Origin of the sequence: Blastococcus sp. URHD0036 (assembly GCF_000701365.1) — a bacterium.
Taxonomy (GTDB): Bacteria; Actinomycetota; Actinomycetes; order Mycobacteriales; family Geodermatophilaceae; genus Trujillonella.
In genome coordinates, this window is record NZ_JNIK01000004.1 from 56,407 (window position 1) to 113,314 (window position 56,908).

51 protein-coding genes and 1 tRNA gene (2 of these 52 running past the window's edge) are annotated in these 56,908 nt (G+C 74.6%); 28 read left to right on the forward strand and 24 right to left on the reverse strand.

Annotation, left to right across the window (positions count from 1 at the left end; genetic code table 11):
• From N555_RS0103975 to N555_RS0103985, 3 genes are all read right to left on the reverse strand, one after another.
• Window positions 1–648: the start of a diguanylate cyclase domain-containing protein gene (locus N555_RS0103975; RefSeq protein ID WP_029430208.1), read on the reverse strand. 738 nt of this gene lie to the left of the window's left edge; 648 of the gene's 1,386 nt are visible here — the first part of the coding sequence; its start codon is at window positions 646–648; its stop codon lies off the left edge, out of view.
• Window positions 649–745: 97 nt separating this feature from the next.
• Window positions 746–2,164 carry a sensor domain-containing diguanylate cyclase gene (locus tag N555_RS26575; RefSeq protein ID WP_051683713.1) on the reverse strand — a complete coding sequence of 473 codons (1,419 nt, stop codon included), beginning with the start codon at window positions 2,162–2,164 and terminating at the stop codon, window positions 746–748.
• Between the two features lie 95 nt (window positions 2,165–2,259).
• Window positions 2,260–2,862, reverse strand: a complete 603-nt coding sequence (locus N555_RS0103985; protein WP_231502585.1) for a TMEM165/GDT1 family protein — start codon at window positions 2,860–2,862, stop codon at window positions 2,260–2,262.
• Between the two features lie 334 nt (window positions 2,863–3,196).
• On the opposite strand from N555_RS0103985, the gene N555_RS0103990 reads away from it, so the two are divergent.
• Entirely contained in the window at window positions 3,197–4,285 is a 1,089-nt protein-coding gene (locus tag N555_RS0103990; protein WP_029430211.1) for an MFS transporter, read from the forward strand.
• 136 nt (window positions 4,286–4,421) lie between these two features.
• On the opposite strand, the gene N555_RS0103995 is transcribed toward N555_RS0103990, so the two are convergent.
• On the reverse strand, window positions 4,422–6,986 hold the full coding sequence (locus tag N555_RS0103995) for a diguanylate cyclase domain-containing protein (RefSeq protein WP_231502586.1): 2,565 nt from the start codon (window positions 6,984–6,986) through the stop codon (window positions 4,422–4,424).
• Window positions 6,987–7,123: 137 nt separating this feature from the next.
• Entirely contained in the window at window positions 7,124–8,809 is a 1,686-nt protein-coding gene (locus tag N555_RS0104000) for a GGDEF domain-containing protein (RefSeq protein ID WP_051683714.1), read from the reverse strand.
• Window positions 8,810–8,915: 106 nt separating this feature from the next.
• On the opposite strand from N555_RS0104000, the gene pheA reads away from it, so the two are divergent.
• The gene (pheA, locus tag N555_RS0104005; RefSeq protein ID WP_231502587.1) at window positions 8,916–9,890 is read left to right on the forward strand and encodes a prephenate dehydratase; all 975 of its coding nucleotides are present in this window, start codon (window positions 8,916–8,918) and stop codon (window positions 9,888–9,890) included.
• Here pheA and N555_RS0104010 read toward each other — a convergent pair.
• The gene (locus N555_RS0104010; RefSeq protein WP_051683715.1) at window positions 9,779–11,962 is read right to left on the reverse strand and encodes an MMPL family transporter; all 2,184 of its coding nucleotides are present in this window, start codon (window positions 11,960–11,962) and stop codon (window positions 9,779–9,781) included. The genes pheA and N555_RS0104010 overlap by 112 nt on opposite strands.
• An 83-nt stretch (window positions 11,963–12,045) precedes the next feature.
• Between N555_RS0104010 and N555_RS0104015 the strand changes: the two genes are divergently transcribed.
• Both N555_RS0104015 and N555_RS0104020 read left to right on the forward strand, forming a co-directional pair.
• Complete coding sequence (locus N555_RS0104015) at window positions 12,046–12,528, forward strand: MarR family winged helix-turn-helix transcriptional regulator (protein ID WP_029430216.1); 483 nt, start codon at window positions 12,046–12,048, stop codon at window positions 12,526–12,528.
• Window positions 12,529–12,643: 115 nt separating this feature from the next.
• Window positions 12,644–14,080, forward strand: coding sequence for an alkaline phosphatase PhoX (locus N555_RS0104020; protein ID WP_029430217.1), 1,437 nt, complete (start codon window positions 12,644–12,646; stop codon window positions 14,078–14,080).
• Window positions 14,081–14,131: 51 nt separating this feature from the next.
• On the opposite strand, the gene N555_RS0104025 is transcribed toward N555_RS0104020, so the two are convergent.
• The 3 genes from N555_RS0104025 to N555_RS0104035 are packed head-to-tail and all read right to left on the reverse strand — an operon-like array spanning window position 14,132 to window position 16,264.
• Window positions 14,132–14,464 carry a GroES family chaperonin gene (locus N555_RS0104025; RefSeq protein ID WP_029430218.1) on the reverse strand — a complete coding sequence of 111 codons (333 nt, stop codon included), beginning with the start codon at window positions 14,462–14,464 and terminating at the stop codon, window positions 14,132–14,134.
• A 22-nt stretch (window positions 14,465–14,486) separates the two neighbouring features.
• Window positions 14,487–14,834 (reverse strand): metallopeptidase family protein, encoded by a 348-nt coding sequence (locus N555_RS0104030; RefSeq protein ID WP_029430219.1) that lies wholly within the window; start codon window positions 14,832–14,834, stop codon window positions 14,487–14,489.
• On the reverse strand, window positions 14,831–16,264 hold the full coding sequence (locus tag N555_RS0104035; protein WP_029430220.1) for a GuaB1 family IMP dehydrogenase-related protein: 1,434 nt from the start codon (window positions 16,262–16,264) through the stop codon (window positions 14,831–14,833). The genes N555_RS0104030 and N555_RS0104035 overlap by 4 nt, the downstream gene beginning before the upstream one ends.
• Before the next feature lie 158 nt (window positions 16,265–16,422).
• Here N555_RS0104035 and N555_RS0104040 point away from each other — a divergent pair, with 158 nt between their 5' ends.
• The 6 genes from N555_RS0104040 (at window position 16,423) to N555_RS0104065 (ending at window position 22,675) form a co-directional block, all read left to right on the forward strand.
• On the forward strand, window positions 16,423–17,451 hold the full coding sequence (locus N555_RS0104040; protein WP_029430221.1) for an NAD(P)-dependent alcohol dehydrogenase: 1,029 nt from the start codon (window positions 16,423–16,425) through the stop codon (window positions 17,449–17,451).
• A 9-nt stretch (window positions 17,452–17,460) separates the two neighbouring features.
• Entirely contained in the window at window positions 17,461–17,895 is a 435-nt protein-coding gene (locus N555_RS0104045; RefSeq protein WP_034508732.1) for a MerR family transcriptional regulator, read from the forward strand.
• Entirely contained in the window at window positions 17,892–19,187 is a 1,296-nt protein-coding gene (gene serS, locus N555_RS0104050) for a serine--tRNA ligase (protein ID WP_029430223.1), read from the forward strand. Before N555_RS0104045 ends, serS begins: the two co-directional genes overlap by 4 nt.
• Complete coding sequence (locus tag N555_RS0104055) at window positions 19,184–20,098, forward strand: HAD family hydrolase (RefSeq protein ID WP_051683716.1); 915 nt, start codon at window positions 19,184–19,186, stop codon at window positions 20,096–20,098. Before serS ends, N555_RS0104055 begins: the two co-directional genes overlap by 4 nt.
• On the forward strand, window positions 20,091–20,897 hold the full coding sequence (locus tag N555_RS0104060) for a Cof-type HAD-IIB family hydrolase (RefSeq protein WP_029430225.1): 807 nt from the start codon (window positions 20,091–20,093) through the stop codon (window positions 20,895–20,897). Before N555_RS0104055 ends, N555_RS0104060 begins: the two co-directional genes overlap by 8 nt.
• A 146-nt stretch (window positions 20,898–21,043) precedes the next feature.
• On the forward strand, window positions 21,044–22,675 hold the full coding sequence (locus N555_RS0104065) for a methyl-accepting chemotaxis protein (protein ID WP_051683717.1): 1,632 nt from the start codon (window positions 21,044–21,046) through the stop codon (window positions 22,673–22,675).
• A gap of 235 nt (window positions 22,676–22,910) precedes the next feature.
• Here N555_RS0104065 and N555_RS0104070 read toward each other — a convergent pair whose 3' ends face one another.
• Entirely contained in the window at window positions 22,911–23,462 is a 552-nt protein-coding gene (locus N555_RS0104070) for a bacterial proteasome activator family protein (protein WP_029430227.1), read from the reverse strand.
• Window positions 23,463–23,548: 86 nt separating this feature from the next.
• Here N555_RS0104070 and N555_RS0104075 point away from each other — a divergent pair, with 86 nt between their 5' ends.
• The 4 genes from N555_RS0104075 to N555_RS26580 all read left to right on the forward strand — a co-directional run bounded on the left by N555_RS0104075 (window position 23,549) and on the right by N555_RS26580 (window position 26,634).
• Window positions 23,549–24,766 carry a cysteine desulfurase-like protein gene (locus N555_RS0104075; RefSeq protein WP_029430228.1) on the forward strand — a complete coding sequence of 406 codons (1,218 nt, stop codon included), beginning with the start codon at window positions 23,549–23,551 and terminating at the stop codon, window positions 24,764–24,766.
• A gap of 95 nt (window positions 24,767–24,861) precedes the next feature.
• Window positions 24,862–25,419, forward strand: coding sequence for a COG4315 family predicted lipoprotein (locus N555_RS0104080; protein ID WP_051683718.1), 558 nt, complete (start codon window positions 24,862–24,864; stop codon window positions 25,417–25,419).
• Between the two features lie 52 nt (window positions 25,420–25,471).
• Window positions 25,472–25,996: a sigma-70 family RNA polymerase sigma factor gene (locus tag N555_RS0104085; RefSeq protein ID WP_051683719.1), complete on the forward strand. Its 525-nt coding sequence runs from the start codon at window positions 25,472–25,474 to the stop codon at window positions 25,994–25,996.
• Entirely contained in the window at window positions 25,993–26,634 is a 642-nt protein-coding gene (locus tag N555_RS26580; RefSeq protein WP_051683720.1) for an anti-sigma factor family protein, read from the forward strand. Before N555_RS0104085 ends, N555_RS26580 begins: the two co-directional genes overlap by 4 nt.
• A 3-nt stretch (window positions 26,635–26,637) precedes the next feature.
• Here N555_RS26580 and N555_RS0104095 read toward each other — a convergent pair whose 3' ends face one another.
• Complete coding sequence (locus N555_RS0104095) at window positions 26,638–27,630, reverse strand: NAD(P)H-quinone oxidoreductase (protein WP_029430232.1); 993 nt, start codon at window positions 27,628–27,630, stop codon at window positions 26,638–26,640.
• A gap of 113 nt (window positions 27,631–27,743) precedes the next feature.
• On the opposite strand from N555_RS0104095, the gene N555_RS0104100 reads away from it, so the two are divergent.
• The gene (locus tag N555_RS0104100; protein WP_051683721.1) at window positions 27,744–28,610 is read left to right on the forward strand and encodes a hypothetical protein; all 867 of its coding nucleotides are present in this window, start codon (window positions 27,744–27,746) and stop codon (window positions 28,608–28,610) included.
• 57 nt (window positions 28,611–28,667) lie between these two features.
• Here N555_RS0104100 and N555_RS0104105 read toward each other — a convergent pair whose 3' ends face one another.
• The 3 genes from N555_RS0104105 to folP form a co-directional block, all read right to left on the reverse strand.
• Window positions 28,668–30,266, reverse strand: coding sequence for an AMP-binding protein (locus tag N555_RS0104105; RefSeq protein WP_029430234.1), 1,599 nt, complete (start codon window positions 30,264–30,266; stop codon window positions 28,668–28,670).
• Between the two features lie 82 nt (window positions 30,267–30,348).
• Window positions 30,349–30,768 carry a PaaI family thioesterase gene (locus N555_RS0104110; RefSeq protein WP_029430235.1) on the reverse strand — a complete coding sequence of 140 codons (420 nt, stop codon included), beginning with the start codon at window positions 30,766–30,768 and terminating at the stop codon, window positions 30,349–30,351.
• 122 nt (window positions 30,769–30,890) lie between these two features.
• On the reverse strand, window positions 30,891–31,751 hold the full coding sequence (gene folP / locus N555_RS0104115) for a dihydropteroate synthase (RefSeq protein ID WP_029430236.1): 861 nt from the start codon (window positions 31,749–31,751) through the stop codon (window positions 30,891–30,893).
• A 69-nt stretch (window positions 31,752–31,820) separates the two neighbouring features.
• Between folP and N555_RS0104120 the strand changes: the two genes are divergently transcribed.
• Window positions 31,821–32,282, forward strand: coding sequence for a MaoC family dehydratase (locus tag N555_RS0104120; protein WP_029430237.1), 462 nt, complete (start codon window positions 31,821–31,823; stop codon window positions 32,280–32,282).
• A gap of 49 nt (window positions 32,283–32,331) precedes the next feature.
• On the opposite strand, the gene N555_RS0104125 is transcribed toward N555_RS0104120, so the two are convergent.
• On the reverse strand, window positions 32,332–33,573 hold the full coding sequence (locus N555_RS0104125) for a serine hydrolase domain-containing protein (RefSeq protein ID WP_029430238.1): 1,242 nt from the start codon (window positions 33,571–33,573) through the stop codon (window positions 32,332–32,334).
• Between the two features lie 76 nt (window positions 33,574–33,649).
• Window positions 33,650–33,937 (reverse strand): HU family DNA-binding protein, encoded by a 288-nt coding sequence (locus tag N555_RS0104130; RefSeq protein ID WP_029430239.1) that lies wholly within the window; start codon window positions 33,935–33,937, stop codon window positions 33,650–33,652.
• A 211-nt stretch (window positions 33,938–34,148) separates the two neighbouring features.
• Between N555_RS0104130 and N555_RS0104135 the strand changes: the two genes are divergently transcribed.
• Window positions 34,149–35,075 (forward strand): aldo/keto reductase, encoded by a 927-nt coding sequence (locus tag N555_RS0104135; RefSeq protein ID WP_029430240.1) that lies wholly within the window; start codon window positions 34,149–34,151, stop codon window positions 35,073–35,075.
• 46 nt (window positions 35,076–35,121) lie between these two features.
• On the opposite strand, the gene N555_RS27290 is transcribed toward N555_RS0104135, so the two are convergent.
• Both N555_RS27290 and N555_RS0104145 read right to left on the reverse strand, forming a co-directional pair.
• Window positions 35,122–35,289, reverse strand: a complete 168-nt coding sequence (locus N555_RS27290) for a DUF1059 domain-containing protein (protein ID WP_081865972.1) — start codon at window positions 35,287–35,289, stop codon at window positions 35,122–35,124.
• Between the two features lie 82 nt (window positions 35,290–35,371).
• Complete coding sequence (locus N555_RS0104145; protein WP_034508738.1) at window positions 35,372–36,475, reverse strand: EAL domain-containing protein; 1,104 nt, start codon at window positions 36,473–36,475, stop codon at window positions 35,372–35,374.
• A 170-nt stretch (window positions 36,476–36,645) separates the two neighbouring features.
• On the opposite strand from N555_RS0104145, the gene N555_RS0104150 reads away from it, so the two are divergent.
• Entirely contained in the window at window positions 36,646–39,357 is a 2,712-nt protein-coding gene (locus N555_RS0104150; protein WP_029430242.1) for a SpoIIE family protein phosphatase, read from the forward strand.
• Window positions 39,358–39,476: 119 nt separating this feature from the next.
• On the opposite strand, the gene N555_RS0104155 is transcribed toward N555_RS0104150, so the two are convergent.
• Entirely contained in the window at window positions 39,477–40,700 is a 1,224-nt protein-coding gene (locus tag N555_RS0104155; RefSeq protein WP_029430243.1) for a saccharopine dehydrogenase family protein, read from the reverse strand.
• 133 nt (window positions 40,701–40,833) lie between these two features.
• On the opposite strand from N555_RS0104155, the gene N555_RS0104160 reads away from it, so the two are divergent.
• The gene (locus N555_RS0104160) at window positions 40,834–42,162 is read left to right on the forward strand and encodes an FAD-binding oxidoreductase (RefSeq protein ID WP_029430244.1); all 1,329 of its coding nucleotides are present in this window, start codon (window positions 40,834–40,836) and stop codon (window positions 42,160–42,162) included.
• A 54-nt stretch (window positions 42,163–42,216) separates the two neighbouring features.
• Here N555_RS0104160 and N555_RS0104165 read toward each other — a convergent pair whose 3' ends face one another.
• Both N555_RS0104165 and N555_RS0104170 read right to left on the reverse strand, forming a co-directional pair.
• The gene (locus N555_RS0104165; protein ID WP_029430245.1) at window positions 42,217–44,268 is read right to left on the reverse strand and encodes an acyl-CoA dehydrogenase family protein; all 2,052 of its coding nucleotides are present in this window, start codon (window positions 44,266–44,268) and stop codon (window positions 42,217–42,219) included.
• Window positions 44,265–45,041, reverse strand: coding sequence for a TetR family transcriptional regulator (locus tag N555_RS0104170; RefSeq protein ID WP_081865974.1), 777 nt, complete (start codon window positions 45,039–45,041; stop codon window positions 44,265–44,267). Before N555_RS0104170 ends, N555_RS0104165 begins: the two co-directional genes overlap by 4 nt.
• A gap of 64 nt (window positions 45,042–45,105) precedes the next feature.
• Between N555_RS0104170 and N555_RS0104175 the strand changes: the two genes are divergently transcribed.
• The 5 genes from N555_RS0104175 (at window position 45,106) to N555_RS0104195 (ending at window position 51,871) form a co-directional block, all read left to right on the forward strand.
• Window positions 45,106–46,398 carry an acetyl-CoA C-acetyltransferase gene (locus N555_RS0104175; RefSeq protein ID WP_029430247.1) on the forward strand — a complete coding sequence of 431 codons (1,293 nt, stop codon included), beginning with the start codon at window positions 45,106–45,108 and terminating at the stop codon, window positions 46,396–46,398.
• 78 nt (window positions 46,399–46,476) lie between these two features.
• Window positions 46,477–47,820, forward strand: coding sequence for a 3-oxoacyl-ACP reductase (locus tag N555_RS0104180; protein WP_029430248.1), 1,344 nt, complete (start codon window positions 46,477–46,479; stop codon window positions 47,818–47,820).
• 1 nt (window position 47,821) lies between these two features.
• A complete protein-coding gene (locus N555_RS0104185) occupies window positions 47,822–48,676 on the forward strand; it encodes a MaoC family dehydratase (protein ID WP_029430249.1) in 855 nt (284 codons plus the stop codon).
• A gap of 11 nt (window positions 48,677–48,687) precedes the next feature.
• Window positions 48,688–49,902: an acyl-CoA dehydrogenase family protein gene (locus tag N555_RS0104190; protein WP_029430250.1), complete on the forward strand. Its 1,215-nt coding sequence runs from the start codon at window positions 48,688–48,690 to the stop codon at window positions 49,900–49,902.
• A gap of 259 nt (window positions 49,903–50,161) precedes the next feature.
• Window positions 50,162–51,871: a fibronectin type III domain-containing protein gene (locus N555_RS0104195; protein ID WP_029430251.1), complete on the forward strand. Its 1,710-nt coding sequence runs from the start codon at window positions 50,162–50,164 to the stop codon at window positions 51,869–51,871.
• A 77-nt stretch (window positions 51,872–51,948) separates the two neighbouring features.
• On the opposite strand, the gene N555_RS0104200 is transcribed toward N555_RS0104195, so the two are convergent.
• Window positions 51,949–52,716 carry an SDR family NAD(P)-dependent oxidoreductase gene (locus N555_RS0104200; RefSeq protein WP_029430252.1) on the reverse strand — a complete coding sequence of 256 codons (768 nt, stop codon included), beginning with the start codon at window positions 52,714–52,716 and terminating at the stop codon, window positions 51,949–51,951.
• 66 nt (window positions 52,717–52,782) lie between these two features.
• On the opposite strand from N555_RS0104200, the gene N555_RS0104205 reads away from it, so the two are divergent.
• From N555_RS0104205 to N555_RS0104215, 3 genes are all read left to right on the forward strand, one after another.
• The gene (locus N555_RS0104205) at window positions 52,783–53,547 is read left to right on the forward strand and encodes an SDR family NAD(P)-dependent oxidoreductase (RefSeq protein WP_029430253.1); all 765 of its coding nucleotides are present in this window, start codon (window positions 52,783–52,785) and stop codon (window positions 53,545–53,547) included.
• Window positions 53,548–53,598: 51 nt separating this feature from the next.
• Window positions 53,599–53,686: transfer RNA gene (locus N555_RS0104210), tRNA-Ser, on the forward strand.
• 30 nt (window positions 53,687–53,716) lie between these two features.
• The gene (locus N555_RS0104215; protein WP_029430254.1) at window positions 53,717–54,484 is read left to right on the forward strand and encodes a tyrosine-protein phosphatase; all 768 of its coding nucleotides are present in this window, start codon (window positions 53,717–53,719) and stop codon (window positions 54,482–54,484) included.
• Here N555_RS0104215 and N555_RS0104220 read toward each other — a convergent pair.
• Both N555_RS0104220 and N555_RS27770 read right to left on the reverse strand, forming a co-directional pair.
• Window positions 54,429–55,424, reverse strand: a complete 996-nt coding sequence (locus N555_RS0104220; protein WP_029430255.1) for a hypothetical protein — start codon at window positions 55,422–55,424, stop codon at window positions 54,429–54,431. The two genes, N555_RS0104215 and N555_RS0104220, sit on opposite strands and share 56 nt — an antisense overlap.
• 101 nt (window positions 55,425–55,525) lie before the next feature.
• The gene (locus N555_RS27770; RefSeq protein WP_034508742.1) at window positions 55,526–56,467 is read right to left on the reverse strand and encodes a PH domain-containing protein; all 942 of its coding nucleotides are present in this window, start codon (window positions 56,465–56,467) and stop codon (window positions 55,526–55,528) included.
• 200 nt (window positions 56,468–56,667) lie between these two features.
• On the opposite strand from N555_RS27770, the gene N555_RS29050 reads away from it, so the two are divergent.
• Window positions 56,668–56,908, forward strand: partial view of a GGDEF domain-containing protein gene (locus N555_RS29050; protein ID WP_304412903.1) — the beginning only. 752 nt of this gene lie beyond the right edge of the window; the window shows 241 of its 993 coding nt (coding positions 1–241); it begins with the start codon at window positions 56,668–56,670; the stop codon falls past the right edge of the window.

A 56,908-nucleotide genomic window follows, 5' to 3' on the forward strand; every position in this document is an offset into this window, starting at 1 on the left:
GCCCGCCCAGTCGGCCACGATCCGGTTGACGCGGGTCGGGCGGCCCTCGGCGTCCGACGCGACGACACCCACCGACAGCGAGTCCAGGAGCGCGCGGTCGAAGGCGCGGGCCCGCGAGAGCTCGGCCGAGGCGGCCTCGGCGACCCGGGCGGCGCGGTACCGGTCGACGAGGGCCAGGGCGACCTCGGCCAGGTCGGCGAGCCGGTCCACCTGCTCGGGCGTCAGTTCGCGGACCTCGTCGTCCCACGTGCAGACCGTGCCGATGACGTCGCCGTCGGTGGTCCGCAGCGGCGCGCTGGCGAAGAAGCGCAGCCGGCCGATCCGGCCGTCGACGAAGGCGTTGCCGGCGTGGTCGGGATCGGCGCGGAGGTCGGCGCCCCAGAAGACGCCGGGGCGCACGGAGGTGCGGGCGCACAGCGAGTCCTCCTGCGACACCCGGCACGGCTCGGCACCCAGTCCGACCAGGGTCACCTGCTCCTCGTCGTCCAGGAGGTTCACGGCCGCGTGGGCGGCACCGGTCACCGCGGCGGCGAGCCGGAGCACCGCGTGCAGCTCGGCCTGTTCGGGCGCCTGCCCGCTGCCGAGCTCGCGCAGCGCGTCGCGCTGTACCTCGGATCGTGCGGTGAGCGGTCGCAGGGTGGCGGTCACGTCGTCCTCTGTCCGGGCGGCGATGGGGTCGAGAGGACAACGGCGCTCCGGCGGTCCGGCTGGACCGGCCCTTCACCCGTTCGGGTGAACGGAGGGATCAGCGGGGAACGCGACGCTCGGCCTTGACCCGGTACATCGCCTCGTCGGCGCGGGCCAGCGCGGACTGCGGGGTGTCCGCGGGGGTGCTGAGCACCGCGCCGACGCTGATGCCGACCTCGAAGCGGGACCCGTCGGTCAGGACGAAGGGCTCGGCGAAGGAGGCGGTCACCCGCGCGGCGACCTCGTCGGCCGACGCCTCGTCGTGCAGGCCGGGGCAGAGCAGGACGAACTCGTCGCCGCCGATCCGGGCGACGGTGTCCCCGGGGCGGATCGCGCTCCGCAGCCGGCGGGCGGCCTTGCGCAGGACGATGTCGCCGGCGGCGTGCCCGGCGAGGTCGTTGACCGGCTTGAAGTCGTCGAGGTCGCAGTACAGGACGCTGAACGGCTCGGCGCTGCGGCCCGACCCGAGCAGGAGCGCCGACAGCCGGTCGATCAGCAGGCTGCGGTTGGGCAGTCCGGTCAGCGGGTCGTGCAGGGCCGCCGTCCGCAGCTCCTCCTCCAGGGCCCGGCGCTCGGTGACGTCGGCCATGGCGACGACGGCGCCGAGCAGGGTGCCGTCGTCGGCGTGGACGGGCTCTCCGGAGCACTCGACCAGGCGCAGCCGCCCGTCGGAGCCGGCGATGGCGATCGGCACGTCGGTGAGCCGGCCGTCGGCCAGCACCCGGAACAGCGGGATCTCCTCGGCCTCCAGCTCCCGGCCCGTCGTGGTCGCGAGGCGGAAGGCGCCGGCGACGTCGCGCATCGCGACGTCCGGATCGGCGTCCAGGCCGTGCCAGGCGCGGCTGACCCGGTTGAAGAGGTTGACCCGGCCGGCGGCGTCGGCCGCCACGATCCCGACCGGCAGGGCCTCGAGCAGCGCGCCGGTGAAGGCATTCGAGGTGGCGAGCTCGGCGTGCGCGGCCTCCGCCTCCCGCCGGGCCTGCTCGCTGGCGGCGGCCAGCTCGGCCATCTCGTCGGCCTGGCGGCGGCGCAGCAGCAGCGAGACGAGGACGTCGGCCAGGTCGGTCAGCCGGGCGGTCTCGTCGGGACGGAACGGGTGGGGCCGGTCGTCGAAGACGCAGAGGCTGCCGACCACCTGTCCGTCGAGGACCAGCGCGGCGCCGGCGTAGGCGCGGATGCGGGCCAGCCGCCCGTCCACCCACGGGTTGCCGGCGAACTCCGGGAGTCCCGAGAGGTCGTCGACGGCCGCCACGGCGGCGCCACCTCGGAGCAGCGTGGCGCAGAGGGAGCCGTCGAGGGGGCTCGCGCCGCCGGTGAACCCGTGCGCGCCCAGCTGCCGCTGCAGCTCGCCGTCGAAGAGGTTGACGGTGGCGCAGGCCAGGCCGGTGACGGCGGCGGCGACGCGCACCACGCCGTCGAGATCCGAGTCGCCGGCCGCGTCGAGGACAGCCGTCGAGGTCCGAGCGCCTCGAGACATGCGGACCTCCCTCGTTCCGGTTTCCTGCCGTCGGCAACGGCGACCGGCCGCGGGTGCTTGAGGGCCGCACGGGCATCTCCCCCGGCGGAGGGAGGTCAGCCGACGAGCGAGCGCACCGTCTCCACGATCGCGAACAGCGCGAAGACGAGGAACAGCCCCGCCGCCACCCGGCGGATGAGGGCGACGGGCAGCCGGTCGGCGAGCTTCTTGCCGAGGAAGACCGCGAGCCCGGAGACGACCAGCAGGGCCGCCCACCCACCGACGAACACCGACAGGGGCTCCTCGTAGCGGGCCGCCATGCCGGCGATCGCGAGCTGGGAGAGGTCGCCCCACTCCGCCGCGAACAGGACGCCGAACGAGATGGCCGCGGCGCGGAGGAAGGAGGTGCCCTCGCGGGAGTCCGCGGCGTCGTTGCCCTCCTCGGTGCCGCTTGACGCGCTGCGCCACAGCACGAGCGCGCCGATGAGGAACAGAGCGGCGACGACCCCGGTGACCAGGGCCTCCGGCAGGAGCGTGAGCAGCGAACCGGCGGTGACCGCGATCGCCACCTGGAGACCGAACGCCGTCCCGACGCCGACGAACACCGGCCAGTGCGGGAACCGGGTGGCCAGGACGAGGCTGGCGAACAGCGTCTTGTCCGGCAGTTCCACGGGGACCACCAGGACGAACGCGGTCAGGACGACCGACAGCACCAGCACGAGATCTCACTTCCGCTCCGGCGATGCCGGGCGGGGGTACGGGCAGCCTCCGACCGGCAGCGCGCGTTCCACTGCCCAGTCGAAGGTCTCGCCCACCCACGCGAACGTGGGCCCGCTGACCGGGAGCCACCTCGCGGTGGCGCCAGCATGTCGACCAGCGGTCGGGGGGCTACTCCCCTTCTCGTCGAGCACCATAGCCGATCGGGAGCCGGAAACCCCGGGTGCGCCCGGTCACACGGCGGCGTTAGCGTCCGGCATGCCGTTCCGTTGACGCCCGTCCCGCTCCCGACCGGCTCCCCTGCCGGTCGCCGCCCGGCCGCTGGCCCGCCTCGTCGTGGGCTGGACGGCGCTTGCCGGGCTCGCCCCGATCTACCCGCTGTACGCCCTGCTGTTCCTCGACACCGGCCTGTCGCAGGGACAGGTCTCGGGGCTGTTCGCGCTGTGGTCGGTCACCGGGTTCCTCGCCGAGGTGCCCGCCGGTGTGCTCGCCGACCGGTGGTCGCGCCGCGGGGTCCTGGTGCTCTCCGGCGTGCTCGAGGCCACCGCGTTCGCGCTGTGGACCGTGGTACCGGCCGCCTGGTCGTTCGCGGTCGGCTTCGTGGTGTGGGGTGCGGCCGGCGCGCTGGTCTCCGGCACCGTCGAGGCGGTGCTCTACGACGGCCTCGCGGCGCGGGGCGCGGGGCGCGCCTTCGCCCGGGTCCACGGCTGGACGACGGCGGCCGAGCTGCTCGTCCAGGTGCCGACCGCGGTGCTGGCGACCGTGCTCTTCGCGGCCGGTGGCTACGCGCTGGCCGGCTGGGTCAGCGTGGCCGTCTGCCTGGCCGCGGCGGTCCTGGCACTGCGCTTCCCCTCGCCGCCGCCCTCCGAGCCCGCTGCGGACGACGACGTGCCGCTGGGCCGGGCGGTCGGGACGGCGCTGCGCCGTCCGGGGCTGCGCCTGGTGGTCGTCGCGGTCGGGCTGCTGGGCGGGCTCGACGCGATCGAGGAGTACCTGCCGGTCATGGCGGCGGACTGGGGCGTGCCGCCGGCCGCGGTGCCGGGGACCGTGCTGGCCGTGGCGTTGACAGGAGCGCTCGGTGCCGCCCTGGCCGGCCGGGCCGCCCGCCTGCCGACCGCGACGCTGCTGTGGCTGCTGGCCGGCAGCGGTCTGCTCCTCGCCGCGGCCGCGGGATGGGCCCGACCGGCTGCGACGGCCGCCCTGGCGGTCGCCTACGGCCTGTACCTGGCGGTCCTCGTGGTGGCCGAGGCTCGGCTCCAGGAGCGGATCACCGGCCGCTACCGGGCGACGCTCACCTCGGTGGCCGGCCTCGGCATCGAGCTGGGGTCGCTGCTGGTCTTCGCGGCCTGGGCGCTCGGCGGGGCGGCGGGTGTCGCCGTCCTCTTCCTGGCCGCCGTCCCCCTGGTCCGGCGGGCCTTGCCGTGACCGGTGGCGGGCGATGACATCGCGATCCTCGCGGACCGCACCGCGGCCAGGTGCCGTCCCCGATCCGCGTTGAGCCGCTGACGTCGCACCCGGCGGGGACCCTGCGGGCCCGCCACCGGTCACGACATCGCTATCGCTATCGCGCTGAGCGCCGGGCGATCCGGGCGGCGAAGACGCCGGCCGCGTGGCCGTTGTCGATGTTGCTCACCACGACTCCGGGCGTGGAGGAGTTGAGCATCGTCAGCAGCGCACCGAAGCCGCCGAAGGAGCCGGGCTGGCCGGTGGAGGTCGGCACCGCGACCACCGGCACGTCGGTCGTCGCGGCCACCAGGCCGGCGAGGGAGGCGTCGAGTCCGGCGACGACGACCAGGCAGTCGGCGTCGGCCAGCACCGACGGGTCGGGCAGGCCGCTGTGCATCCGGTTGCCGCCCAGATCGGCGACCCGGACGACGTCGGTGCCGGTGACCCGCGCGGCGAACGCGGCCTCCGCGGCCACCGCGGCGTCGCCGCCCCCGGCGGAGAGGACGACGACCCGGCCGACCGGCTCCGGGAGCGGGCCGACGGCGGCCGACATCGCGGCGGCGTCGACGGTGGTGTGCGGCTCGTGCTCGGTGGCCAGCGCGAGGAGGGTGTCCGCGGCGGCCCGCACGACCACCGCGGGACGGTCCGGATACGCCGCGCGCGCCTCGCGGACGAGGGCGAGCACCTGCTCGGTGCTGCGGCCGGGCGCCCAGACGACCTCGGGGTCGGGGACGCGTCCGCGGGCCGGCGCCGGGGGCAGCGTCGCGGGAGCGGCCGGGGGCGGACCGGCCAGCGGGACGTCCGCCGGCTGCGGCTCGAGCAGGAGCGGGGCGAACCCGTCGGAGACCCCGGTGGGCTCGTCCGGAGCCGGCTGGAGGGCGGCGGGCGGGACGGGGGTCTCCGCCGGGGCCTCCGCCCGCTGGGTGACCGCCGACAGCCGCACGACGCGGTCACGACCGCTGCGCTTGGCGTCGTAGAGCACGCCGTCGGCGGCGGCGAAGAGGGTGCGCCGGTCGTCGCCGCGGGCGGCCGAGGCGACGCCCACGCTGATGGTGACGGGCCGGTCGAGTCCGAGGGCGGCCCAGTCGTGGCCGGCCACGGCGCGCCGGATCCGCTCCAGGGCCCGCTCCGCCTGCTCGGCCGTCGTCTCGGGCAGCAGGACGACGAACTCGTCACCGGCCCAGCGGCACACCTCGTCGGTGTCGCGGCAGCCGTCGATGAGCAGGTCGCCGACGATCCGCAGCACCGCGTCCCCGCCGGGGTGGCCGATCGCGTCGTTGATCGACTTGAACCGGTCGACGTCGATCACGGCGAGGGCCGGCATCGTGCCGGCCGCGATGAGCCCGTCCAGCCGGGCCTCGGCGTAGCGGCGGTTGGGCAGGTGGGTGAGCGGGTCCTCGTAGGCCTGCCGGCGCAGCTGACCGGCGGCGCGCTCGGTCTCCAGCAGGCTCTTGCGCCGTCCGAACAGCTCCACCCACCGGGTACGCCGCTCGTCGACGCGGTCGAGCTCGTCGGACAGGTAGGCCTGCAGGTACGGCAGCGCCCGCCCGGCGTCGTCCAGCTCGGCGTGCAGCGTGCAGAGCTCGCGCAGCGCCGCCCGGCGCAGCCGGGGGAGGCCGTGCTCGGTGGCCAGGGCCAGGGCCTTCGCCAGCTGCTCGTCGGCGTCCCGGCCGTCGCCCTGGCGGCGCAGCGCGCGGCCGAGCGCGAGGAGGGCGGCGGCCAGCACGGCCCGGTCGCCGATGGCGCTGGAGATCCGGACGGCGGCCCGCAGCGGACCGGCCGCGGCGGCGTGCTCGCCCAGGCCGACCAGCGCCCAGCCGTGCACCACCTGGGCGGCGACGACCGCGTTCCCGGCCTCGGGCGGGAGGAGCGCGAGCGCGTCCTCGGCCAGTTGGCGCGCCTCGGCGAAGTGCGGGGCCGCCGACTCGGGCACGCCGTCGTCGAGCAGTCCCTCACCGAGCTCCGCGCACAGCTCGCCCAGCCGGCTCGCCGCGCGGGCGACGAGGATGTCCGGGTCGCCGTCCTCGCTGCCGAGCAGCTCGGGGGCGGCCGCGGCGTCCAGCGCGGTCCGGTGTGCGCGGCGCTGGTAGTCCAGCGCCAGCGGCATGAGCTCGAGGTCGGCGAGGACGCCGGCCAGCGTGGCCAGGGTGTCGACCAGCAGCGCCGACGGCGGCAGCGCCGGGTCGAGCAGGCTGGCCGCCTCCACCGCCTCGTCCATCGCCGCGTCGATCCGCCGCGACAGCAGCTCGATGCGGGCGTGCCGGGCCAGCCCGGCGGCGCGCTGGAGGTCGTCGTCGGTCGCGTCGAAGGCGGCCTTGGCGGAGCGGACGAGGGCGATGGCCAGGGCCGCGCGCGAGGCGGGGTCGGACTGGCCCTCGCCGTCGGAGGGGTCGAGCAGCCCGGCGATGCCGGCGTGCAGGTCCAGCGGAGCGGCCGGCGGCTCGCCGGGCGGGGACTCGACGGGGTCGCCGACGAGGGTGAACCCCGCCATGCGCAGCCGGCGCACCAGCAGCTCGGCGCGCAGGGTGTCGGCCCAGGCGCGACCGAGGCTGGCGGCGGCCTCGGTGCCGGGCTCGTCGGGCGGTCCCGGGGGCGCCGCGTACGGCGAGGGGTCGCCCTCGAGGTCGGCGAGGAGTTCCTCGGCGTCGTCCAGCCGCCAGTCCGACAGGGCAGCGGTCACCCGGTGATGCAGGGCTCCCGGTGGCACGAGCGCACTGTGCACGGCGTCGTCCTGGGAGTCACGCATCCGTCCGGGGGCGCGCCGAGCCGGATCGGGCGCGTCTCCCGTTTCGTCACAGGAGTCCCACGGGGACGCCGTCATGCGGTCTCACCGCCGGCGGCACCGGGCGCGCGCACGCGGTTGCGTCCCCCGCGCTTGGCGCTGAACAGGTGGAGGTCGGCGGTGTCGAACAGCGAGCGCCACCCCGACGGCACCGCGGCCTGCTCGGGGTCGCGGGGCGGCGCGGTCGCGACACCGATGCTGACCGTGACCGGCTCGGGCAGCTGCAGGTCGCCCCAGTCGGCGTCGGCCACGGCCGCCCGCAGCCGCTCCATCGCCAGCAGCGCCTGGCTCTCGGTGGCCTCCGGCAGCACCACGAGGAACTCGTCGCCGGCCCACCGGTACACCTCGTCCCCGCCGCGGCAGTGCTCGCGCAGCAGGTCGGCCACCCGGCGCAGCACCTCGTCCCCGTGCGAGTGGGAGGTGTCGTCGTTGACCTCCTTGAAGCGGTCGACGTCCACCACGGCCAGCGACATCGGCGCCTCGCCCAGCGGCATGCTGCCCAGCCGCCGCTCGGCGCTGCGCCGGTTCCCGAGCCCGGTGAGCGGGTCCTCCAGCGCGTAGGTGCGCAGGACGGCGGCCTGCCGCTCGGCCTCGCGCAGCCGGCTGCGGCGGACGAACATCTCTGCCCACAGCTCCCGGCTCCGGGCGTGCGCCCGTCCCGCCTCGGACCGGTAGGCCTCCAGCCAGTGCAGCGCCTCGGCCGGCCGGCCCTGGGCGGCGGTGGCCTGCCCCAGCTCCAGCAGGCACTGCCGGTAGCGGCGCCGGTCACCGGTCGCGGCGAAGGCGCCGGCGGCGTCGACCAGCAGGTCGGTGGCCTCCTCCGCGGAGCCGCCGCCCGTGCGGTCGCGGGACAGCCGCGCCAGCAGCCGGGCCAGGACCAGGTCGGTGTAGCCGCGCAGCCAGATCCCGTCGTCGCGATGCACGCGCCGGTGCACCCGGCGCAGCGGGCCGAGCGCGTCCTCGAGGTCGCCGGCGCAGGCCATCGCCCACGCCTGGACGACGTCGAGGAGGTCCTGGTCGGCGGGGTCGGGTTCGCGGTCGAGCTCCCGCGCCTCCGTGGCGCAGGCGAGCGCGACGGCGGCCAGCTCCGCGGCGCGCTGGTCCTGGCCGCGGCGGCGCTGGGTCTGGGCCAGCTCGACGTGCTGCTGGGCGCACAGCCGCAGCAGCTGCCACCGGTCGGCCACGTCGGGCAGGGCGGCGGCGATGCGGGAGCCCTGCAGCGCCTGCGCCACCGCCAGCTGCTCCAGGTCCAGGGCGCCCAGGGTCAGCGAGAGCCACAGGTGCGCCTGGTGGTGCGGGCGGCCGCGGCCGGTCCCCCCGGCGGTGGGACCCGCGGCCTCGGCGAGCAGGCTGGCGTCGACGGCGAGCAGCATCGCGGCGTCGACGTGGTCGGCGGTGGCCTCCACGTGCGCGAGGTAGGCGAGCGTGAGGGCCGTCGTCGCGGTGGGCGGGCAGCCGCCGAGGGCGGTCCGGGCGGCACCGACGGCCGCGGTGGCGGCGTCGGGATCGGCGTCGATGAGGGCGCGACGGGCGTCGAACGCGTGCCGCCAGGCGACCCACGCGGGGTCGGTCGCAGAGTGGAGGAGGTCGGCGAGGTCGTCGTGCTCCCGGGCGAAGGACGGCGGGTCGACGGGGTCGCTTGCGGCCAGGAGACGCCAGAGCGCAGCATCCAGATCACGCTCCGTGACGCGGATGGTGCCGGGGATGACGCATCCCTCCACTCGACGGGCCGGAGTCCGGCCACCGCGACGACTGCTGCGGTGCGACGGCGAGGCGGTTCCCCCGGGGTGGACGTCCCGTCCACCCCGCCCGCACTACCCTCACCGGATGCCCGCGATGCCCATGGACGCCGCGTCTCCCGACGCGAGGCCGACCAGCACGTCTCCGACGCGGTTCGCCTACCTGGGGCCCGAGGGTACCTTCGCCGAAGCCGCGCTGAGCAGGGCAGTCGGGGACTCGGCGCCGCGTTCGCCGCGCCCGACGGTGGCCGCCGCGCTGGCCGCGGTCCGGGCCGGGGAGGTCGACGCCGCGCTGGTGCCCTTCGAGAACAGCATCGAGGGCTCGGTGCCCGCGACCATGGACGGCCTCGCCGACGGTGCGCCGCTGCTGATCACCCGCGAGGTGTTCCTCGAGCCCACCTTCGTGCTGGCCGCGCGCCCGGGGACGGCGCTCCCGGACGTCCGCTCCGTGGCCAGCCACCCGCACGCGCTGGCCCAGGTCGCGCGGTGGCTGGCCGAGCACCTGCCCGGGCTCGCGCCGCAGTCGGAGACCTCGACCGCCGGGTCGGCCGAGGCGGTCGCCGGTGGGCGGTACGACGCCGCGGTGTGCGCGCCGATCGCCGCCCAGCGCTACGGGCTGGTCCCGCTCGCCGAGGACATCGCCGACCACCGCGGCGCGGTGACCCGCTTCGTGCTGGTCGCCCCGCCGGGACCGCTGCCGGCGGCCACCGGCAACGACAAGACCTCGCTGGTGGCGGTCGTGTCGGACCGCACCGGCGCCCTGCTCGACGTGCTCCGCGAGTTCGCGGCCCGCGGGATCAGCCTGACCCGGATCGAGTCGCGCCCCACCCGCGAGCGCCGCTGGGTCTACTCGTTCTCCCTCGACTGCGAGGGGCACGTCGCCGAGGCCCGCGTGGGGGAGACCCTGGCGGCGCTGCACCGGGTCTGCGACGACGTCCGCTTCCTCGGCTCCTACCCGCGCTCGGACGAGCGGGAGAACCGGCCGGTCGCCGAGGACGCCACCGACGACGCGTTCACCGACGCCGACGCCTGGCTCTCCCGGGTGCGTGCCGGCGACCTCTGAGCTGGTCCGCGGCCCAGCCCGCTGGGCCACCAGACGCGGTCGCCGATCAGGTGGACGGCCGCGGGCACCATCAGCGTCCGGACGACGAAGGTGTCGAGCAGGACGCCGAAGCCGACCAGGAACCCCAGCTGGATGAGGATCACCAGGGGCAGCACGGTCAGCGCGCCGAACGTCGCGGCGAGCACCAGGCCGGCGCTGGTGATGACCCCGCCGGTGACGGCCAGCGCGCCCAGGACGCCGTCACGCGTCCCGTGCCGCAGCGACTCCTCCCGCGCCCGGGTCATGAGGAAGATGTTGTAGTCGATCCCCAGCGCGACGAGGAACACGAACCCGATGAGCAGCACCTGCGGGTCGCTGCTGGGGAAGCCGAACAGCGGGTCGAACACCAGGGCGGCGACGCCGACGGTCGCGAGCACGCTGAGCGCCACCGTGGCCACCAGCAGCAGCGGGGCGACGAGGGCCCGGAGCAAGAGCGCCAGCACGATCGTGATGACCAGCAGCACCAGCGGCACGATCACCGCCAGGTCGCGGGCGGCGGTGTCCTGGGTGTCGAGGTCCTGCGCGGTCGAGCCGCCGACCAGCGCCTCCGGGTCGACCTCGCGCACCGTCGTCCGCAGCTCGGCGACGGTCTCCTGCGCCCGGGTGCTGTCGGGGGCGTCGGTGAGGGTGGCGTCGAGCCGGACCAGTCCGTCGACCACGGTCGGCGCGTCGCCCGGCTGCGCACTGAACGGCTCGACCCCGCCCACGCCGTCGAGCCCGGCCGCGGCCGCGGCGACCGCCTCCCAGTCCTCGACGGGGGTGACGACCGTCGCCGGGCTGGAGGCGCCGGCGTCGTAGTGCCGGGCCAGCGCGACCTGGCCCTCGCCGGAGGGTGATCCGCCGCGCACGGCGTCGGACAGGGGGATGCCCTCGGCGTCGAAGGCCGGCGCGAACGCCGCGAGGACGACGAGCAGCCCGACGCTGCCCAGCAGCGCCCGGCCCGGCCGGCGGCCGACGCTCCCGGCCACCCGCTCCCAGCCCCGGCCGTGCGGGTGCTCGCTGCCGAAGCGCGGGCGGAACGGCCAGAACGCCGCCCGGCCGAGCAGGACGAGCACCGCGGGCAGGAACGTGAGCGCGGCGACCATCGCCAGGGCGATCCCCACCGCGGAGATCGGCCCCAGCCCGCGGTTGGACCCCAGGTCGGAGAAGAGCAGGCACAGGACGCCGAGGACGACGGTGGCCGCCGACGCGGCGATCGGCTCCCAGGACTGCCGCAGCGCCACCCGCATGGCACTCGCCGGGGACTGCTCGCGGCGCAGCTCCTCGCGGTACCGGGCGACCAGCAGCAGGCCGTAGTCGGTGGCTGCCCCGACGACGAGGATCGACGCGATGCCCTGGCTCTGGCCGTTCACCTCGATCCAGCCCCGCTCGGCCAGCAGGTAGGCCACCGCGAGCGCCGCGACCAGCGCCAGGCCCGCGGTGAGGATGACGAGGAACGGCAGGAGGGGGCTGCGGTAGACGACGAGCAGGATGACGAGGACCACCCCGAAGGCCGCGAGCAGCAGGAGCCCGTCGATGCCCGAGAAGCCCGCGGCGAAGTCGTTGAAGAGGGCGCCCGGGCCGGTGACGTACTCCGTGGTCCCCGCCACGCCGGGCAGCGCGCGCAGGTCGTCGATCACCGGGGCGAGGGCGTCGCCGAGGTCGGGGCTGAACGGCAGGACCGCCTGCACCGCCTCGCCGTCCTCGGAAGGGATGGGCGGGGAGGCCGTGCCGTTGAGGGCGCCCGCCTCCTCGGCGACCGCGACGGCGTCGTCGACCCGGGTGGCGATCTGGGTGAGGGCGGCCGGGTCGAGCGGACCGTCGTCGCTCTCCCACAGCAGGACGACCGGCAGGGAACGCTCGGTGTCGAACTCCCGCAGCAGCTCCGAGACCCGCGTGGACTCGGCGCTGTCGGGCAGGAAGGCCGCGGAGTCGTTGGTCTGCACGTCGCCGAGCCGGCCGCCCAGCGAGCCGAGCGGGGCCGACAGGGCGATCCACGCCAGGACGACGAGGGCCGGCAGCAACCAGCGGGCGACGGAGGTCCTGCGGGGCATCACGATTTCCCTCGAACGGCGATAGTCTCGATCTTCGAGAGATCAGGGTAGTTCGGATGTAGCGGTCGGACGGAGGCGGTGCGATGGACGGTCAGCCGGCACAGGACCCGGCAACGGCCGCCCGCCGGGAGGTCGGCCTGCTGCTGCGCCGGCTGACCGTCGAGCTCGACGCCGTCAGCTCCCGGTTCGCGCTCGCTCACGGGCTCAACCGCACCGATGTGCGCGCCCTGGTCGCCGTCATGGACGCTGCCCGGCGCGGCGAGGCGCTGTCGGCGGGCGGGCTCGGCGCGGCGGTGGACCTGCGGTCGGCCTCGGTGACCGCGCTCGTGGACCGGCTGGAGCGGGTCGGTCACCTGCGCCGGGTCCGCGACCCCGGGGACCGGCGCCGGGTGACGCTGGAGATGTCGGAGTCCGCGACGGCCGCGGGTGCGGAGCACTTCGGGGGCCTCGCCCGCGACCTGGTCGAGGCGATGCGCGACTACAGCGACGACGAGATCGCCGTCGTCGCCCGGTTCCTCACCGACATGACCGAGGTCGCCGCCCGGCACGCCCGGGCCGCGGAGTGACCCGGCTGGTCACCCAGCCGTCGCCTGCGGGTCGTCCGCGGCTCCGCTGACGGCAACCCGGCCCACGGAGGGTGGCGGGCGCACCTCGCCGTCCACCTCTGGAGTGCCGCAGAACATGACCACCACCGAGCCGAACCGCCCGCCCGCCCCGGTCAGCCGCCGCTCGTTCCTCTCCCGCTCGGCGGTCGCCGGCCTGGGCGTCGCCCTCGTCGGCAGCGTCGACCAGATCTTCGGCGCCACCCCCGCGTCCGCCGCGCCCGGTGGGCAGCCGGGCCGCCCGGTCGGGTACGGCGAGCTGGTCCCCGACCCGCGCGGGCTGCTCTCCCTGCCGCCCGGTTTCAGCTACACCGTCGTCTCCCACGCCGGCGAGACCCGGCTGGAGAGCGGCGAGTTCTCCCCGTCCGACCCCGACGGCACCGCGGCGTTCGCCCGTCCCCGCGGCCAGGGTGCCGTGCTCGTCCAGAACCACGAGATCAACGGGACCGAGCCGTTCCCGGTGCCGGCGCTGGCCGGCTTCACCTACGACGCGAACGCCGGCGGCGGCACCACCACGCTCGAGGTCGACCAGCACGGCAACCGGATCGGCGAGTACGTCAGCCTGGCCGGCACCCAGACCAACTGCGCGGGTGGCCGCACCCCCTGGAACACCTGGCTGACCTGCGAGGAGACCGAGGACCTCAAGGGCAAGGCGGGCTCGCGCGGCGCTCTGCTCCAGGACCACGGCTACGTGTTCGAGGTCGACCCCCACGACCGCAACGCCAACCGCGACCCGCAGCCGATCAAGGCGCTCGGCCGGTTCGCGCACGAGGCCGTCGTCGTCAACCCCGACACCTTCGAGCTCTACCTGACCGAGGACGCGAGCAACCCGAACGGCCTGCTCTACCGCTACACCCCTCCGGCATCGGCGCGGCCGCTGGGCAAGGGCTCCCTGAAGCGGCTCGGCCCCACGGACGGCACGCTCGAGGCGATGCGTGCCACCACGGGCACCGGCACGCACGTCCCCGACCTGTCGGTCGCCCGGCTCGGTGACGTGTACCGCCTCGAGTGGGTAGCCGTGCCGGACCGGGACGCCCGGACGCTGTCCACCCGCAAGCAGGCCTACGCCCAGCCGATCACCCGCAGCCGCAAGCTCGAGGGGATGTGGTGGGGCGACGGCGGGGCGTACGTCGTCGCCTCGTTCGCCCGCACCTCCGACGGCAGCGCGGCCCAGCACGACGGGCAGGTGTGGTTCCTCGACCCGGTGGCGCAGACGATCACGCTGCAGCTGCTGTTCGCGTACACGCCGGGTGACCAGGACAGCGACCCCGACGGCCCGGACAACATCACCGTCTCGCCGTACGGCGGGATCATCCTGGCCGAGGACGGCGAAGGGGCCCAGCACCTGCTCGGTGCCAACTCCGACGGGAAGACGTTCTTCCTCGCCCGCAACGAGGTGAGCGAGTCCGAGTTCGCCGGACCGACCTTCGCCCCGGACCGCAAGGTGCTGTTCGCCGCCATCCAGGAGGACGGCTACACCTTCGCCATCCAGGGGCCCTTCACCCGCCAGCACTGATCCCCACCGCCGCCCCCGCGCCCCTCGGTGCGGGGGCGGCGGCGTGCCCGGCTACAGGTAGAGGCCGGTGTTGGCGTCCTCGATGCGTTCCGCGGCGACGGCGTGCACGTCGCGCTCCCGGAGGATCACCAGGTCCTCGCCGTGCACCTCGACCTCGTGCTGGTCCTCGGGGGAGAACAGCACCTGGTCGCCGACCTTCACCTGGCGGACGCTGCCGCCGATGCCCCGGGCCTCGCCCCACACCAGCCGCTTGGCGACCTGGGCCGTGGCCGGGATGAGGATGCCGCCGGTGGACCGCCGCTCGCCGTCCTCGCGCCGCAGGGAGACCAGCACCCGGTCGTGCAGCATCTTGATCGGCAGCCCGCCGCTCTGGACCTCCGCCACGTCGACCGAGGTTACGCGGCGCCTAGCCCCAGCCGAGCTGGTGGAGGCGCTCCTCCTCGATGCCGAAGTGGTGGGCGATCTCGTGGACGACGGTGACGAGGACCTCCTCGACGACGTCCTCGTGGGTCTCGCAGATGTCGCAGATGGCCTCGCGGTAGATCATGATCCGGTCGGGCAGCTCCCCGCCGTACTGCCAGCCGCGCTCGGGCAGCGCGAGCCCCTCGTAGAGGCCGAGCAGGTCCGGTTCGTCCGGGTTCCGGTCCTCCACGAGGACGACGACGTTGTCCAGCAGCGCCATCAGCTCGGCCGGCACCTCGTCGAGGGCGTCGGCGACGAGCTCCTCGAACTGCTCCCGCGGCAGGGCCTTCACCAGCCGGTCGGCAGCGGCCGGCCCTCCTCGTAGCCGGCCGAGCTCTGCACCCCCAGCACGGCCCGCGCGTGCAGCTCGTCGACGGTGCGCGCCCCCGCGTAGGTGCAGGAGGACCGCACCCCGGCCACGATCTGGTCGATCAGGTCCTCGACGCCGGGCCGCTGCGGGTCCAGGTACATCCGGGAGGAGGAGATGCCCTCCTCGAACAGCCCGGCGCGCGCCCGCTCGAAGCCGTTCTGGGTCGCCGTCCGGGCCTTGACCGCGCGGGCCGAGGCCATGCCGAAGGACTCCTTGTAGAGCCGGCCCGAGCCGTCGTCGTGGATGTCGCCGGCGCTCTCGTACGTGCCGGCGAACCACGAGCCGACCATCACGTTGGCCGCGCCCGCGGCCAGCGCCAGCGCGATGTCGCGGGGGTGCCGCACGCCGCCGTCGGCCCACACGTGCTTGCCCAGCGAGCGGGCCTCGGCGGCGCACTCCTCGACGGCGGAGAACTGCGGCCGGCCGACGCCGGTCATCATCCGGGTGGTGCACATGGCGCCGGGCCCGACGCCGACCTTGACGACGTCGGCGCCGGCCTCGATCAGGTCGCGGGTGCCCTGCGCGGTGACGACGTTGCCGGCCACCACCGGCACCGACCCGGCCACCGACCGCACCGCGCGCAGCGCCTCGATCGCCTTCTCCTGGTGCCCGTGCGCGGTGTCCACCACGAGCACGTCGACCCCCGCCGCGAGGAGGGCGCCGGCCTTGCCCGCCACGTCACCGTTGATACCGACGGCGGCCGAGGTCAGCAGCAATCCGTCCGGGCCCACCGCGGGCTGGTACAGCGACGAGCGCAGCGCGCCCTTGCGGGTGATCACGCCGACCAGCCTGTCGCCCTCGACCACCGGCGCGGCGCTCACGCGCTCGCCGGAGAGGACGTCGAAGATCTTGGTGAGGTCCGAGCCGGCCGGGACGGTCAGCGGCTCGCGGGTCATCACCTCCGACACCTGGGTGAACCGGTCGACGCCCTGGCACTGGCCGTCGGTGACGACGCCGACCGGCGCGCCGTCCTCGACCACCACGACGATCCCGTGCGCGCGCTTGGTCAGCAGCGAGAGCGCGTCGCCGACCGTGGAGGTGGGGGAGAGCGTGATCGGGGTGTCGTAGACCGGGTGGCGGGCCTTCACCCAGGAGATGACCTCGGCGACGACGTCGACCGGGATGTCCTGCGGGATGACCGCGAGGCCGCCGCGCCGGGCGACCGTCTCGGCCATGCGCCGGCCGGAGATGGCGGTCATGTTGGCCACGACGATCGGGATGGTCGTGCCCACCCGGTCCGGCGTGGTGAGGTCGACCTCGAGCCGGGAGCCCACGGTGGAGTGCGCCGGCACCATGAAGACGTCGGAGTACGTCAGGTCGTGCGCCGGACGGGACCCATCGAGAAACCGCATGGGCCCATTGTCCCAGCCCCGTCGACGGTCGGAGGCATAGGAAGCTCTCCGCACGTTCTCGACGCTGAGATGCGGGGAGAGCTTCCTGTGCCTCACTCGCAGGGGCGGCTCACGTCCGGGTTGCGCTGGAGTGGACTCCAGCGCGGAGAGTCGCGGCCATGCGACCGGTCACGGGATATGCGGCGTTCGAGCCGCGCGGACAGCTGCGCCCCTTCGAGTTCCAGCGGCGGGACCTGCGCCCGGACGACGTCGCGGTGCGGGTCACCCACGTCGGCGTCTGCCACACCGACCTGCACGCGGTGGAGGGCCTCTCCACCGGGGCGCCACCGCTCGTGCCCGGCCACGAGTTCACCGGGGTCGTCTCCGCCGTCGGACCGGAGGTCACCGCCTTGCGGGTGGGCGACCGGGTCGCGGTCGGCAACATCGTCGACTCCTGCGGGGAGTGCGGGCCGTGCCTGGCGCACCGGGAGTCCTACTGCGTGGAGTTCCCCCAGCTGACCTACGGCGGGGTCGACCGGCACGACGGCACGCCGACCCAGGGCGCCTACTCGACCGAGTACGTCGCCCGCGACGCCTTCGTCCACGCGCTGCCCGACGGCCTCGACGCGGCGGCCGCCGCGCCGCTCATGTGCGCCGGGATCACCACGTGGTCACCGATCCGGCGGGCCGGCGTCGGACCCGGGCAGACCGTGGGCATGGTCGGCGCCGGCGGCCTGGGGCACCTGGCGGTGAAGTTCGCCAAGGCGCTGGGGGCCGAGGTCGTCGTCTTCACCACCTCGCCGGACAAGGTCGACGACGCCCGCCGGCTGGGCGCCGACGACGTCGTCCTCCTCCGGGACGGCGAGGCGATGGCCGCCCGGGCCGTGAGCCTGGACGTCGTCGTCGACACCGCCTCGGCCGCCCACGACCTCTCCCCGCTGTTGCGAACGCTGCGACTGGACGGCCGGCTGGTGCTCCTCGGCCTGCCGGAGCGGCTGGACGTCGAGACGATGGCGCTGCTCGGCCGCGAGCTGACCGTCTCCGGCTCCGGCGGCACCGACGAGACCCGCGAGATGCTCGCCTTCTGCGCCGAGCACGGGATCACCGCCGACGTCGAGGTGCTGCCGATCGCGGAGGTGGACACGGCCTTCCGTCGGCTGGCCGCCGGCGACGTCCGCTGGCGTTTCGTGCTGGACGTCAGCGCCTAGCGTGGCGGTGTGACGGCACTGGGCATCCGCGAGGTCTCCGAGCACACCGGCCTGAGCATCGACACGCTGCGCTGGTACGAGCGCGAGGGCCTCATCCCGCTGGTCGAGCGGACGTCGACCGGTCAGCGCCGCTACCCGCCGGCCGCCGTCCGGTTCATCGCGCTGGTGCAGGCGCTGCGCCGGACCGGCATGCCGGTCGCGGAGGTACGGCACTTCGTGCAGCTCGGCGGCGGCCGCCTGGAGAACCACCCCGTCCGGCTCGCGCTGCTCGAGGCCCAGCGGGAGTCGATCGAGCGGCAGGTGGACCAGCTGCACGAGGACCTCGCCGTGCTCACCGGGAAGATGGCGGAGTACCGGCGGCTGATCGACGCCGGGCTGGACTGCGAGGACGAGGTCGCCGCTCCCGAGGGCGGGACGGGCCGACACCTACGATCGACGGCGTGATCGACCTGCGCCTCGTCCGCGAGAACCCCGACGTCGTCCGCGCCAGCCAGCGGGCCCGGGGAGCCGACGAGTCCCGCGTCGACGACCTGCTCGCCGCCGACGCCGCCCGCCGCGACGCAGTCAGCCGCGCCGACGGCCTGCGCGGCATGCAGAAGACGGCCTCCCAGGCGGTCCGGGGCGCCTCCCCGGAGGAGCGCCCCGCGGTGCTCGAGCGGGCCAAGACCCTGGCCGCGGAGGTCAAGGAGGCCGAGGAGCTGCAGAAGGCCGCCGACGCGGCGCTGCGCGAGGCGCACCTGAAGATCCCGAACGTCGTCCACGACGACGTCCCGCCCGGCGGCGAGGACGACGCGGTGACGCTGCGGACCGTCGGCGAGGTGCCCACCTACGACTTCGAGGTGCGCGACCACCTGGAGATCGGCGAGGCCCTCGGCGCGATCGACATGGAGCGCGGCGCGAAGGTCTCCGGCGCCCGCTTCTACTTCCTCACCGGCCCCGGCGCGCTGCTCGAGTTCGCCCTGGCCCAGCTGGCGATCACCCGCGCGGTGGCCGCCGGGTTCACCCCCGTGGTCGCCCCCGCGCTGGTCAAGCACGAGGCGATGGAGGGCACCGGCTTCACCTCCGAGCACGACGAGGAGATCTACCGGGTCGAGCGCGACGACCTGTACCTGGTCGGGACCTCGGAGGTGGCGATCGCCGGGATGCACATGAAGGAGGTGCTCGACCTCTCCGCCGGCCCGCGCCGCTACGCCGGGTGGTCCTCCTGCTTCCGCCGCGAGGCCGGGTCCTACGGCAAGGACACCCGCGGCATCATCCGCGTGCACTGGTTCGACAAGGTCGAGATGTTCAGCTTCTGCCGGCCCGAGGAGGCCGCCGCGGAGCACCTCCGCCTGCTGCAGTGGGAGGAGGAGTTCCTCCAGGCGATCGAGCTCCCGTACCGCGTGGTCGACATCGCCGCCGGTGACCTCGGCACCAGCGCCGCGCGCAAGTTCGACATCGAGGCCTGGTTCCCCAGCCAGGGCACCTACCGCGAGCTGACCAGCACGTCGGACTGCACGACCTTCCAGGCGCGGCGCCTGAACATCCGCTACCGGGACGACGACGGCAAGCCACAGACCGCGGCCACGCTGAACGGCACCCTCTGCGCGATCGCCCGCACCATCGCCTGCCTGCTCGAGGTGCACCAGCGCGCCGACGGCTCGGTGCACGTCCCCGCGGCGCTGCGCCCGTGGCTGGGCGGGCACGAGGTGCTGACCCCGGGCATGTCGCTGGTCGCCCCGGTGCCCGTCACGTGACGGCCGATCCGGTCCGCGCCCACGGCATCCTCGACGGGTACGACGAGGTCGTCGAGCTGGGCGACCTCGGCCCGTGGCGGCCGAAGCTGGTGGCCAGCGACCTCGACGGCACCCTGCTGGACGCCGGCTCGGAGGTCAGCCCGCGGAACCGCGCGGCCCTCGACGCGTGCTGGGCGGCGGGGATCCCGGTGGTCGGCGTGACCGGGCGCGGCCCGCGGCTGCTCGACAGCGTCCGGGACGCCCTCGACGGCCGGGGCATCGCGGTGCTCGCGCAGGGCGGCTTCGTCGTCGACCTGGAGCGGGACGAGGTGCTGCGGACCGTGGGGCTGCCCCGGGAACAGGCCGCGGCGGTGATCGACCGGATCGAGCAGGTCGCCGGCGACCTCGTCCTCGCCGTCGAGGACGCCGCCGAGCAGGGCGAGGTCCGCACCCAGCTCCGGGTGCAGCACGGCTTCGAGTGGCCCTATCCCGAGCCGGCGCACCTGCTGCCCCGGCACCAGGTGCTGCCGCCCGGCGCGGTGCTCAAGGTGTTCCTCCGGTCGGCCACCCTCGGCCAGGACGAGCTGCTGGCCCGCGCGCGCTCCGTCGTCGACCCGGCGGACGCCGAGATCACCCACGCCGGCCTGGGGTTCATCGAGGTGCTGCCGCCGGGGGTCACCAAGGCCACCGGGCTGGCGGTCGCCCTCGAGCGGTACGGCGTCGGCCTGGGCGACGTCCTGGTGTTCGGCGACATGCCCAACGACCTGCCGATGATCACCGCCGTCCGGGACGCGGGGGGCCGCTCGGTCGCCGTCGCCAACGCCCATCCCGCGGTGCGCGCGGCGGCGCAGGACCGCACCAGCGGCCACGACGTCGACGGCGTCGCCCGGTACCTGGAGGCGCTCTTCGGCGGGGGGCCCGGCGGTGTCTGACTGGCGCCCGCGGCTGATCGCCAGCGACATGGACGGCACGCTGCTCCGCGGCGACGACACCGTCAGCCCGGAGACCGTCGCCGAGCTCGAGCGGTGGCGGTCCGCGGGGGTGCCCGTCGTGCTGGCCACCGGCCGGCCGCCGCGGTGGATGGTGCGCATCCGCGAGCAGCTCCGGCACGGCACCGCCGTCTGCTGCAACGGCGCGGTGCTGCTGGACCTGGAGAGCCTCACCGTCCTCGACGAGGACGCACTGGCCCCCGACGTGCTGCAGGACGTGACGGCGGAGCTGCGGCGCGCGCAGCCCGACACCTGGTTCGCCGTCGAGTACGGGCTGGAGTTCCGCCACGAGCCGGTCTACCAGCCCCGCTGGGACCTGGACGCGCCCGGTGTGGCCGTGGCGACGCTGGAGGAGATGGTCACCGGCCCGGCGGCCAAGCTGCTGGCGCGGCACGAGTCGCTGCCCCGCGACGAGTTCATGTCCCTGGTCGAGCGGGTCGCCGGCGACCGGGCGACGGTCACCAACTCCTCCAGCGACGCGCTCGCCGAGATCTCCGCCCCGGGCGTCACCAAGGCCAGCGGCCTGGCGAAGGTGGCCGGGCAGCACGGCGTCGACCCGGCGGACGTCGTCGTCTTCGGGGACATGCCCAACGACATCGCGGCGTTCGAGTGGGTGCGTGATGCCGGCGGCCGGGCGGTCGCCATGGCCCACGCGCACCCCGATCTCCTCGCCGTCGCGACCGACGTCACGGGCACCAACGAGGAGGACGGCGTGGCGGCGTTCCTCGCCTCCCTCGCGTAGTTCCGAGTCGGCGTCGTCCGTGTGGCGGATGAGGCGGCACACACCTCGTGGGGGAGCGCTCGCCTCAAGGGCCGGGCGCTGCTGCCGACCCTGGCTGCAGGACTTCCGGGAGTGCACCGGTGGCTCGTGCAGATGAGGAGCAGGAGATGGACGCCTCCACGGCGATCGACAACCGGGGCCACACCGCTGCCCCGGAGACCGCGCAGGGACAGGGCTGGGGGCTGCGCAGTCGCGTGCTCGGCGCCGTGATGGTCGTGGCGGTGACGACGCTGGGCGTCGGCGTGTTCGGCATCAGCCGGATGGCCACGCTGGACCAGAAGGCCGGCGAGGTCTACTCGCAGGGTGCCGAGCCGCTCGACGGGCTGCGTCGGCTGCAGGCGGACTGGTGGGAGCTGGCCGCCAACACCGCCCGCTCCGCGATCCCGACCCTGCCCGCGGAGAGCATCGCCAAGGCCGCCCAGAACGTGGTCACGATCGGCGACCGGCTCACCGCCGACACCGAGGCCGTCGCCGCGATGCCGCTCTCGCCGGCCGCCCAGGAGGCGTTCACCGAGTTCACCACCTCGGTCGACGCCTACCTGTCCACGCTCGCCGAGCTCCGGGCGCCGAACGTGGCCCCGGCCCGCCTCGGTGAGCTCGTGCAGAGCCTGGGCGGATACGAGACCGCCATCGCCGAGTCGCTCAGCACGGCGACCGCGGCCGCGGCGGCGGAGGCGGTGACTGTCACCGAGGAGGCGCACGACGCCTACACCTCGGCCCGCACCGTCACGGTCCTGATCATCGTCGCCGGTCTCGTCATCGCCGTCGGCCTGGCGCTCGCGGTGGCCCGCAGCGTGACCAGCCCCGTGCAGCGGATCCGCGAGGTGCTCGCCCAGGTCGCCGCCGGTGACCTCCGGGTGCGCGCCGGGCAGACCGGTGGCGGCGAGCTCGGCGAGGTCGCGCAGTCCCTGGACCACACCCTCGACGCGCTCAGCTCCGTGCTGGTCCTCGTCGGCAACTCGGCCCGCCAGCTGGCCGACGCCTCGCACCAGCTCGACGGTGCCTCCGCGGCGATCGCCGACAACGCCCGGACCGCCGCCGGCCAGGCCGACTCGGTCGTGGCGTCCGCCGGCGACGTCGCGCAGAGCGTCGACACCGTCGCGGCCGGCTCCTCGCAGATGGAGCAGGCGATCCGCGAGATCGCCACGAACGCCACCGAGGCCGCCCGCGTGGCCGGCCAGGCCGTGACGGTCGCGGAGAACACGACGCGCACGGTCGGCAAGCTCGGTGACTCCTCGCAGGAGATCGCGACGGTCGTCAAGCTGATCAACGGCATCGCCGAGCAGACCAACCTGCTGGCGCTCAACGCCACCATCGAGGCGGCGCGGGCCGGGGAGGCCGGCAAGGGCTTCGCGGTCGTGGCGTCGGAGGTCAAGGAGCTGGCGCAGGAGACGGCGCGGGCCACCGAGGACATCAGCCGCCGGGTCGAGGCCATCCAGGCCGACACCGCCGGCGCGGTCGACGCGATCGGTCAGATCAGCACGGTCATCGGCGAGATCAACGACTTCCAGGCCACCATCGCCGCGGCGGTCGAGGAGCAGACGGCCACGACCAACGAGATGAACCGGAACGTCGCCGAGGCCGCCAGCGGCTCGCAGTCGATCGCCAACGCCATCTCCGGCCTCGCCGCCGGCACGCAGGAGACCAACTCCCGGGTCGAGGACGCGCAGCGCGCGGCCGCCGAGCTCTCCCGGATGAGCGGTCAGCTCCAGGACGCGGTCAGCCGCTTCGCGGTCTGAGTCCCACCCGCCCCGACGGCGCCGTCTCCCTCCGGGGAGGCGGCGCCGTCGGCGTCTCGGCGGCCGGTCCTGATCGCCGCCCTCACGGCGACGTCGCCGTCCTCACCTCGTGACGGGAGGACGGCGACGCGGGCGCGAGGCTCGTGGTCACGCGCGCCGGGTGGCGGTACGGCTCAGCGCGGGTCGGGCACGGCACCTGACCCCGGCGCGGGAGGACGACGGTGGGACCGCGATGTCAGAGGTACTGGCCGCCGCCGGGGCGGAGGTCGGGCTGCTGCGCCATCCCCGCGCCCGTGCCGCCCGGCAGTGCGCGGCGGCGCATCTCCTCCAGCTGCGCGCGGGCGGCCATCTGCTGGGCGAACAGTGCCGTCTGGATGCCGTGGAAGACGCCCTCCAGCCAGCCGACCAGCTGGGCCTGGGCGATCCGCAGCTCGGCGTCGGACGGCGTCTGGTCCTCGCTGAACGGCAGCGTGATCCGCTCGAGCTCGTCGCGCAGCTCCGGGGCCAGGCCCTGCTCGAGCTCGCGGATGGACGACGCGTGGATGTCACGCAGCCGCTGCCGGCTGGCGTCGTCGAGGGGAGCGGCGCGGACCTCCTCGAGGAGCTGCTTGATCATCGTGCCGATCCGCATGACCTTCGCCGGCTGCTCGACCATGTCGCCGAAGCCCCCGACGCCGTCGGAGCCGCCGTCCCCGCCCGGCATGGGCATCGCGCCGACGGGGCTCCCGTCGGGCCCGACGACGACGACCTGCTGCGGCTGCTGGCTTCCGTTGCCCGGGATGGTCATGCCTCCATCTTCCCCTCCCCGGGGGCTCCTCCGCCCGGCCGGGGAGGACCCGTCCGCCCGGCGCCGGTGCGTCTAGGGTCGCGGACATGGGGGAGGCGCGGCTGGACATCGCCCGCGTCCGGGGCCGGTTCCCCGGCCTCTCCGACGGTCTCGTGCACGCCGAGGGCCCCATGGGCACCCTCCTGCCGGAGGACGTCGTGCACGCGGTCACCCAGGCGATGCGGGTCCCGGTGGCCCCGCGCGGAGGCGTGTTCCCCGCCTCGGCACGGGCGGAGGGCCTGGCGGCCGGCGCGCGGGCCGCGCTGGCCGACCTGACCGGGGGCGTGCCGGGCGGCGTCGTCCTCGGACCGAGCGCGACGGCGCTGACCTACGTCCTGGCCCGCGCCCTCGCCCGCACCTGGCGACCGGGTGACGAGATCGTGGTCAGCCGGCTGGACCACGACGCCAACATCCGCCCGTGGCTGCAGGTCGCCGAGCAGGCCGACGTCCGGGTGCGGTGGGCCGAGGTGGACATCGAGACCGGGGAGCTGCCCGCCTGGCAGTACGACGCGCTGCTCACGCCCCGGACCCGACTGGTCGCCGTCACCGCCGCCAGCAGCGCCATCGGCACCCGCCCCGACGTCGCCGGCATCGCCGCCCGCGCGCACGCGGCCGGCGCGCTGGTGTTCGTCGACGGCGTCCACGCCGTGGCCCACCACCCGGTCGACCGGGTCGCGATGGGGGCGGACTTCCTCACCGTCTCGGCCTACAAGTGGTGCGGCCCGCACGTCGGGGCCGTCGTCGCCGATCCGGCGGTGCTGTCGGGGCTGTGGCCGGACAAGCTGCTGCCGGCGCCGGACCGGGTGCCCGACCGGTTCGAGATCGGCGGGCAGCCGTACGAGCTGTACGCCGGGGTCACCGCGGCCGTGGAGCACCTGGCGAGCCTGTGCGGTGAGGCCGAGGGGGGTCGCCGCGAGCGGCTGCGGGCCTCGATGACCGCCGTCGCCTCCTACGAGGGCCAGCTGTTCGACTGGCTGGACCAGGCGCTGCGCGCGATGCGCCACGTGCAGGTGCTGGGTTCGGCGGCCGACCCCACCCCGGTGCTGTCGTTCACGGTCGACGGCATGCGGCCGCGGCAGGTGACGGCGGACCTGGCGCGCCGCGGCATCTGCGCCTGGGACGGCGACCGCTACGCCCGCGAGCTCTTCGACGCGCTCGGGGCCAGCGAGCAGGGCGGGACGGTCGGCCTCGGGCTGATGCACTACAACACCGCCGAGGAGGTCGGCTACGTGATCGACGCCGTGGCCGCGCTCCGCCCGCGCTGACCGGCACTCCATGACGGGTGAACCATCCGCCGTCCGGAGCCGTGCTCCCTGGCATCGGTGCCCGAGAGCGCGGGCCCCGCCGGAGGGAGATCCCCATGCGCAGGACGTTGATCGTTCCCACGGTCCTGGCGGCGGGCCTGCTGGTGCTGACCAGCTGCGGCTCCGACGGCTACGGGGGCGGAGGCGGCTCCGGGGCGGCAGCCACGAGCAGCAGCTCCACCTCCGGGAACGCCCTGCTGACCACGGCCGACACCGACCTCGGCACGATCGTCGTGGACGGGAGCGGGAGGACCGTCTACGTGTTCGACCACGACACGCAGGGCAGCGGCGCCAGCAGCTGCTCCGGCCAGTGCCTGCAGGCCTGGCCGCCGGTCGTCGCGGACTCCGCCGACCCGGTGGTCGACGGCGTCACGGGGGAGATCGGCACGATCACCCGCGACGACGGCACGCTTCAGGTCACCCTCGACGGATGGCCCCTGTACCGCTGGCAGGGCGACGCGGCACCCGGTGACACCACCGGACAGGGCGTGCAGGGTGTCTGGTGGGTGGTGGACACGGACGGCACCCGGATCACGGACGCCGCGGCACCGGACACGCCGGCATCCCGCAGCCCGGCGCCGAGCACCTCGGCGCCGGCCGGCCCGGTCTACTGACCGAGGAGGGCAGCCGGATGAGTGATCGGCCACGCCGGGTGGACGCGGGCTGATGCGCACGCGCGGCGGCGACGTCGGGGAGGAGGGCCTGCGCGCCCTCTACGACGAGCACGCCTCCGCACTGCTGGGCTACTCCCTCCGCCTCTGCGGGGGCGACCGGGCCCGGGCCGAGGACCTCGTCCAGGAGGTCCTCGTCCGGGCCTGGCGTCACCTCGACCAACTGGACGAGTCCGCGGCGCCGGTCCGGCCGTGGCTGTTCACCGTCGCCCACCACCTGGCGATCGACGCCCACCGGGCCCGCGACGCCCGGCCGGCGGAGGTCCCGGTCCACGACACCGGCGAGCTGCCAGGGCTCGACGAGGTGGAGCGCGCCCTCGACCGGATCGTCGTCGCCGACGCTCTGGACGCGCTCTCCCGGGAGCACCGGGCGGTGATCGTGGAGACCTACTACCGCGGCCGTACCGTCGCCGAGGCGGCTGCCGTGCTCGGGGTGCCACCGGGCACCGTCAAGTCCCGGTGCCACTACGCGCTCCGGGCGCTGAAGCTGGCCCTGGCCGAGAGGGGTGTGACGACGTGACCTGCCCCCAGGGGGCGACCGACGCCGGCGCCTACGTCCTCGACGCGCTGGAGCCGGCCGAGCGGGCCGGCTTCGACGCCCACCTGACCGGCTGCGCGGCGTGCCGGACGGAGGTGGACGAGCTGAGCGGGTTGCCGCCGCTGCTGGCCCGGCTCGACGCCGAGGAGGCCGCGGGGTCCCCCGTGCGGCCTCCCGCGGACCTGTACGACCGGGTGCGCGCGGCGGTGGCCGACGACGTCGGGCCGCGGCGGTCCCGCCCGCGGCGGCTGCTGCTGGCCGCGGCGGCCCTGGCGCTCGCGGTGGCCGGGGCGGTGGTCGGGGTCGTGCCGTGGAGCGGGTCCGCGTCCGCGCCGGTCCTGCACACCGTCACGGCCGGCGACACGCGGGTCACCGTGGCCGTGACAGGTGACGACGACGGCACCGGGCTCGACGTCGTCGTGGCGGGGCTGCCCGGCGGCACCGAGTGCCGGCTGTTCGTCGTCGACGGAGCGGACGACTGGCACGCGACCGGGGAGTGGGCCGCCGACCCCGCCGGCCGGGCGCGGTTCCGGGCCTGGACGCCGGTCGCCCGCGACGAGCTGACCGGGGCCGTCCTCCTCGACGCGTCGGGCGGTGAGCTGGTCCGCGTGCCGCTCTGAGCGTCAGTCTTCGGGGAGCAGCAGCACCTTCCCGATGTGCCCGCTGGCGGCGACGAGCTCGTGCGCCTCGGCCGCGCGCGACATCGGCAGCCGCCGGTCGACGATCGGCCGCACCACGCCCCGCTCCACGTCGGGCCACACGTCGTGCCGCACGGCCGCGACGATGTCGGCCTTGCCCCCGGGCCCGGTCGCCGGCCGCGAGCGCAGCGTCGTCGCGTGCACCGCGGCGCGCTTGCGCATCAGCAGGCCCAGGTCCAGCTCGGCCTTCGTCCCGCCCTGCATGCCGATGCACACCAGCCGCCCGCCGGTGGCCAGCGCCTCGACGTTCCGGGCCAGGTACTTGGCGCCCATGATGTCGAGGACGACGTCCACGCCGGCGCCGTCGGTCTCCGCCCGCACCCGCTCGACGAAGTCCTCGTCCCGGTAGTTGATCGTGACGTCGGCGCCGAGCTCGCGGCAGAAGTCGAGCTTGGCGGCGCTGCCCGCGGTGGTGAACACCCGGGCGCCGGCGCGGGCGGCCAGCTGGATCGCCATCGTGCCGATGCCGCTGGAGCCGCCGTGCACCAGGAAGCTCTCGCCGCGACGCAGCCCGGCCAGCAGGAAGACGTTGGACCACACGGTGCAGACGACCTCGGGCAGGGCGGCGGCGGTGGCCAGCTCCACGCCGGCCGGCCGCGGGAGCAGTTGCCCGGCCGGGACGGCGACCCGCTCGGCGTACCCGCCGCCGGACAGCAGGGCGCAGACCTCGTCGCCCACCTGCCAGCCGGTCACGCCCGGGCCGACCTCGCTGATGATCCCGCTGCACTCCAGGCCGAGGACCTCGCTGGCGCCCGGCGGCGGCGGGTAGAAGCCCTGCCGCTGCAGCAGGTCGGCGCGGTTGACCGCGGTGGCGACGACGTCGACCACCACCTCGCCCGGCCCGCAGACCGGGTCGGGGACCTCGCCCCAGCCCATGACCTCGGGACCGCCGGATCCGTCCAGGGTGACCGCTCGCATGCGGCGACAGTAGAAGGTCCCTCGTGCTCCGCGGGTCCCGGTGCCAGGCTCATGGGTGTCCGCCGGTGCTCAGCCGCGGCCCCGTGGTCCCCGGCGGTCGCTGGAGGTGCCCCATGACCGCCGTCCCCCCGCCCGTGTGGCCGCAGGCTGCTCCCTCCCGCCGCTGGGGCGCCGGCCGCGTCGTGGCCCTGGTCTTCGCGATCCTGCTGCTGCTCCCCGGGGTCGGCCTCGTGCTCGGCGGGGGGCTGCTCCTGTGGGCCGACGGTCCGGGCCGCGACGACGACGGCTACCTGACCACCCCGGACGACGACTTCTCCACGACCGGGTCGGCGCTGGTCAGCGAGAACATCGAGCTCTCCGACACCGGCACCGACTGGGCGCTGGTCGAGTCGTGGCTGGGCACCGCCCGGCTCGACGTGACCGGAGCCGACGGCACCGACGTCTTCGTCGGCATCGCGCCGGTCGCAGAGGGACAGGCCTACCTGGAGGGGGTCGCGCGGACGGTCGTCGACGACCTGGGGTCCGGAGCCGACAACGGCCGGCTCGTGCCCGGCGGAGAGCCGGCCACCCCGCCCGCCGACCAGGACTTCTGGGTCGCGCAGAGCAGCGGGACCGGTGCCCAGCAGCTGACCTGGGACCCGACGGAGGGCGACTGGCTGCTGGTGGTCATGAACACCGACGGCTCGGCGGGCGTCTCCGTCGAGGCGGGCATCGGTGCGACGGTCCCGGGCCTGACCGGCCTCGCCTGGGGGGTGCTCATCGGCGGCGTCGTCCTGCTGCTGATCAGCGCCCTGCTGTTCGTGCTGGCGTTCCGGCGCGGCCGCCGGCCGCTGCCGCCGACCGGCTCCTGGGGGCCCGCCCCCACCGGACCGCCCCCGGCGTGGTCCCCGCCCCCGCCGGTGGACCGGCACACCGCGCGCGACGCGACCGCCGCGCCGCCGGTCACGCCGGGCGCCGTCAACCCCGACCGGCCGGCCTGACCCGGACGCGCGTCGGGCCGGCCCGCGGCCGAGGCCACGGACCGGCCCGACCGGACGTCAGGCGCGGGCCTTGAGGTCCTTGCGGAGGATCTTCCCCGCCGCGGACTTGGGCACCTGCTCGATGAACTCGACGAACCGGATCTTCTTGTGCGGGGCCACGTGCTCGGTCATGTAGGCCATGACCGCCTCCTCGGTGATCTCCGACCCCGGGGAGCGGACGACGAAGGCCTTGGGCAGCTCCTCGCCGCTCTCGGCGTCCTTGACCCCGATGACGGCGGCGTCGGCGATCTCCGGGTGGTTGATCAGCACGGCCTCGAGCTCCGCCGGGGCCACCTGGTAGCCCTTGTACTTGATCAGCTCCTTGACCCGGTCGACCACCGTGTACCGGCCGTCGGCGTCGACGACGGCGACGTCACCGGTGTGCAGCCAGCCGTCGGCGTCGAGGGTGTCCTCGGTGGCCTTCTGGTTGTTGAGGTAGCCCTTCATGACCTGCGGCCCGCGGACCCACAGCTCGCCGCTCTCACCCGGGGCGGCGTCCTCGCCGGTGCCCGGGTCGATCAGCCGGCACTCGGTGTTCGGGATCGCGTACCCCACCGAGCCCTTCGGCACGTCGGTGGTGACGCCGGGGGGCTGCCGGCCGATGTCGGGCGTGGTGTGCGAGACCGGCGACAGCTCGGTCATCCCGTAGCCCTGGGCCACGGTGACGCCGTCCGCAGCGCCCTTGCGCAGCCGCTCCTGGGCGGCGAGCGCCAGGTTCTCGTCCAGCGGCGCCGCACCCGACATGACCGACGCCAGCGACGACACGTCGTAGGAGTCGACCAGCGGGTGCTTGGCCAGCGCCAGCAGGATCGGCGGCGCCACGTAAGCGCGGGTGATCTTGTGGTCCTGGATGGTGCGCAGGAAGTCCTCGAGGTCGAACCGCGGCAGCGTCACCACGGCCCCGCCCCAGGCCAGGCCCTGGTTCATCAGCACGGTCAGGCCGTAGATGTGGAAGAACGGCAGGACGGCGATGATCCGCTCGTCCTCGCCCAGGTCGATCAGCGGCCGGCACTGGGACACGTTGGCCACCAGGTTGCGGTGGGTCAGCATCACGCCCTTGGGCAGGCCCGTCGTCCCGCTGGAGTAGGGGAGCGCGACCAGGTCGTTCGCCGGGTCGATGTCCACCTGCACCGACGGCGCGTCGCCGCCGAGCAGGTCCAGCATCCCGGCGTGGCCCTCCATGCCGTCGAGGACGATCACCTCGTCGACCGGCGTCTTCTCCACCGCGGCGCCGGCGCGGTCCATGAAGAGCGAGATGGTGATCAGGACCTTGGCGCCGGAGTCCTTGAGCTGGAAGGCGATCTCCTCGGGCGTGTAGAGCGAGTTGATCGGCGACATGACGCACCCGGCGGCGGCGATGCCGTGGAACACCACGGGGAACCACTGCGTGTTCGGGCAGAAGACGGCGACGACGTCGCCCTTGCGCAGGCCGCGGGCGTGCAGGTTCGCGGCGACGCGGTCGACGTAGGCGGCGAGCTGGCCGTGCGTGATCGTGTCGCCCTTGAGCCCGTCGATCAGGGCCGGCGCGTCCGGCCGGTCGCGGCCGGCCGCGAGGACGAACTCCGGCACGGAGACGTCGGGGATCTCGACGTCGGGATACGGGCTGTTCAGGGCCACGTGGCCTCCTCTTCGGTGCAGGTGTGGCGCCAGTCTCACACCGGAGACGAACCCGGGCATGCCCGGGTTCCCGGGCGGTACCTCAGCGGGGCCAGAGGACCGACTGCGTGCACCGGAACAGGGCCAGCGTCCGGTCGCCGGCGGTCACCACGGCGTCCCAGACCTGCGTCGTGCGTCCGGCGTGCGCGTTGGTCGCCACGCAGCTGATCCGGCCCTCCCGGGCGGTGGCGAGGTGGTTGCTCTTGAGCTCGATGGTCGTGAAGCCCGTCGACCCCCCGGGCAGCAGCGCGCGGGTGGGCAGGCCGCAACTGGTGTCGGCGAGGGTCACGACCGTGCCGGCGTGCAGGTACCCGTTGGGCGCCAGGTGGTCGGGGCGGACGTCGAGGTGGCTGGTCAGCCGTCCGCGCTCGTGGCTGTCGACGACGATGCCCAGGAGTCCGGGCAGGGTGCCCGGGAGGAGGTCGTTCAGCTCGTCGGCGGTGAGGAACCCGGTGGCGGACATGCACGGCAACCTAACGACGGCTCGCGGCCCGGATGCCGCCGCATCGTCGTGACTGCCGCGCTGCCGCGCGGCGGTCGTCGCCACACCGCGGCTGTGCCGCCGCGCGGGAAAGGTGCCGAGCGCTACGCCAGGCCGCGGACCGTCCTCGCCGGGGGCCGGTCGCCACGGATGGAGGCCACCATGTCCAGCGTCTGGCGGGTGGGCGCGACGTCGTGCGCGCGGAAGACTCGGGCGCCCAGCCAGGCGCTGATCGCCGTCGTGGCCAGCGTGCCGGTCAGCCGCTGGTCGAGGACGACGTCCAGGGTCTCGCCGACGAAGTCCTTGTTCGACAGCGCCACCAGCACCGGCCAGCCGGTGTCGACGAGCTCGCCCAGCCGGCGGGTGGCCTCCAGCGAGTGCCGGGTGTTCTTGCCGAAGTCGTGGCCGGGGTCGATGAGCACCCGCTCGCGGTCGACGCCGGCCGCCACGGCTGCCTCGGCCAGCGCCGTCGTCCGCGTGACGATGTCGGCGACGACGTCGTCGTAGACGACCCGGTGCGGGCGGGTGCGCGGCGGCAGCCCGCCGGCGTGCGTGCAGACGATCCCCGCGCCGACCTCGGCGGCGACGACGGCGAGCTCGGGGTCGACCCCGCCCCAGGCGTCGTTGACGACGTCGGCGCCGGCGGCGAGGACCTCGCGGGCGACCTCGGCCCGCCAGGTGTCGATGGAGATCGGCAGCGTGGGGTGCGCGGCGCGGATGGCGGCGACCAGGTCGACGGTGCGCCGGATCTCCTCCGCGGCGTCGACCTCGTCACCGGGCGCGGCCTTCACCCCACCGACGTCCACCATGTCCGCGCCCTCGGCGACGACCTGGTCGACCCGCTCGACGGCCCGGTCGAGCTCGTAGGTCGCGCCGCGGTCGTAGAACGAGTCGGGGGTGCGGTTGACGATCGCCATGACGACCAGGTGGCCGTCGGGCACGTCGAGCGCGCCGATGCGGAGCAACCCGTTCCTCCCTCTCCCGAGCCGGTGTGGTGGAGTTCGCCAAGGTAATCGACCGAGAGGACAGGGCACATGGCGCAGACGGTTGTCGAGGGCATCGAGGGCGTGCAGGGCCTCGTCGGCCAGCACATGGGCTACAGCGACTGGGTGACGATCACCCAGGAGCAGGTGAACCAGTTCGCCGAGGCGACCGGCGACCACCAGTGGATCCACGTCGACCCGGAGCGCGCGAAGAAGGAGAGCCCCTTCGGCGGGCCCATCGCGCACGGCTACCTGACGCTGTCGCTGGTTCCCGGGTTGCTGCCCGAGATCGTGGACATGCAGGGCTTCCGGATGGGCGTCAACTACGGCACCGAGAAGGTGCGCTTCCCCTCGCCGGTGCCGGTGGGCGCCCGCGTGCGGGCCGGCGCCACCCTGGCCTCGGCGACCCCGTTCGACGGGGGGATCACCGTGAACATCGACGTCACGATCGAGATCGAAGGCGGCACGAAGCCGGCCATGGTCGCCACCGTCGTCTACCGCCGCTACCTCTGAGCCGGGTGGAGGAGATCCGTGGGCGTCACGCCCACGGATCTCCTCCACGTCAGACGAGTGCCTGGTTGACCAGCTGGCGGAGGAAGTTGCGGATCGGCAGCGTGCTCGAGGGCAGCAGCTGCGTGTAGAAGGTGACCGTCAGGTCCTCGATCGGGTCGACGTAGAACGCGGTGGACGCCGCCCCGCCCCAGCTGTAGTCGCCGACGCTGGACACCACGCCGTAGCGGGCCGGGTCGAGGACCATCGAGAACCCGAGGCCGAACCCCACGCCCCGCAGCGGGGTCTCGGCGAACAGCGGCCGGCCGAACGTCTCCAGGTCCTGGTTCCCCGGCAGGTGGTTGCGGACCATGTGCGCCACCGTCCGTGACCCCAGCACCCGGCCCCCGTCGTGGGAGCCGCCGCGGCGCAGGCACTCGACGAACCGCAGGTAGTCCGCCGCGGTCGACACCAGTCCGCCACCCCCGGAGAGGAACGCGGGTTTGGACAGCGCGGCCTCGCCCATCGCGTCCAGCGGCGCGAACGTCGTCCCGGTGGTGGCGGGGACGGCGGCGTAGAGGCGGGCCAGCGAGTCGGGGTCGTCGTCCGGGCGGAGGCCGAACGACGTCTCGGTCATGCCCAGCGGGCCGAGGACGCGCTCGGCGAACACCTCGTCGAGCGGCTTGCCGGCCAGGACCTCGACGAGGCGGCCGAGCACGTCGGTGGAGACGCCGTAGTTCCACTCGCTGCCGGGCTGGAAGACCAGCGGGATGGCCGCCCACTGCCGGCAGACCTCCGCGGAGTCGGCGCCCGGCGGGCTCCCCCACTCGAACCCCGCGGCCCGGTACATCGCGTCGACCGGATGCGCGTGGTGGAAGCCGTAGGTGAGCCCCGCGGTGTGGCTCAGCAGGTGCCACACGCGGATGGGCTCCATCAGCGGGGCGGTGACCGGCTTCTGCGCCGAGCCGGCGACGTACACGCGGGTGTCGGCGAACTCCGGCAGCCAGGTGCTGATCGGGTCGGTGAGCTGGAAGGCGCCCTCCTCGTACAGCGACATCGCCGCCACCGAGGTCACCGGCTTGGTCATCGAGTAGATGCGCCAGCGGGTGCCGGGCTCGACGGGGAGGCCCCGCTCGACGTCCCGGTGCCCGTACCGGCCCACGTGCGCCAGACGGCCGGCGCGGGAGACGGTGACGAGGAAGCCGGGGAGCCGCCCCTCGTCGACGAAGCGGGCCAGCCGCCGGTCCAGGCGCTCCAGTCGCGCGGGATCCAGACCGACCTCTGCCGGGTCGGTGTCCACCTGCAGTTCCGTCACCCCGTCGTCCTCCCTCGATACAGCGAGTCCCCCCTCACCGTGCACGGTGAGGGGGGACTCCGCAGTCCGGGGGGTGTTACTTGACCGGGACGCTGCTGGCGGCCTTCTTGAGGTTCGAGCCGGCGGTCACCTTGGCGGTGTGGGCGGCGGCGATCTCGATCGACTCACCGGTCTGCGGGTTGCGGCCGGTGCGGGCGGAGCGCTGCGAGCGCTCGACGGTCAGCAGGCCGGAGATGGTGACCTTGTCGCCGCGGGTGATGGCGTCGACGAGCTCCTCCTGGAGGCCGGCGATCACGGAGTCGACGGTCGAGGCGGGCACGTCGGCGCGCTTGGCGATGGCGGAGACGAGTTCGGCCTTGTTCACGGGGGTCCTCTCGGATGGGTGGCCGGCGCCGGGAGTCCGGCGCCCGGTCGGTGCGGACGGGTCCGTCTCCTCGCCGGGCGGGCCGGGAGAGGCGGACCGGGGGCGCACGTTGCCATGTCTGCCCGGAATCCCGCCACTGTGGGGGGAGGAACGCCTCGCAGGTCACAGCCGCCCCAGGGCGGCCGGACACCCCGGCACCTACGGTGGGGACGTGCCTCGCATCCCCCGGACGGACCTCGTCGTCAGCGATCTGTGCCTCGGTGGCAACGTCTTCGGGTGGACGGCGGACGAGCCCACCTCGCATGCCCTCCTCGACCGGTTCGTCGACGCGGTGCCGAGCACTTCTCGGCCGATGGTCGACACCGCGGAGATGTACGGCAACGGCCGGTCGGAGCAGATCCTCGGCGGGTGGCTGGCCGGCGCCGGGCGGCGGGACCGCGTCGTCGTCGCCACGAAGGCCTCGCCGGGGCGCAAGGAGCACCCGCTGTCGGCGGCCGAGATCCGCGCCGCGGCCGAGCGGTCGCTGACCAACCTCGGCACCGACCACATCGACGTCTACTACGCCCACTACGACGACGACAGCACGCCGCTGGAGGAGACGCTCCGGGCGTTCGACGAGCTGGTGCAGGCCGGGAAGGTCCGGTACGCGGCGACGTCGAACTACTCCGCGGCCCGGCTCACCGAGGCGCTGGCCACCGCGGAGCGACTGGGCGTGACCGGCTACGTGGCGCTGCAGCCGCACTACAACCTGATGGAGCGGGCGGTCTACGAGGACGAGCTGAGGGACGTCGTCGCCGGTGCCGACCTCGGGTGCTTCCCCTACTTCGCGCTGGCGAAGGGCTTCCTGACCGGCAAGTACCGCGCCGGCGAGCAGATCGACTCGCCGCGGGCGAAGGGTGCGGCGGCGTACGTGGGGGAGCGCGGCGACCGGGTGCTGCGGGCGCTGCGCGAGGTCGCCGACGCGCACGGGACGACGGGCTCGGCGGTGGCGCTGCGCTGGCTGGCCGACCAGCCGACGGTCACCGCGCCGATCGCCAGCGGTCGCTCGGTCGACCAGCTGGCCGACCTGCTGCCGATGCTCGACCTGGTGCTCACCGACTCCGAGCGCACCGCGCTGACCGACGCCTCGGCGCAGTAGCGGAGTACGGGAGCGCAGGTTTCCTGCGCTCCCGCACTCCGGTAGGTCAGTGGATGTGCGCGCGGACGGCGGCCACGAGGTCGGCGGAGACCTCGGTCAGGCCGTGGTCGGCGGCCGCGTGGGCGGCCACCTGGCTCAGGATGCCGGGCTCGTCGGGAGCGCTGAACGAGTGGCTGCAGCCGGGGACGACGTCGCCACAGGCGAAGGTCTTCACGGGTTCTCCTCGGGGGAAGGGGGAGTGCGGGGGAGGTGGTGCGCGCCCCGGGGCTGAGGGCGGGTCATCGGGTGCGGCCCGGTCAGCGGGTGCCTGCCGCCGCGGTGACGAGGTCCTCGACACGCAGCAGACCGACGACGCCGCCGGTCTCGTCGGTGCAGACCACCGGGTCGAACCGCTGTGCCGGCGAGCGGGTCATCGCGCGGGCCAGCGTCTCGGTCGCGCCGGCGGAGAGCCGGACCCGCAGGGAGACGGGGGCGGTGTACGCCTCGGCGGTCCGCGGGTCGGCCAGCCGCAGCGCGAGCGGCTCGCCGAGCGGACCCACGAGGACGGCCGGGGGGACGAGAGGGGCGGGCTCCTCGGCCGCGCACTGGCGCACCGGCCGGACCAGCGGGGCGACGCTCTCGGTCAGCCGGGCGCGGGCGGTCTGCGCCGTGATCAGCCGGACGACGTCGGGGTCGAGCTGACGGAACTCGGGGGCGGGGCGGCCGAGCAGCCAGCCCTGGGCCAGCGGGGTGCCCAGCCGGGCGAACGCGGCCAGCTCGCCGGGGGTCTCTATGCCCTCGGCCAGCAGCCAGGCGTCGATCCGTCCGGCGAACTCGCCGACCAGCTCGGCCAGGGCCAGCTTCGTCGGGTCGGTGTCGACGTCCTGCACCAGCGCGCGGTCGAGCTTCACCAACTGCGGGCGGACCGTGGTCATCTGCTGCAGCCCGGAGTACCCGGCGCCGGCGTCGTCCAGGGCCACCAGCGCGCCGCGGACGCGCAGGCCGTCGACGTGCCGGCGGAGCGCGTCGACGTCGTCGACCGCGGTGTGCTCGGTCAGCTCGACGACGATCCGCGCGAGGTCGCCGACGGAGTGCAGGGCGTCCTGGATGGGCGCCGTCCCCAGCAGGTGCGGGCTGACGTTCACGGTGAGGAAGGTGTTGGGCGGCAGAGCGTCGCGGGCGGCCAGCGCCTTGTGCACGGCCAGCGCCTCCAGCTCCGGGCCCACGCCGGCGTCGGCCGCGGCCGCGAACCAGACGTCGGGGGTCGCGGTGCCCGGGAAGCGGGACAGGGCCTCGTAGCCGGCCACGCGGGCCCCCGCGAGGTCGACGATCGGCTGGAAGACCAGCGTGAGGTCGTCGGGGTCGGCCAGCAGCGGACGGCAGTCGGGCAGCGCCCTGCTGCGGGTGGAGATCGCCGTCATGGACTCCCCATCGGATGGCGCCGGGTCGCGGTTGACGCGGGACGGCCGCTTTCACCCCCCAGAGGGAGGGCCACGCCGCGAGTCGGACGGATACGTTCCGGATGCGCGTGTCAGCATGGTCGCCGTTCGCGCCCGGCTGGCGGTCGCGGGCGCGTCAGCGAGGAGGAACCGTGCCCGGCCCGGTGCCCTCCGCCGTCCCCGATCCGCTGTCGGACCCGCATCGGATCGCCGCGGCCCGTCGGCTGTTCCTGGAGGTCCCCGGCCCGGCGGCGTTCGACCGGCTCTCCGGCCTGGCCGCGCGGCTGCTCGGCGTGGGCCACGCGAAGGTCACGATCTTCACCGACGCCGACACCGTCGTGGGCGGGCACGGCCTGCCGCCGGGCGTCGTGGGCGGCCCGGCGCTGCTCACCGGGGCGCTCTCGGCGATCACCGTGCGCGGTGCCCAGCCGCTGGTGGTCCCCGACGCGGCCGCCGACCCGGCGGTCGCCGACCTGCCGGCCGTCACGTCGGGGCAGGTCGCCGCCTACCTCGGTGCGCCCCTGGTCTCCGCGTCGGGGCACGTGGTCGGCGTCCTCGCGGTGTACGACGAGACGCCGCGGGAGTGGACCGAGGACGACGGGGAGCTGCTGGAACAGCTGGCCACCTCCGTCGTCGCCGAGCTCGAGCTCTCCGCCGCGAAGTCGGCGATCGGCACCTCGGCCGCCCGCCTCTCGATCGCGCTCGAGGCCAGCGGCATCGGCATCTGGGAGCGGGACCTGCGCACCGGGGCGGTGACGTGGGACGAGCGGTGCGCGGCCGTGTTCGGCATGGACCAGGCGCTGCCCGCCACCGACATCGAGGCGGTGCTCGCCTCCCGGGTGCACCCCGACGACCACGAAGCGGTCCGCAAGGAGATGGAACGGGCGGACACGGAGACCGGCGAGTACGCCCTCGAGTCCCGGGCCGTGCGCGCGGACGGCTCGGTGCGCTGGACGGTGTCCCGCGGCCGCGTCGTCCGCAACGCCCGCGGCGAGAAGATCCGCATGATCGGGACGATCCTCGACGTCAGCGAGGCGCGGGAGCAGTCGCAGCGGCGGATGGCCGCCGTCCAGCGGGCCGCGGCGATCGCCGAGGTCGCTGCCGAGATGGCCAACGCGACCGCCGTCCGGCAGCTCGCCGACATCGCCCTCCGGGGTGCTGCCGTGCTGGGCGCCTCGTCCAGCGGCCTGACGGTGCAGGAGCCCGGCGGCGGGCTGCGGCTGCACCTGACCCGGCAGCTGGTCGACACCGTGGCCAGCGCGGCCGACGTGCAGCTCCCCCCGGAGGGCGTGGTCCTGCCCCCCGAGGACGAGGACCTGCCCCACGTGCACGTGACCCGGACCGGCGAGCGGCTGTTCTTCGCCGATGCACGCCAGGCCGAGACCCGGTTCCCGCGGATGGCCGAGATCAACGAGGCCCTCGGCACACGGGCGCTGGCGGTCCTGCCGCTGCGGGTGGAGGGCCGGCTGCTGGGCAGCTACGCGGTCGTGTGGGACACCCACCACCACGGCTTCGCCGACGAGGACGTCGAGCTGCTGGACGGTCTCACCGCGCAGCTCGCCCTGAGCGTGTCCCGGTTGCAGGCCGATGCCGAGCGCGACGCGGCCAACCGGCGGCTGCAGCTGCTGGCCGACGTCGGCCGGGTGCTGTCCGGGGACTTCGACATCACCCGGCAGGTCACCCAGCTGGCCGAGCTCGTGGTGCCGGCGCTCGGCGACTGGTGCTGGCTCGTGGTCACCGACGAGCAGGGCCGCATGGAGGAGCTCGCTTCGGCGCACCGCGATCCCGACCGCGCCGGCCAGCTGGCCGAGTACGTGCACGCGATGGTCGCGGTGATGACCGACGACGCCACGGCCCGGATCGTCACCCGGACCGGGCGGCCGCTGGTGCTGCCGCACATCGACGCCGAGCGGATCCGGCTGGCCCTGCCCGACGAGGAGACCCGGTCGGCGCTGTCCCGGCTGGACATGGAGGGCGGCGTGGTCGTGCCCCTGGTGGCCCGCGGCCGGACCATCGGCGCCCTCGGCCTGTTCAACGGGGTCGACCGCGGCGAGCACACCCAGGACCAGGTGGACGCCGCCGTGGAGGTGGGCCGGCGGGCGGGTCTCGCCCTGCACTCGGCGCGGCTGCACGCCCAGCAGCGGGACCTCGCCGACGCGCTCCAGCACAGCATGCTCACCGCGCCGCCGGCGGTGGCCGGCTGCCAGGTCGTGGTGCGCTACGTGCCCGCGGCGGCCGGCGCGGACATCGGCGGGGACTGGTACGACGCCTTCGCCCAGGAGGACGGGACGACGGTGCTGGCCATCGGCGACGTCGTCGGCCACGACCGGCACGCCGCCGCGGCGATGGGACAGGTCCGGAGCCTACTGCGCGGGATCAGCCACGCCACCGGGGCGGCGCCGGCGGAGGTGCTCACCCGGCTGGACCGTGCCATCACCGGGCTGGTGCCCGGTGTCATGGCGACCGCCATCGTCGCCCGCCTGGAGCGCCCGGCCGGGATCTCCGCGGGCGCGGTCCTGATGCGCTGGTCCGACGCCGGCCACCCCACGCCGGTGGTCATCGCCCCGGACGGCGCGGTCCAGGTGCTGGACCTCCCCGGTGACCTGCTCCTGGGCGTGGACGCCTCGTCGGCCCGCTCCGACCGCTGCCTGCTCCTCCCCGCGGGAAGCACGGTGCTGCTCTACACCGACGGGCTCGTCGAGCGCCGGGACCGCGACCTCGACACCGGCACCGGCGAGCTGGTGGCGGTGCTGGAGCAGGCCGGGGGCCTGCCGCTGGAGGAGCTGTGCGACCGGGTGCTGGAGCGGCTGTTCCTGCCCGACGCCGAGGACGACGTCGCCCTCCTCGCCCTCAGAGTCGGTTGAGTCGCGTGATCCGTCGTCCTCCGGACGACACCGCGACCAGGAGCCGTCCCCGGCTGCGCTGAGCCCCGCCGTCGCTTCGATCGCGGGACCCTCCGGGCCCCACTCCTCGGCGACCCCGCCTACACGGCGGTGACGGTGTATTCGTGGCCGGCCGCGCGCAGCCGGTCGGCCAGCACGGTCCCGAGCGCGCTCGCCGGGGTCAGCGACCCCGCGCGGTCGGGCAGCCGCTCCCCGTCGAGGGCGAGGGCGAGCGCGCTCTCGCCGAGCATGACCGCCGTCGCCTTGTAGCCGGGGTCGCCCTTTCCGGCCGCGGTCGCCCGGTACCGGCGGCCGGACTCCGTGGTCGCGTCGACCTCCATGCGGAACCAGCCGCGCTCGCGGGTGGCCTCGTCCGGGCCCGTGCCCGGCGCGGGCAGCACCCTGTCCAGCAGCGCGCGGGTCGGCCCGAACGACATCGCCCCCAGCGCACCGGCCAGCCCGGCGGTGACCGCGACCGCGGTGGCCGCGCCGGAGATCCCCCGGCCGGCGGCCATCACCTCGCCGTAGCGCAGGCCCCGGCCGTAGGACCAGTCCTGGACGGCGTTGCTGCGGCGCACGATCCGGGTGTTGAACGAGGCCATGACGAACGGGGCGGTCCAGCGGCCGTCGCTGTCGCGGGAGGGCGGGCCGGCGTCCGCGGGCTGGCGGGTGCTGGGCTCGGCGTTGCGGTCGGGGCTGAGGGCGAACGGGTCGCCGACCACCTCGCGCAGCGACCGGTCGAGGCCCACGGCCTCCACCTGCGCCCGCAGCGAGTCGATGGTGCCGCCGCTGAACCCGCCCTTGACGGTGGCCACCAGCCGGACGTCGGTCAGGCCACCGGCGTCGTCCGCCCGCGCGCACTCGGCCAGCAGGAGCACCGCCAGGTCGGAGGGGACGGAGTCGAAGCCGCAGGCGTGCACGATCCGTGCGCCGGACTCCCGGGCGGGAGCGTCGGTGCGGGCGATGGCGTCGCGGGCGAACAGCACCTCCCCGGTCAGGTCGGCGTAGTGCGTGCCCGCGCGGGCACAGGCCTCGACCACCGGCAGGCCGTAGCGGGCGTAGGGGCCGACCGTCGTCGCCAGCACGCGGGTGCTCTCGGCGAGGGCGGCGATCGCAGCCGGATCGCGGGAGTCGGCCACGACCAGCGGCCAGTCCCGCGCCGCGGCGGGCAGCCGCGAGCGGACGGCCTCCAGCTTCTCCCGGGACCGCCCGCCGAGGGCGATCCGCAGGTCGGCCGGTGCGGCTCCGGCGAGGTAGGCGGCCAGGAGTTCGCCGACGAAGCCGGAGGCGCCGTAGACGACGAGGTCGTGCTCTCGGTCGGGCATGGGCCCATCCTCACCGAGAGCGCCGGGCCCCGCCCTCCGGTGGCACGGGGTACTCGTGCCCTGGTGGCGCGCGCGCCGAGGGGAGGAACGTGCCTCCGGTCGAGCGGGGGAGGGACTCCCAGAGGACGGCGCCATGGAACTGATCCGGTCCACCGACGGCCGCTACGACGAGCTGCGCGAGGTGTTCAACGCGGCGATCGACCGGAGACCGGCGGTGATCGCCCGGTGCGCCACGCCACAGGACGTCGTCGACGCCCTGCGCCTGGCCCGGGACGGCGGTCTGGCGGTCGCCGTCCGCGCGGGGGGCCACTCGGTCGCCGGGTTCAGCACCAACGACGGCGGGCTGGTGATCGACGTCCGGCCCATGGACGGCATCGAGGTCGACCCGGATTCGCGGACCGTCACGGTCGGCGCGGGCGTCACGTGGGGGGCGTTCGACCGGGCGACGCAGGAGCACGGGCTCGCGACCACGGGCGGACGCGTCTCCACGACCGGCGTGGCCGGGCTGACCCTCGGCGGCGGCTCCGGCTGGCTGGAGCGCCTGCACGGGCTGACCTGCGACAACCTCCGCTCGGTTGATCTGGTGACGGCGGCCGGCGAGCAGGTCACCGCCAGCGCGACCCAGGAGCCCGATCTGTTCTGGGCACTGCACGGCGGCGGCGGCAACTTCGGCGTCGCGACGTCGTTCACCTTCGACCTCCACCCGCTGGGCCCGACCGTGCTCGCCGGCCTGCAGCTGTGGCCGGGCAGCGCCGGCCGGGACCTGGCCCTGGCCTACCGCGACCTGATGGAGACCGCGGACGAGCGGCTGGGCAACGCCCTGGTGTTCCTCACCGGCCCGCCCGAGCCGTTCGTGCCCGAGCACCTGCAGGGGACGACGGTCGCGGGGATCGCCCTGATGTGGGCGGGGGACGTCGACGACGGCATGGAGGCCACCCGTCCCTTCCGCGACCTGCGGCCCGAGGTCGACCTCGTCGGGCCGATGCCCTACGCCGGCTTCCAGTGCATGATCGACGACCCGCCGGGTCTCCAGCAGTACTGGAGCGGCGACTACCACGACGCCATGCCCGATGACGCCGTCGACGTCTTCGTGAAGTACGGCTCCGACCGGGCGTCGGCGCTGACGCAGCACCTCATGGTGCGGTGGGGCGGGGCGATCGAGCGGGTCCCGGACGACGCGACGCCGCTGGGCCACCGGGCCGCGCAATGGGTCACGCACCCCTTCGCGACGTGGGAGGACCCGGCCGACACGGCGGCCAACGTCGCCTGGGTGCGGGCGTTCCGCGAGGACATCGACCGCTACACCAACGGCGGCACGTACCTGAACTTCATCGGCGCCGAGGGGCAGGACCGCATCCGGGCGGCCTACGGCGAGGCCAACTACGCCCGGCTGGCCGGCATCAAGCGCCGGTTCGACCCGGAGAACACCTTCCGCGGGAACCAGAACATCGAGCCGGCCTGAGCCCCAGCGGAGTCGCTCGAGTGCGCATCCCGCGCTCGAGCGACTCCGACAGGACTACTGCCCCGGCGGGACGTCGACGGCGGTGGCGGTGTCGTCGGGCGCCTGGGCACCCAGCTCCGCGCGCAGCTCGGCGTCGTGGGCGGCCATCGCCTCCTGGCGGCCGGCCTCCTCCTCGAGGATCGCCGCGTTCTTCCACGCGTGCGGGATGGCGAAGGCGTCCACCAGCGTCGACATGTGCGGCCGCAGGTCCTTCAGCAGCTGGTTCACCGCGCCGGTGACCGCCTTCGAGCGCGCCGGGGTCAGCTGGCCGTGCTCGAGGAACCAGCCCTTGTCCTCCTCGATGGAGTGCAGCGCGTAGAGGTCGCACACCGCCGACAGCAGCTCCCTCGCGTCGGGGTCGGTGGTCCGCTCGATGCCCTCGACGAACGCCTCCAGCACGATCCGGTCGATGTGCGTCTGGGCGGTGCGCAGCACGTGGTCCTGCACGTCGTTGAACATGTCGAACGGCTCCATGCCGTCGGTCTCGGAGTTGCGCCGCAGCCGCCGGATCGCGCCCTCGAGGGTGTGCTTCTCGCGGAACTCGAACATCTTGAGCTGCCAGCCGCGGTCGAGCAGCGGCACCTCCTCGTCGCGGCCGGGGACGGCGTCGACCAGCCGGGCGATGAGCCCGCGGGCCGCCGTCCGCTCCAGGACCGTCTCGCGCACCATGTCGGCGAAGAACGAGACCTTCCCCCACCCGTCGAGCGAGCCGAAGGCGTCCCGGTAGCCGGTGAGCAGGCCCTTCGCGACCAGCTGCAGCAGGACGGTGTTGTCGCCCTCGAAGGTGCTGAAGACGTCGGTGTCGGCCTTGAGCTGGGGCAGCCGGTTCTCCGCCAGGTAGCCGGCGCCGCCGCAGGCCTCGCGGCACATCTGGATGGTGCGGGTGGCGTGCCAGGTGTTGGCCACCTTGAGGCCGGCCGCCCGGGACTCGAGCTCGCGCTGGGCGGCCTCGTCGATCTCCTGGCCGTGCTCGTGCACCGCCGTCTGCACGTCGTGCATCGTTCCGACCAGTTCCTCCTGCGCGAAGTGCAGCGCGTAGGTGGTGGCCAGCGCCGGCAGCAGCTTGCGCTGGTGCACGAGGTAGTCGTTGACGACGATCTCGCGGTCCCGGCCCGGCGCGGCGAACTGGCGGCGCACGTCGCCGTAGCGGACGGCGATGTCCAGCGCCGTCTTGGTGGCCGACCCGGCGGCGCCGCCGACGCTGACCCGCCCGCGCACCAGCGTGCCCAGCATGGTGAAGAAGCGGCGGGTCTCGTTCTCGATGCTCGAGGTGTACGTGCCGTCGGCGGCGACCTGGCCGTAGCGGTCCAGCAGCATGTCCCGCGGGACCCGCACGTGGTCGAAGCTCAGCCGGCCGTTGTCGACGCCGAGCAGGCCCGCCTTGGGGCCGTCGTCGCCGATCGTCACGCCGGGGCACGGGCTGCCCTCGTCGTCCCGGATCGGGACCAGCCAGGCGTGCACGCCGTGGTTGGTGCCCCGGCTGACCAGCTGCGCGAAGACGACGGCCATCCGGCCGTCCTTCGCCGCGTTGCCGATGTAGTCCTTGCGGGCGGCCTGGTGCGGGGTGTGCAGGTCGAAGGTCTGCGTCGCGGGGTCGTACTCGCAGGTCGTCCGCAGCTGCTGGACGTCGGAGCCGTGCCCCGTCTCGGTCATCGCGAAGCAGCCGGGGAGGGCGAAGCTCATGATGTCGGGCAGGTAGGCGTCGTGGTGCCGCTTGGTGCCGAGCAGCTGGACGGCGCCGCCGAACAGCCCCCACTGGACGCCGGCCTTGACCATCAGCGACAGGTCGCCGAAGGCCACCATCTCGATCGAGGTCACCGAACCGCCGGCGTCGGCCTCGCCGCCGTACTGCTTGGGGAAGCCCAGCCCCACCCGCCCGGTCGCGGCGATCTCGCCCGCCAGCCGGGTGATCCGCTCCCGCGCCTCCTGCATGGACTCGCCGTACACCGGGGCGTACTTCGCGTCCCCGAGCTGCTCGCGGGCGTCGCGGCGCACGTGCGCCCAGCGTCCGTCGAGCACCTCCTGCAGGCGAGCGGGGTCGACGCTGCGGGGCAGGGACTGCGTCACTGTTCCTCCTGGGTCGTGCGGTTGCCGGGAACGGCGCCTCGGGGAGCTCCGCCCGGGAGCACACCGGCGAGGCCGGCCCAGGCGAGTTCGGTGAGGTGGGCGGCGAGATCCGCCCGGATCATCGGTCGGTCGGCGCGCAGCCACCAGTCGGCGGCCGAACGGACCAGGCCGACCAGCCCGTGGCCCCACGGCCCCGCCGGAGCCGGGTCGCGGCCGGCCCGCGCGAGCGCGTCGGCGACCAGGGCCGCCGCCTGCTCGCCGACGAGGTCGGACAGGGAGCTGATCGGGTCGGCATCGACCGGACGGTCGAGCAGCGGGTGCGAGACGACGAAGCGGTAGAGCTCCGGATCGGCCTCGAGGAACGCCAGGTAGGTCTCGATCGCGGCCCCGACCCGGGCGCGGGGATCGGTGCTGCTGGCCATGGCCTCGCGCAGCCGCGCGGTCAGCTGCCCGGCGACCCGGGCGCACACGGCCACGTACAGCTCGCCGCGGTCGGCGAAGTGCCGGTAGACGACGGTCTTGCTGGTGCCGGCGGACGCGGCGATCTCGTCCATCCCGACACCGGCGCCGTGCCGGGCGACGGCGGTCAGGGTGGCGTCGACCAGCTGCTCGCGGCGGGCCCGGCGGTGCTCGTCCCAGCGGGAGTCCCGCCGGTCGCGGGCGAGCGGCCGGGGCTCGGACTCGCGGCGCTCGCCGCCGGGCTCCGATGTGCGAGGGGAACGGAGCTGCGTCACCTTGTCCTGCGACGTCGATTTCACCGCCTCGGCTTTCATGTAACCCAAGGTACCGAGTACCATCGGTACCTGCAACGCGAGATCACCCGACCCGGAGGTCCTCATGGCCACCACCCGCAAGGCCGCGATCGTCGGCGGCAACCGCATCCCCTTCGCCCGGTCCAACTCGGCGTACGCGCAGGCGTCCAACCAGGACATGCTCACCGCGACGCTCGACGGTCTGGTCGCGCGGTTCGGGCTGCAGGGCCAGCAGGTCGGTGAGGTCGTCGCCGGCGCCGTCCTCAAGCACGCGCGGGACTTCAACCTGACCCGCGAGTCGGTACTCGGCTCCGCGCTCGACCCGCGCACCCCCGCCTACGACGTCCAGCAGGCCTGCGGCACGGGGCTGGAGGCGGCGGTCCTCGTCGCGAACAAGATCGCGCTGGGCCAGATCGACTCCGGCATCGCCGGTGGCGTCGACACCACCTCGGACGCGCCACTCGCCGTCGGCGAGGACCTGCGCCGCATCCTGATCTCGCTGAACAGCGCCAAGACGGTGCAGGACCGGCTCAAGGCCATCGCACGGATCCGCCCCGGCATGATCGCCCCCGAGATCCCGCGCAACGCCGAGCCGCGCACCGGCCTGGCCATGGGGGAGCACGCCCAGCTCACCGCGCACGAGTGGCAGATCGGCCGCGAGGAGCAGGACGAGCTGACCGTCCGCTCGCACCAGAACATGGCCGCCGCCTACGAGCGCGGCTTCTTCGACGACCTGGTGACGCCGTTCCTGGGGCTCTCTCGCGACCAGAACCTGCGGCCGGACACCTCCCTGGAGAAGCTGGCGACGCTGAAGCCGGTGTTCGGCAAGGCGCTGCCCGAGGGCGCCGAGGCCACCATGACGGCGGGCAACTCGACGCCGCTGACCGACGGTGCCTCGGCGGTGCTGCTGGCCTCCGACGAGTGGGCCGCCGAGCACTCCCTGCCGGTGCTCGCCCACCTCGTCGACGCGCAGACCGCCGCGGTCGACTACGTGCACGGTGGCGAGGGCCTGCTCATGGCGCCGGTCTACGCCGTGCCGACGATGCTCGCCCGCAACGGCCTGACCCTCCAGGACTTCGACTTCTACGAGATCCACGAGGCCTTCGCCTCCACCGTGCTCGCCACGATGAAGGCCTGGGAGGACCCGGCCTACTGCAAGGAGAAGCTGGGCCTCGACGCGCCGCTGGGCTCGATCGACCGCGCCAAGCTCAACGTGCACGGCTCCTCGCTGGCCGCGGGTCACCCGTTCGCCGCGACCGGCGGCCGGATCGTCGCGTCGCTCGCGAAGACCCTCCACGAGGCGGGCCCTGGGAAGCGCGGCCTGATCTCCATCTGCGCCGCCGGCGGTCAGGGCGTCGTCGCGATCCTCGAGTCCTGACCCCGCTCCGCACGTTCCACGTGCAACCCCGCGGTCCCCGCACCGCGGGGCTGCACGTCTCCTGGAAGGACCCGCACCGTGGCTGACTGGTACACGAACTTCGCGAACTCCGGCTTCGGGACGACGGTCACGAAGCAGCTCGGCTTGCCGCGGCCGGCGGTCCTGCGCCGGTACGAGCCGGGCCGCCCCCTCCTGCCGGGCCCGGTGGTGATCGGCTCGGCCGGGAGCGGCCGGCTGCGGGAGACGCTGACCCGGGTGGTGACGGACGCCGGTGGAACGGTGCTCCCCGCGGTCGAGCCCGACGGCGAGAAGCCGGCCGCCGTCCTCCTCGACGCCACCGGCGTGACCGGCCCCGGCCAGCTCGTCGCCGCGCACGACTTCCTCGCCCCGGCCATCAAGCGCCTGCGCGCCTCCGGACGGGTGCTGGTCCTCGCCGACCCGCCCGCGGACGCCGACTCCCCGGCCACCGCCGCGGCCCGGCAGGCACTGGACGGCCTGGTCCGGTCGATCGGCAAGGAGCTGCTGAACGGCTCGACGGCGAACCTGGTCTTCGTGCCCGAGGGTGCGGAGAGCTCGCTCGCCTCGCCGGTCCGCTTCTTCCTCTCCGGTCGTTCCGCCTACGTCGACGGTCAGGTCGTGACCCTCTCGGCCGCGGACGTGCCCACCGGCGAGGACGCCGACAGGCCGCTCGCCGGCCGGGTCGCCGTCGTCACCGGCGCGGCCCGGGGCATCGGCGCCGCCATCGCGCGGGTCATGGCCCGCGACGGCGCGCACGTGGTCGCCGTCGACATCCCGGCCGCCGGCCAGTCGCTGGCCGAGGTCGCCAACGAGGTGGGCGGGACGGCGCTGCAGCTCGACATCACCGCCGCCGACGCACCGGCCCGGCTGGTCGAGCACCTCCGCGAGCGGCACGGCGGGGTCGATGTCGTCGTCCACAACGCCGGTATCACCCGCGACAAGCTGCTGGTCAACATGGACGCCGCCCGCTGGAACTCGGTGATGGCGGTGAACCTGCAGGCGCAACTGGACATCACCGAGGCGCTGCTGGCCGCCGAGGGCGTGCTGCGGGACGGCGCCCGGGTGGTCTGCGTGAGCTCGCAGTCGGGCATCGCCGGCAACCGCGGTCAGACCAACTACGCCGCGAGCAAGGCCGGGATCATCGGCATGGTCCGCGCCTGGGCGCCGGCGTTCGCCGCGCGCCGGGCCACCATCAACGCGGTCGCGCCCGGGTTCATCGTCACGGAGATGACCGCGAACATGCCGTTCGGCACCCGCGAGGTCGGCTCGCGGATCAACTCCCTGCAGCAGGGCGGGCTCCCCGTGGACGTCGCCGAGACGATCGCTTGGCTCGCGCAGCCGGGCAGTGCGGGCGTGAACGGCCAGACCGTGCGGGTCTGCGGCCAGTCGATGCTGGGGGCCTGACGTGGCCACGACCGTGCTCGACGGGCCGCCGAACATGGCGGCACTGTTCGCCAGGGCGGCACTCACCTCGCGGGGTCGCGGCGGGGACCTGCCGGAGACGCGGCTGGCCCGCCACGGCGTCGCGGTCGAGCCGGCGGAGGTGGCCGCCTACGCGCGGATCTGCCGGTTCCCGTTCGGCGACGCGCTGCCGGCCACGTACCCGCACCTGCTGACGTTCCCGCTGCAGATGGCGCTGATGAGCGACCGGGCCTTCCCGCTCGCGCTCCCCGGGCTGGTGCACGTGCGCAACCGCATCGACCAGCTCCGGCCGATCGGGCTGGGTGAGGAGCTGGACCTCGAGGTCTGGGCCGAGCGGTTCGCCCGGCACCGCAGCGGCGCGACCGTCGACCTCTGCGCCTCCGTCTCCGCCGGCGGCGCGGAGGTGTGGCGCGGCCGGTCGACGTACCTGGCCCGCGGCGCGACGGCGCCCGAGGGTGCGCCGGAGGCCGATGTGGACGTCGAGGTGGGGGTGCTGCCGCCGGCGACCATCACCTGGCGGATCCCCGACGACGCCGGCCGCCGCTACGCGAAGGTCTCCGGGGACGTGAACCCGATCCACCTCTCCGGGCTGACCGCGAAGGCCTTCGGGTTCAAGCGCGCCATCGCCCACGGCATGTGGGTGGAGGCGTGCGTGCTGGCAGCCGTGGACAACCGGCTCCCCGACGCGTTCACCGTCGACGTGGGCTTCCGCAAGCCGCTGTACCTGCCCTCGACGGTCACCCTCGCCACCGCTGTCCGCGAGGGTGGCTGGGACGCCGCCGTCCGCAACGCGAGGGCCGGCACCGACCACCTGTCCGCCACGATCCGACCGCTGTAAGCGAGGGACCCATGCCCGTCTCGTTCGATCTCACCGAGGACCAGCTCGAGCTGCAGAAGTGGGTGCACGAGTTCGCCGCGAACGTCGTCCGCCCGGCGGCCGACGAGTGGGACGAGCGGGAGGAGTTCCCCTGGCCGGTGCTGCAGGAGGCGGCGAAGATCGGGCTCTACTCGCTGGACTTCTTCGCGACCCAGTGGTTCGACGAGTCCGGGCTCGGCATCCCGGTCACCATGGAGGAGCTCTTCTGGGGTGACGCCGGCATCGGCCTGGCGATCGTCGGCACGACGCTGGCCGCCGCCTCGGTGCGCGCCAACGGCACCGACGAGCAGGTCGGCCAGTGGATCCCGGCCATGTTCGGCACCGAGGCCGAGCCGAAGGTCGCGGCGTTCTGCTCGAGCGAGCCCGACGCCGGGTCCGACGTGGGCGCGATGCGCACCCGCGCGGTCTACGACGAGAAGACCGGCGAGTGGGTGCTCAACGGCACCAAGACCTGGGCCACCAACGGCGGGATCGCCGACATCCACGTGGTCAACGCGGTCGTCGACCCCGAGCTGAAGGCCCGCGGGCACGCCAGCTTCGTCGTCCCGCCGGGGACGCCGGGCATCAGCCAGGGGCAGAAGTTCCTCAAGCACGGCATCCGCGCGTCGCACACGGCCGAGGTCGTGCTCGAGGACTGCCGGGTCCCGGCCGACTGCCTGCTCGGCGGCCGGGAGAAGCTCGACGAGCGGCTCGCCCGTGCCCGCGAGGGCCTGAAGAGCGGTCGCACCCAGCCGTCGATGGCCACGTTCGAGCGCACCCGCCCCGCCGTCGGCGCCCAGGCGGTCGGCGTCGCCCGGGCCGCCTACGACTACGCGCTGGAGTACGCCAAGCAGCGCGAGCAGTTCGGCCGCGCGATCATCGAGAACCAGTCCATCGCCTTCATGCTCGCCGACATGAAGACGGCCATCGACTCCGCGCGGCTGCTGGTCTGGCGGGCCGCCTGGATGGCCCGGGTGGGCAAGCAGTTCACCGCCGCCGAGGGCTCGATGTCCAAGCTCGTCGCGGGGGAGACGGCCGTCCGGGTGACCGAGCGGGCCATGCAGATCCTCGGCGGCAACGGCTTCACCCGCGAGTACCCGGTCGAGCGGATGGCCCGCGACGCGAAGATCTACACGATCTTCGAGGGGACCTCGGAGATCCAGCGACTGGTCATCGCGCGGACCATCTCGGGGGTGCACGTCCGCTGACCCGCGTACCGGATCTGGCTCGGACTGAACTGAGTTCGACAACCGCGGGCCTACCGGTTCGTCGGGTTCCGGTTCGATTTCGGCTGCGCTGACCTGCGGTTTTGCGGCCACAGGTCACGATCGGGTCACGCGGCGCCCCACGCGTTCGCGGTGCGTGGCGTGGCGTCGGGTGTCCCTGGCCGCGTGGTCCGGTCTCTCCGACGCCCGGACCTCCGGGCCAGCGAGCCCGGCGCGACCGGGCCCACCTCGGGGAGTTCCCGTGCAACTCGCAGCACCGTCCCGGCGCGCTCTCGGCCTCGCGGCCGTCGGAGCGATCGCCACGTCCACCACGCTCCTCTCGCTCGGTGGTGTCGCCCAGGCGATCACCATGGGGGCGGTCGAGACCACGACCCCGACGTTCGGCGTCTCCTACGACTACGACGGCGGCACCGACACCTGGACGGTCCCGGCCGGCTACTGCGCCGTCGACTGGCACCTCGAGGGCGCCCAGGGCGGCGCGGGCAGCGGTGTCGGTGAGGACGGCGGCCTGGGCGGGTCGCTGGACATCACGACCTACATCGACGACACCACGGTGGCCACGACGTTCACGATGGCGCCCGGCCAGGCCGGGAGCGACGCCTCCTCGGACGGGCTCACCGGCGGTGCCGGCGGCCTGAACCACCTCGCCGCCGACGTCGACGGCGACTATGACGGTGGCGACGGCTGGTCCGACGACGACACCATCGCCGGTGGTGGCGGCGGGGCCGCCTCGACCGTGACCGGGTCCGACGACTCCGAGCTCATCGCCTTCGGTGGCAACGGTGGCGGCGACGCGGACTACTACGGCTACGGCGCCTGGAACGACTCCAACTACGTGTATGCGACCACCAGCGAGCCGCAGACCGACGGAGTCGCCGACGGTGGCGACGGTTTCATCTCCGCGACGGCCTACCTCTGCGCGCCGGCCGAGCCCACCCTCGACTGGCTGGAGGGTGACGACGGCAAGCTGATCGTGCACTTCTCCGAGGGCGAGTTCGGCGACGCCCCGACCACGGGCTACCAGTACACCCTCGACAACGGCACCACCTGGACGACCCTGACCACGTCCACCGTGGACGGCGAGGTGGTCGGCACGATCTCCGGACGGACCAACGGCACCACGTACACGGTCGCGATCCGCTCGATCGCCGCGAACGGCGCCCACAGCGAGGCGACCGACCCCGAGACGGCCATGGCCTACAAGCGGATCGGCGTGCCCCCGAACGTCGTCGCCACCGCAGGGCCGTCGTCCATCGTCATCACGTGGGACGCCCCCACCACGGCCGGCACCTACCCGCTGGCCGGGTACATCGTCGGCGGCAGCGCCCGCGAGATCAACGGCCCCAACGGCGCCGACGGCATCGCCTGCGAGACGGCGGCCGACGTGCGCCGCTGCGTCGTCACCGCGGAGCCCGGCTGGAGCTACAGCTTCAGCGTCACGTCCGTCGACACCGAGGACAACCCGGGCTTCGGCTCGGCGATGGTCACCGTCTCCGACGTCCAGCGCTCCTCGGTCCCGGCCACCGTCCCCACCAAGGACGGCGACCTGGTCCGCCCCGCCGGCCAGTCCGGCTCGGTCGCGCCGGGTTCCACCGTCCGGGTCACCGGCGGCGGGTACCTCCCGGGTTCGACCGTCACGCTGATCGCGTACTCGACCCCGCAGGTGCTGACCACGACCGTCGCTGACGGCAGCGGCAACATCGACGTCACGGTGACCGTCCCGGCCGGTCTGGCCGCGGGCAACCACACGCTGGTCGCCGCGGGTGTCGACGCGCAGGGCAACACGCACTACCTGACCCTGCCGATCACCGTCACCGGTGGCACCACCGGCTCGGGCGGGCTGGCCTACACCGGCGCGGACATCGCCGTGCCGGCCATCGGTGGCCTCGCCGCGCTGGCGATCGGCGGTGGGTTCGTGCTCGCCGGCCGTCGCAAGCGCACCGCCGAGTAACACCCCGCACCACCGCACAGCGGCCGTCGTCCCTCCCCGGGACGGCGGCCGCTGTCGCGTTCCCGGAGTGCCAGAGGTCAGCGGGCGCTCCAGGAACCGCCGTCCAGCCGCAGGGTGTTGCCGCTCAGGTAGGCCGCGTCGTCGCCGGCGAGGAAGGCCACGGCGCGGCCGATGTCCTCCTCCGGCCGGCCGATCCGCCCCAGCGGGATGCCGGCGCGGTAGCGCTCGCGTTGCTCGGCGGTCAGGTCCCGCTCCATCGACGGGGAGTCGACGATCGGCACGACGGTGTTGGTCCGGATGCCGTCGGGGCCCCACTCCGCCGCAGCCGCCTTCCCGATCGTCTCGATGGCCGCCTTCACCGCCGCGTAGACGCCGTAGTGCGCCGGCCGGCGCAGCGCGCCGCTGGCGAAGTTGACGATCGAGCCGCCGCCGGCCGCCTTCAGGTGCGGGTGGCAGGCGCGCATGAGCGCGAGCGTCGCCACCGGGCCGGATGCCCACAGCTCCGCGACGTCCTCGTCGGTGACGTCGAGCAGGTCGGCGGCGCGCATCTCCGGGGACTGCGCGGCGTTGACCAGCACGTCCAGCCGGCCGAACGCGGCCACGGCGGAGTCGACGGCCGCGCGCCGGTCCGCCGGATCGGTGACGTCGGCGGGAGCGGCGAGGGCCGTGCCACCGGTCGCCCCGATCTCGGCGACCACGGCCTCGAGCTTCCCCGGATTCCGGCCGACGCAGACGACCGCGGCTCCCTCGGCGGCCAGTGCCAGGGCGCAGCCCCGCCCGCCGCCCTGCCCGGCGCCGGTCACCAGCGCCACCCGGCCGGTCAGCCGGCCGACTCGTCCGCCCACGATGCCTCCCTCGCCGCACCGACCTGATGCGATGCTGCAGGTCAATCATTACCAGTGGAGGCGGCCATGGACGGGCTCGACGGCAAGGTGGTGGTCGTCGCGGGCGGCGGCGGGGGGACCGGCCGGGCCACGGCCCGCCTGCTCGGCGCCTCCGGCGCCCGGGTCGTGGTCGGCGACATCGACGCCGACCGTGCCGAGGAGGTCGCGACGGCGATCCGGGCGGACGGCGGCGAGGCGGTGGCGCAGACCTTCGACATGGGCGACCCGGCGAGCACCAGCGACCTGATCGGGGCCGCGGTCGAGCGGTTCGGCCGGCTGGACGGTCTGCACAACGTGGCCGGCAACCCGTCGGCGCACCGGCACGACGGCGACGTCGTCTCCACCCCGGACGAGACCTGGGACCTCCAGCTGCGCTCCCACCTGCTCGCCTACGCCGCGGCCTGCCGGACGGCGATCCCGCTGATGCTCGACGGCGGGGGCGGGTCGATCGTCAACACGTCGTCCAACGCCGCCCGCGGCGCCGGCACGACGCGCATCGCGTACCAGGCGGCCAAGGCCGGCGTGGAGACGCTGACCCGGCACGTGGCCGCCACCTGGGGGAAGCGCGGCGTCCGCTGCAACGCCCTGAGCTACGGGGTGGTGCTCACCGACAACGCGCGGGCGCAGTTGTCGCCGGAGTTCTTCGCCGCGGCGCTCGCCCAGACGTGGAGCCCGCGGCTGGGGGAGCCCGACGATGTCGCCGGCATCGCCGCGCTGCTCCTCTCCGACGCGGGCGCCTGGATCAACGGTCAGGTCATCGACGTCAACGGCGGGATGCTGCTGACCGGGTGAGCGCCACCCGCGGTCGCCCGCGCCGCCCGGGCGCTAGCCTCGACCCCGCCAGGAGGGCTCGCCTAGTGGCCGATGGCGGCGGTCTTGAAAACCGCTAAGAGGTAATCCCTCTTCGTGGGTTCGAATCCCACGCCCTCCGCCGAACCGCCGCCGAGGAGGCAGCACCCCCATGACCGAGGACCTCACCCTGTCCGCGCCCGCCAACCTGCGCGACCTCGGCGGCATCCCCGCCGAGGGCGGCGTCGTCCGCCGCGGGGTGGCGATCCGCGCCGACGACCTGTCGCTGACCCCGCGGGAGGACGCCGAGGCGCTCGTCGCCGAGGGGCTGGGCGCGGTGATCGACCTGCGCTCCCCCGGCGAGGTCCGCAACACCGGCCGCGGCGTCTTCGGCGAGCTGCCGGTGGCCTACCACCACCTCCCGCTGATGCCCGGCCTGCGCCCGACCACCGGACCCGGCGCCGGGGTGGACCCGCGCGAGCCGGCCGGGATGGGCGGCATGTACGCGGACCTGTTCTCGACCGCCGCGGGACAGATCGTGACGGCGCTGGCGGTGCTCGCCGTGACGCCCGGCGCGACGGCGTTCCACTGCTCGGCGGGCAAGGACCGCACCGGCGTCCTGGCGGCGGCGTTCCTGCTGGCCCTCGGCGCCGAGGACGACGACGTCGTCGCCGACTACGCGGTCACCGGGACGAACATCGAGGCCGTCGGACGGCGGCTGCAGCCCCTGATGGGCGCGATCCTCGCCTCGCACGGCGTCGACCGGAACGCCTTCACCCGGTCCGCGATCGGGCAGGACTTCTCCGGGGCCGCGATGGAGACCGCCCTGGCCACCCTGCGCGAGCGGCACGGGGACCCCCTGCGCCCGCTCCGCGACGCCGGGCTCAGCGCCGAGCTCGTCGCGATGCTGCGCCGGCGGGCGGTCCAGCCGGCGGGCTGACCGGCGGGAGCTCCTCGCCCGGCCCGGGCAGGCGGTACCGCCACCACTCCGCCGTCTGGGCGATCCAGAAGACGGCGAACAGGGCGATCAGCGAGGCCTCGAGCCAGAACAGCGTCAGGACGTCGGTCAGCACGAGCAGCCCCTCGACGACGCCGACCCCGACCATCGCGAGGGCGATGGCCGGGTAGCGCTGCCGCGGCGAGAGCCCGACCCGCAGCGCCGTCCGGCCGCGTTCCAGCAGTCCGGCCTCCGGCGCCGGCCGGTGCTCGGCGACGCGCAGGGCGTTGGAGACCGCCACCGCGACGATGCAGAGGAACAGCCCGACGGCCGCCACCCAGTGGGCGCGGTCGATGAAGCCCTGGCGGAAGAAGGCGAAGCTGACCAGGCCGAACAGGTACAGCAGCCAGGCCGCGCCGTAGCCGAGCCGGTACGTGCGGGACCGCTCGGCCCACGGCTTGCCGGCGAGGACGAAGGCGACGACCAGCCCCAGGCCGCCGACCGCGAGCAGCGCCCAGACGTTGTTCGCGATGTTCGCCTCGGCGGTCTGCTCGAGGGCGCCCACGCTCGGGCAGTCGATCCCGTCGACGTAGCCGCCGGCCGCCCGGCAGGCGGCGACCGCCTCCTCGTGGTCCACGCCACGGGACGTCGGGACGAGCGCCACGACCGTGGCCAGCATCCCGCCGAGGTTGAGCAGGACGTCCTCGGTGCGCGTCGTGCCCTGCAGGGCGAGCATGCAGACGCCGAAGGAGAACAGCGAGGCGACGAAGACCGCCTGCGCCGGCGTGTAGTAGTAGGCGCTGATCGAGGTCAGGATCTCGCCGTCCGCGGCGATCTGCCGGCCGACCGCCGCCGCCAGCAGCGCGAGGACGCCGACCATCGACACGCGGACGTAGGTGTAGCTCTTCGCCAGCACCGCGTCGGTGCCGATCGGTGCTGCCACGTCGTCCCCCCACCGAACGGTCCCGCCGACCGTAACGCCCGCGGACGCGACCGAGCTCCCTTCCGGCCGCGGCCGGAGGGGAGCTCGGTCGAGAGCTGCGGTCAGCCGAGCAGCTTGGCCTTCTGCGCCGCGAACTCCTCCTCGGTGAGGATCCCGGCGTCGCGGAGCTCACCGAGCCGGCGCAGCTGCTCGATCGGGTCGGGCGCCGGTGCCGCCGCGGGCGCCGCGGGCTGCGGTGCGCCGGGGAACTGCGGCGGCGTCACGTGGTGCACGTACTGCGACTGCCGCTCCACGGTCTTCCGGTGCCGGGCGTCGCTCACCAGCGGGGCCAGGAAGTCGTACACCTGCTGGGGGCTCTCGATGTTGTCGAGGACCACCTGACCGCTGGTCCGTCCGGGCTCGGGGACGGCGTTCAGGTCGAAGGTCGACTGCTGGACGCCGTAGGCCGGGTCGTCCAGGCCGAGCACGAGGTCGCCGACGTCCTTGCCGCGCTGCCAGACGGCCTGTCGGATGTCCATGTCCCGGATCGCCCACAGCGGCACGCTCTCGGTGCGGGTGCCGAGGAGCCCGCTCTCGATCCAGACGCGGTCGGCGGTGATCCGGTAGCGCGCCTTCGCCACCCCGGCCGCGCCGGTGGCACCGCCCTTGCTCTCCCCGGCCCAGAGCGTGGTGGGGTCGTTGGCCCACTGCTCGGTCCGCTTCGCCGACTGCTCGGCGAGCTTCGCCTTGCCCTGCTCGGCGACCGCCTTCCCCTGGTCGGCGACCTGCTTGAGCCGGTCCTTCCAGCTGGGCTTGGCCGCCGCGGGCGCGCTCGACGGGGGTGCCGCGAACCCGGCGTCGTTCGAGCCGTAGTAGAGGACGTTCGTGTCCCCGGGCGCCGGCGGTGGCGGTGGCGGGGCCTCGCCGGGCAGGGGCAGCTCCCGGGTGGGCACGTCGACGCCCGTGGTGCCCTGGTCCGAGACGTGCTCGGTCCAGGCCGTGCCGTTCCAGTAGCGCAGCTCGTGCGTCCCGCTCGGATCGGGCAGCCAGTTCGCGTCGACCATCGATGTCCCTCCGGCGTCGCAGGGACCGTCCCGGCGACCGCGACACCATGCCAGCGCCCCCGTCCGCACCGGAACACCTCCGACCGCGGCGCTGCCCTCCCTCTGGGGGGTGAGGCGAACTCCTGCGGCGACCTCACCGCGCCGATCCCTCCGGTGTGAGGTTGCCGTCCACGTTCCGGGCCCGAGACGCACGGAGCACCGTGCGTTCCGCCGTCCTGATCGTCGGCGTGTGCGCCGTCGTGCTCGTGGTGTTCACGGTCTTCGGGCCGAACTCCGTCAGCCCGACGTCGCGCACGACGTCGTGGGTCGGGGCGGTCATCCTCTTCGTCGCGGCCGGCGCCTGCCTGCTGGCCCGCCCGGACACCCTCGACCGGCGCGGCGCCTTCCTCGGCATCGGGATCGGCGGGGCCCTGCTGGTCTGCGTGATGAACGTCCTCACCC

Excerpts from the sequence above, each read along its gene's own strand:
- N555_RS26575 (WP_051683713.1), bottom strand. The coding sequence starts at position 2,164 with ATGTCTCGAGGCGCTCGGACCTCGACGGCTGTCCTCGACGCGGCCGGC.
- pheA (WP_231502587.1), top strand. The coding sequence starts at position 8,916 with ATGCCCGCGATGCCCATGGACGCCGCGTCTCCCGACGCGAGGCCGACC.
- N555_RS0104010 (WP_051683715.1), bottom strand. The coding sequence starts at position 11,962 with ATGCCCCGCAGGACCTCCGTCGCCCGCTGGTTGCTGCCGGCCCTCGTC.
- N555_RS0104015 (WP_029430216.1), top strand. The coding sequence starts at position 12,046 with ATGGACGGTCAGCCGGCACAGGACCCGGCAACGGCCGCCCGCCGGGAG.
- N555_RS0104020 (WP_029430217.1), top strand. The coding sequence starts at position 12,644 with ATGACCACCACCGAGCCGAACCGCCCGCCCGCCCCGGTCAGCCGCCGC.
- N555_RS0104035 (WP_029430220.1), bottom strand. The coding sequence starts at position 16,264 with ATGCGGTTTCTCGATGGGTCCCGTCCGGCGCACGACCTGACGTACTCC.
- N555_RS0104040 (WP_029430221.1), top strand. The coding sequence starts at position 16,423 with ATGCGACCGGTCACGGGATATGCGGCGTTCGAGCCGCGCGGACAGCTG.
- N555_RS0104065 (WP_051683717.1), top strand. The coding sequence starts at position 21,044 with ATGGACGCCTCCACGGCGATCGACAACCGGGGCCACACCGCTGCCCCG.
- N555_RS0104070 (WP_029430227.1), bottom strand. The coding sequence starts at position 23,462 with ATGACCATCCCGGGCAACGGAAGCCAGCAGCCGCAGCAGGTCGTCGTC.
- N555_RS0104075 (WP_029430228.1), top strand. The coding sequence starts at position 23,549 with ATGGGGGAGGCGCGGCTGGACATCGCCCGCGTCCGGGGCCGGTTCCCC.
- N555_RS0104080 (WP_051683718.1), top strand. The coding sequence starts at position 24,862 with ATGCGCAGGACGTTGATCGTTCCCACGGTCCTGGCGGCGGGCCTGCTG.
- N555_RS0104085 (WP_051683719.1), top strand. The coding sequence starts at position 25,472 with ATGCGCACGCGCGGCGGCGACGTCGGGGAGGAGGGCCTGCGCGCCCTC.
- N555_RS0104095 (WP_029430232.1), bottom strand. The coding sequence starts at position 27,630 with ATGCGAGCGGTCACCCTGGACGGATCCGGCGGTCCCGAGGTCATGGGC.
- N555_RS0104100 (WP_051683721.1), top strand. The coding sequence starts at position 27,744 with ATGACCGCCGTCCCCCCGCCCGTGTGGCCGCAGGCTGCTCCCTCCCGC.
- N555_RS0104110 (WP_029430235.1), bottom strand. The coding sequence starts at position 30,768 with ATGTCCGCCACCGGGTTCCTCACCGCCGACGAGCTGAACGACCTCCTC.
- N555_RS0104120 (WP_029430237.1), top strand. The coding sequence starts at position 31,821 with ATGGCGCAGACGGTTGTCGAGGGCATCGAGGGCGTGCAGGGCCTCGTC.
- N555_RS0104145 (WP_034508738.1), bottom strand. The coding sequence starts at position 36,475 with ATGACGGCGATCTCCACCCGCAGCAGGGCGCTGCCCGACTGCCGTCCG.
- N555_RS0104155 (WP_029430243.1), bottom strand. The coding sequence starts at position 40,700 with ATGCCCGACCGAGAGCACGACCTCGTCGTCTACGGCGCCTCCGGCTTC.
- N555_RS0104160 (WP_029430244.1), top strand. The coding sequence starts at position 40,834 with ATGGAACTGATCCGGTCCACCGACGGCCGCTACGACGAGCTGCGCGAG.
- N555_RS0104170 (WP_081865974.1), bottom strand. The coding sequence starts at position 45,041 with ATGAAAGCCGAGGCGGTGAAATCGACGTCGCAGGACAAGGTGACGCAG.
- N555_RS0104175 (WP_029430247.1), top strand. The coding sequence starts at position 45,106 with ATGGCCACCACCCGCAAGGCCGCGATCGTCGGCGGCAACCGCATCCCC.
- N555_RS0104190 (WP_029430250.1), top strand. The coding sequence starts at position 48,688 with ATGCCCGTCTCGTTCGATCTCACCGAGGACCAGCTCGAGCTGCAGAAG.
- N555_RS0104205 (WP_029430253.1), top strand. The coding sequence starts at position 52,783 with ATGGACGGGCTCGACGGCAAGGTGGTGGTCGTCGCGGGCGGCGGCGGG.
- N555_RS0104215 (WP_029430254.1), top strand. The coding sequence starts at position 53,717 with ATGACCGAGGACCTCACCCTGTCCGCGCCCGCCAACCTGCGCGACCTC.
- N555_RS27770 (WP_034508742.1), bottom strand. The coding sequence starts at position 56,467 with ATGGTCGACGCGAACTGGCTGCCCGATCCGAGCGGGACGCACGAGCTG.